The sequence below is a fragment of the Polaromonas sp. P1_F9 genome (genome assembly GCF_056405615.1).
In genome coordinates this window covers 278,032-335,189 of the sequence record NZ_JBFUBT010000005.1, presented here as the reverse complement: position 1 = coordinate 335,189, position 57,158 = coordinate 278,032, and the positions used below count along the sequence as shown (strand labels likewise).

Genomic DNA, 57,158 nt, shown 5'->3' with positions numbered 1-57,158 from the left:
CCTGCGCCGTCGCCAGGTACTTGAAACTGTCGGTGGAGTTCATTTACGTCGCGCTGGAAAAAGGTGAGCACCTCACACCACTGTTCCGCGCGATGAACCCGAATGCCAAGGTGCCAGTGCTGGTGGACGGCACCACGACCTTGTGGGAGTCGAATGCCATCATGTGCCACCTGGCGGAGAAAGCCGGTTCCGACCTGTGGCCACGCGACCAACGCCAGACCGAGGTGATGCGCTGGCTGATGTGGGATGCCACCGAGTTCGCGCCGGCCGCCGGAACGTTTTATTTCGAGCACATCATCAAGCCGCGTTTCCTGCAGCGCGAAGCAAATCCGGCCGAGATCGAGAGGGTGACGCCGACCTTCGAGCGCTACGCAGGCGTGCTCGAAGCGCACCTGAAGGGGCGCGAATACCTCGTCGGCGACGCACTGACGGTGGCCGACTTTGCTGTGGCCATCACCCTGCCGTATGCCGAAAAGGCTCACTTGCCGCTGAACAATTTCCCGGAAATCCGGCGCTGGCACGACCGGCTCAATCAGCTTCCGGCCTGGCGTGAGCCCTTTCCCGAATGACGGCACGGTTAGGCACCTTGTACCCGCCGCTGAAAACAAAAAAGCCGGCGAGCGCTCACGCGTTCGCCGGCCCATGCGAAAGAACCTTAGCGAGCAGGCGCGGGAACGATCACGACCGTATCGCCCGTGGCACCGGTTCTGCCGGTCTTTCCGGTGTCGCCAGTCGCGCCGGTAGCACCGGTTGCGCCTTCATAGCCGGTAGAGCCCGTCGCTCCAGTCGCACCGGTAGCGCCGGTCGGGCCGGGAATACCAACGCCAGCGCCCGTGGCTCCCTTGGCGCCGTCAGTGCCGGTGGCACCCGTGGCGCCCGCAGGACCTGCGGGTCCTGGCACGGTGACAACTGCCGCAGGCGGCGCGACAACCGTCCGCTCACAGGCAACAAGGCCCAACGTTGCGATCAGTGTGGATAAAAGTAATGCGTGTTTCATTGTCATAGTGATCCTCTGGGAAAATTCGCACCAAGGTGCGTCAACAGTTCGTTCCTGCCTTGACCGTGAACTGTTTTTTTTACGGATCATGTGCATGAAACCGATACCAGCCACAACGCTTTTGCCGAAGGTCACACATTCGAAAACCGCTAACGGCTACCGTATGCCTGGCCCTCTTGAAAGAATCATTTCTGATGCAGACAACAGGATGAGTGCTCAAGGTACCCATTGGCAAGCGCCCATGCTGTAGGACGGGCCCACGACAACGTGTCCCGAATCGGCAGCAGCATCGCCTACGCGCGCAACCACGTCCAGTAGTGCAAACTTCGAGCTGAACTTTCGCCAAAGCCGCGACCACTGCCAAAGCCCATTCTTCATTCACACCCGACAACAAGGCAAGAACATCCATGACTGCAACTTCTTCAACCAGCCCCGTGGCCGTCGTAACAGGGGGTGCACGCGGCATTGGCCTTGCCATCGGGCAATGGTTTCTGGCCAATGGTTACCGTGTGGCACTTCTGGATATCGACAGCGACACGCTACTCCCCGCCGCTGCCGCCATTCAAGATGCAGGCCGCGTACTGGCAGTGCACTGCGACGTGGCCGACCCGGCGCAAGTGCAGTCGGCCATGGAGAAGGTGGACGCCCGCTTTGGCCGTATCGATGCGCTGGTCAACAACGCAGGCATTGCGGTGTTCAAGCCTATCGGTGAGACAACCTTTGAAGAATGGCGCCGGGTTTTGGGCGTCAACCTGGACGGCGCGTTTTTGTGCAGCCAGGCTTGCGTGCCCATCATGAAGCGCACGGGCGGCGGCAGCATTGTCAACATCGCGTCGATCTCGGGCTTGCGCGCAAGCACGCTTCGCGTGGCGTACGGCACCAGCAAGGCCGCGCTCATCCAGCTGACCAAACAGCAGGCGGTTGAGCTGGGCACCGTCGGCATCCGGGCCAATGTGATCGCGCCCGGGCCGGTGGACACGGAAATGGCCAAGCTGGTTCACAGCGTGGCGATCCGCTCTGACTACCACGACGTGATTCCGCTGGGGCGCTACGGCACCGTGGAAGAAATCGCATCGGCCGTGGGCTTTTTGTGCAGCCCGGCAGCCAGCTATGTCAATGGCCAGGTGCTGGCGGTGGATGGTGGCTTTGAGTCTGCCGGTGTCGGCTTGCCGACGCTGAGAAAAAACCAGGGGGGCTGAGCACGCCGCCTTGAAAACCCTGGTCCCGGCTTTTTCAGCCTTGCTCTATAGAATGATTCGGGTCTATTCTGGCGTCACATTCTGGCGCCGCTTTCTTATCAGGATGCCGCGTGCAACCCATTATTTCCCTTCAGAAACTCAGCAAAACTTACGCTTCGGGCTTTCATGCGCTCAAGTCGGTGGACCTGGACATCCAGCGCGGCGAGATTTTCGCCCTGCTCGGCCCCAACGGCGCAGGCAAGACCACCTTGATCAGCATCGTCTGCGGCATTGTCAATCCCAGTTCGGGCAGCGTGACGGCCGATGGACATGACGTCGTTCGGGATTACCGCGCCGCTCGCGCCAAAATCGGGCTGGTGCCTCAGGAGCTTTCGACCGACGCCTTCGAAACCGTCTGGTCCACCGTGAGCTTCAGCCGGGGCCTGTTCGGCAAGCCGCCCAACCCGGCCTACATTGAGAAAGTGCTGCGAGACCTTTCACTATGGGACAAGAAGGACAGCAAGATCATGGCGCTCTCCGGCGGCATGAAGCGCCGGGTATTGATTGCCAAGGCGTTGTCGCACGAGCCCAGCATCCTGTTCCTCGATGAGCCCAGCGCGGGCGTCGACGTCGAGCTGCGCAAGGGCATGTGGCAAATGGTGCGGGAGCTGCGCGACAGCGGCGTCACCATCATACTGACCACACACTATATTGAGGAAGCCGAGGAAATGGCAGACCGTATCGGCGTGATCAACAAGGGCGAGCTGATTCTTGTCGAAGACAAAACGGTGCTGATGCGCAAGCTGGGCAAGAAGCAACTGAGCCTGCAATTGCAAATGCCGCTGCAAACCATTCCGGATGCGCTGGCAGGGCTGCCGCTTGAGCTGACGAAAGAGGGCCACACGCTGGTCTACACCTTCGACACACAAACCGAGGAGACGGGTATTGCGGCATTGCTCAAGCAGCTGGCCGAACTCGGCATCGACTTCAAGGACCTGCATTCAAGCGAGAGTTCGCTCGAAGACATCTTCGTGAGTCTGGTGCATGCCGACAAACCGGCCTCCCAGAAGGAGGCCGCATGAACTGGCACGCCATCCGCGCTATTTACCGCTTTGAAATGGCGCGCACCTTCCGCACACTGATGCAATCCATCGCCTCGCCGGTGATCTCGACCTCGCTGTACTTCGTGGTGTTCGGGGCGGCCATCGGTTCGCGCATGGGAGACATCGACGGCATCCGCTACGGTGCCTTCATCATTCCCGGCCTCGTCATGCTGTCACTGCTCAACGAGAGCATCTCGAACGCCGCCTTCGGCATCTACATGCCGAAATGGTCGGGGACAATTTACGAGCTGCTGTCGGCGCCGGTGTCGTCGATGGAGGTGGTGATGGGTTATGTGGGCGCCGCGGCGAGCAAGTCCGTCATGCTGGGGCTCCTGATTCTGGCAACCGCGCGCCTGTTCGTGCCTTATGAGATCGCGCACCCTTTCTGGATGCTGTGCTTCCTGCTGCTGACCGCGCTGACCTTCAGCCTGTTCGGTTTCATCATCGGGCTGTGGGCCGACAACTTCCAGAAACTGCAGATTGTGCCGCTGATGGTGGTGACGCCGCTGACTTTCCTCGGTGGCGCGTTTTATTCGATCAACATGCTGCCGCCGCTGTGGCAGAAGGTCGCCCTGTTCAACCCGGTGGTCTACCTGATCAGCGGATTTCGCTGGAGTTTTTACGGGGTGGCCGATGTCAACGTAGGCATCAGCGTGGCGGCCATCATGGGCTTTCTGGGGCTGTGCCTCGGCGCGGTGTGGTGGATATTCCGTACGGGCTGGAAACTGAAGGCCTGAGCAAGGGGCAGGCGACGGGTGGACAGCACCCTGCAGATGCTATTAATTTTATAGCTGCCTGCGCTGACCACATAAGGGCTGCAAGCATATTTCCCTTAAATTTCCAGGGCCAGGCCCGCCGGATGGGCTGGGGGCGCAGCTTGAAAGGACAGCGGCCAACCTCATATGTGTTCTTTGAAAGTTTCACGCCAGAAAGGCCTCCTCATGCCTGCCGACCTCGCCGCAAGTCCCGCCACCCATCCCGTCCTTCTGGTCAAGCCGCTCGGCTTTCCATGGGCAACGCTCGACCCGTTCCTCTTTTGCGTGTACCACGACGACGCCTACCCCCGCGGCAATGCGCAGATGGGCCCGGATGCCTCGCTCGCGGGGCGCAACATCGGCCAGGACTTTGCCCGCAAGGACGGCTGGAACATGTACCACGGCAGCACGGTGCCGGGCTTTCCCGCGCACCCGCACCGCGGCTTTGAAACCGTGACCATCGTGCGCAAGGGACTGATCGACCATTCCGACTCCCTGGGGGCTACAGCGCGCTTTGGCCGCGGCGACGTACAGTGGCTGACGGCCGGAAAGGGCGTGGTCCATTCCGAGATGTTCCCGTTGCTGGACCCGCAAAATCCCAATCCACTGGAGCTGTTCCAGATCTGGCTGAACCTGCCGGCGGCCGGCAAGATGAGCGAGCCGCATTTCACCATGTTCTGGTCGCAGGACATTCCACGCCTGGACATCAAGGATGCCGAAGGGCGCGGCACCGAAGTGGCCGTGATTGCCGGCCGTATTCAAAATACCCAGGCCGCGCCGCTGGCGCCGCCGCCGGATTCGTGGGCCTCGCAGGCCGAAGCCGACGTGGCGATCTGGACGATCCGCATGGCGCCGGGTGCGCGCTGGACGCTGCCCGCCGCGACGGGCGAGGGCACCCGACGCCAGCTCTATTTTTTCAAGGGACAGTCGGCGACGCTGTGCGGCCAGGCGGTGAGTGTGGAAAGCGCCATCGAGCTGCGGGCCGGCATGAACGCAGATATCGTCAACGGTGTAGAGGAGGCCGAATTCCTGATGCTGCAAGGCAAGCCCATTGGTGAGCCGGTGGTGCAGTACGGCCCGTTTGTCATGAACACGCAAGCCGAAATCGCGCAAACCATGGCGGACTACCAGCGCACCCAGTTCGGCGGCTGGTCGTTTGGCGATGATGCGCCCGTGCATGGGCGTGAGCCGGCACGCTTTGCCCGCCACCCGGGCGGGCGCGAAGAGCGGCCGGCGGGCGGCTGACGGCCAGGCAAGTGTCTTGTTGCTATATTTTCGATAGCTGCTTGCGCGTGTTTTTCCTTGCTCCGGGGCACTTTTCGCATAAGCCCTGTATGACCGATCAGTCTCCCCGCAGTACCCCCAGGCAATCTCGGGTTTCGCAAACACCGCCTGAGGACGCGGGCGCAGACGCCTACACTCCCGCCAACACAAGGAGACGCCATGAACCGGGAGCCCAACCCCCAAGCGGTCAAAAATGAACTGGATACACTGGCGCAGGCATTCTTTCGCGCTGTCTCGTTTGAGCCGGGCGGCGTGCCGCCTTACTATGACATTCACGCGCTCTTCATCGATGCAGGCCTCCTGATCAAGAACACCGGGGCCGCGCCCGAAATTTCCAGCATGCGGGAATTCATTGCGCCACGACAGGCCCTTGTGGACAGCGGCGCGCTGACGCGCTTCAGGGAATGGGAGCTGTCGGAAACCACGCAGATCTTCGGCAACATCGCGCACCGCTACAGCGCTTACGGCAAGGCCGGCACGATGAACGGCGAGGCATTCGAGGCGCGCGGCATGATCTCGACGCAGTTCGTCAAAACGCCTGAAGGCTGGAAGATGAGTTCGATGGCCTGGGACGATGAGCGGCCCGGCCTGAGCTTGCCGGATTGAGCGGGTTCACCGGGGTAGGCGGATTAGTCGGCCACTCAGACAGGCATCAAACCTGCGTTGACTGCCGCCCCCTCCAGCGTGGCGAAGGTCATGTTGTGGCGCTCCGTCAGCGGGCCACCGCCAGGCACCACATGGCCCTCAGCGGTATAGCCAACGGCCTTGAACTTCCATACGCCGCCAATCAGTTTGAGCTGGCCCACCAGCTCACCGCTGTCCAGATGAACACTCACCACTTGTTCGTTGAGTTTTTTGAGCGTCAGGGGCATCAATATTTACCTTTCGAGGCGATGGGGTGGCCGGGTATGCAGCGAACAAAGCACTGACAAAAAAAGCGCCCAGAGGCGCTTTCTTATTGGCGATGTCGAAGTGAATTACTTCGCCACCACGCGGACCATCTCCAGGCACTTGTTGGAGTAACCCCATTCGTTGTCGTACCAGGCGACGACCTTGATGAAGGTGCCGTCGAGCGCGATGCTGGCGTCAGCGTCGAAGATCGAAGTGCGTGCATCGCCGCGGAAGTCCGTGGCAACGACCTTGTCTTCGGTGTAGCCCAGGATGCCCTTGAGTGCGCCTTCGCTTTGCGCTTTCATTTCGGCGCAGATTTCTTTGAGCGTGGCTTCCTTGTTGAGCTCGCAGGTCAGGTCAACCACCGACACGTCGGACGTTGGCACGCGGAAGGACATGCCGGTCAGCTTCTTGTTGAGCTCGGGAATCACCACGCCCACAGCCTTGGCAGCGCCGGTGCTGGAAGGAATGATGTTTTCCAGGATACCGCGGCCGCCGCGCCAGTCTTTGTTCGACGGACCGTCCACGGTTTTCTGTGTGGCCGTGGCCGCGTGCACGGTCGTCATCAGGCCGCGCTTGATGCCCCACTTGTCGTTCAGCACCTTGGCGACGGGTGCCAGGCAATTGGTGGTGCAGCTGGCGTTGGAGATGATCGCCTCGCCCTTGTAGGTCTTGTCGTTGACGCCGAAGACAAACATCGGGGTGTCGTCTTTGGACGGTGCCGAGAAGATGACCTTCTTCGCGCCGGCGGCCAGGTGCTTCTCGCCGGAAGCCTTGTCGAGGAAAAGGCCCGTGGACTCCAGCACCACGGTGGCGCCGATATCGCCCCATTTGAGGTTGGCGGGGTCGCGCTCCTGCGTCAGGCGGATCTTTTTGCCATTGACGATGAGGGTGTTGCCGTCAACGGACACATCGCCTTCGAAGCGGCCGTGCACCGAGTCGTACTTCAGCATGTAGGCCAGGTAGTCGGGCTCGAGCAAATCGTTGATGCCGACAATTTCAATGTCGCTGAAGCTTTTGATCGCCGAGCGGAACACGTTGCGGCCGATTCGGCCAAAACCATTGATACCAAGTTTGATAGTCATCTGCTGTTGCTCCTGGAAGTTGAAATCTTGTTGAATCGGGCGGACCGCGTACGTTATCCGTGCGCCTACTTGCGCAGTACCTTGCGAACAGTGTCGGCCACGTTCTCGGCCGTGAAGCCGAAGTGCTTGAACAGCACCGGTGCGGGTGCCGACTCGCCGTAGCTGTCGATGCCGACCACGGCGGCGCAGCCGTATTTCCACCAGCCGTCCGTCACGCCCATTTCCACCGCGATGCGGGGGATGCCTTCGGGCAGCACTTCGGATTTGTAGGCGGTCTTTTGTTTGTCGAAGGTCGTGTTGCTGGGCATGGAGACCACGCGCACGGCGATCTTGTGGGCGGCCAACAGTTCCTGGGCCTTCAATGCCAGCTGCACTTCGGAGCCGGTGGCGATGATGACGGCCTGGGCTTTTTTGTTCAGGCCCACTTCGGCAGGCTCGGCCAGCACATAAGCGCCTTTGCTGATTTCACCGAGGTCGTTCTTCGGCGCGTAAGGCAGGTTCTGGCGGCTGAGCAGCAACGCCGTCGGCTTGTTCTTGTTCTCGAGCGCGACGGCCCATGCGACGGCGGTTTCGGCCGTGTCGCCCGGGCGCCAGACGTCGAGGTTGGGAATCAAACGCAGGCTGGCCGCGTGCTCAATGGACTGGTGCGTCGGGCCATCTTCGCCAAGGCCGATGGAGTCGTGCGTGAAGACGTGGATGACGCGGATCTTCATCAGCGCGGCCATGCGAATGGCGTTGCGGCTGTAGTCACTGAAGGTCAGGAAGGTGCCGCCGTAGGGAATGAACCCACCGTGCAGCGCAATGCCGTTCATGATCGCGGCCATGCCGAATTCGCGCACGCCGTAGTTGATGTGGCGCCCGCCGGCGCTCACGCCTTCGGCATTGGCCGTCAGCACGACTTCGCCGTTCATGTCAAAACGCAGGTTGGGCGTGGACTTGGTGTTGGTCAGGTTGGAGCCGGTCAGGTCGGCCGAGCCGCCCAGCAGTTCGGGCAGGCCGGCGGTGAAGGCTTCCAGCGCGAGCTGTGAAGCCTTGCGGGAGGCCACAGTTTCGGCCTTGGTATGCGCGCCGATGACAGTGTCGACAGCCAGCTGTGAGAAGCTCTTGGGCAGGTCGCCCTTCATGCGGCGCGTCAGCTCGGCGGCGAGCGCAGGGTGCGCGGCCTTGTAGGCGGCAAATTTCGCGTCCCAGGCGGCCTCAAGAGACAGGCCCTTGGCCTTGGCATCCCAGGCGTCGTAGGTTTCTTTCGGCACTTCAAACGGCGCGTAGGGCCAGTTGAGGGCTTCGCGTGTGAGTTTGATTTCTTCGGCGCCCAGCGGCTCGCCGTGGGCCTTGGCGGTGTTGGCGCGATTCGGCGAGCCTTTGCCGATGTGCGTCTTGCAGATGATCAGCGTGGGCTTGTCGTTCGACTTTTTGGCGCCTTCGATGGAGTTGGCCACCAGCTCGGCGTCATGGCCGTCGATGGGACCGATGACGTTCCAGCCGTAAGCGGCAAAGCGCACAGCGGTGTTGTCGATGAACCAGGGTGCGACCTGGCCGTCGATGGAGATGCCGTTGTCGTCATACAGCGCGATCAGCTTGTTGAGCTTCCAGGCGCCGGCGAGCGCGGCCGCTTCGTGGCTGATGCCTTCCATCAGGCAGCCGTCACCCATGAACACATAGGTGTTGTGGTCGACGACGGTGTGGCCTTCGCGGTTGAACTCCTTGGCGAGCAGCTTTTCAGCCAGCGCCATGCCGACCGCGTTGGTCAGGCCCTGGCCCAACGGGCCGGTGGTCGTTTCAACGCCCGGGGTGTAGCCGTATTCGGGGTGGCCAGGGGTTTTGCTGTGGAGCTGGCGGAAGTTCTTGAGTTCGCCGATGGGCAGTTTGTAGCCGGTGAGGTGCAACACGGCATAAATCAGCATGGAACCATGGCCGTTGGACAGCACAAAACGGTCGCGGTCGAACCAGTTGGGGTTGTGCGGGCTGTGCTTGAGATGGCTGCCCCAGAGGGCGACTGCCATGTCGGCCATGCCCATGGGGGCGCCGGGATGTCCGGAATTGGCTTGTTGAACGGCGTCCATTGCGAGTGCGCGTATCGCATTCGCCATCATTTGCGTATTGGCCATGTAGGCAGCTCCGGGAGGGGGAAAAGATCAGGGGTAACCCGCTATTTTACCGTTTGGGCCCTCCCCACCGGTTTGGCGGGGGTTTGGCCCCGATTTGGCCGACCGGCACCCCGCCATGCACTAAAGTCGGGGCATGCAAGGCCTTCACCTGACCGCCGACCTTTACAAATGCCGCTGCGACCCGGCCTGGCTGACCGACGCTACCCGACTGGGCGACTGGTGCGTGCAGGCTGTGCAGGCGGCCGGCCTGCAGGCCGTTAACCAGCTGTTTCATACTTTTCCAGACACCGTGCACGGCCCGGGCGGCATCACGGCCACCGTGCTGCTGGCCGAATCACATGTGTGCGTGCACACCTGGCCTGAGCAAAAAGCGGTAACGCTGGATGTGTATGTGTGCAACTTCGGCGGCGACCATTCCGCCCGGGCACGCGGCCTGATGGACGCGCTGGTACGGCGCTTTAACCCGGAATGGACCGAGCAGCGGTCGCTGGACCGGGGGGACACGCAGTAGGCCGGCTCACCATTTCTCGCGCACGGTCGTCAAAAAGAACGCGTTGAGGGTCGGCAGCACGGGCCGAAGATCATCGCGTTCCGGGATCGCCGCCTCCAGCCTGGCAAGCTCAACCTCAATAAAGGCATTGACTCGCGGAAAAGGCGCCGACAGGCCCAATTCAGGCGCGCCGCGTTTTTTCTCCAGCATTTCGGCAATGTCGGCGAGCAGGTCCGTCTCACCCTCGATCAGGTGCAGCAGGCTGGCGAACTCGATAGGCGCGGCCGTGCCGTAGCGCTCGAGCCAGCGCACCGCGAGCAGCGGCCGCAGCACATAAAAATACTTCTTGAGCCGCACCATCTCACCCTGCAGGTGTTCGCGGTAGTTGCCCTTGGCCGAACTGCGGTAATGGTGTATGCCCCGCTCGCATGAGTAGACCAGCGGTAACAGCCGCCTCGCCTCTTCGGCAAAGGGACCGTTTTCCATATATTTGATCGGCGACTGGATCCACTCGACGAATCCCGGATTCGACTTCCAGAACAGCCGCAGCGCTTTACGCAGGTCCCAACCGTTGAGGTCGATGTCGTCGACGATGGGGTACTCGATGACGTCACGGCGGTCCTCAAGATCAAGCGAGAGGTAGTCGTCGGCCGGCCGTGCGTAAATAAAGCGCACGTCGAAATCACTGTTCGGCGACGCAAAGCCCCAGGCCCGGCTGCCGGACTCGATCGCCATCAGGATGCGCACACCGTGCTCCCGTTCGGTGGCCGCGAGGCGGCTCATGATTTCAGCGTGGATCTCGGGAGGAATCATCGGCAGGCTTTCGGATTTGGGTGTTCATCCATTCTGCATGAGCGGCCCCGTTAAACTGCCGTCATGCCCTCTGCACCCATCAAAGCCATGATCATGGCCGCCGGCCGCGGCGAGCGCATGCGGCCACTGACCGACACCACGCCCAAGCCCCTGCTGCCGGTGCGCGGCAAGCCGCTGATTGACTGGCAGGTTGAGGCGCTGGTGCGCGGCGGTTTTACCGGCCTGGTCATCAACACGGCCTGGCTGGGTGAGCAGGTTCCGGCTCATTTTTCGGCGCTTTCTTCAAGCCATTTCGGGCTGCAGCCCAATCAGGGCGGGCGCGAGCAGCTATTAATTTCATACTCACACGAAGGCGTGGATTTTGGCGGCGCACTGGAAACCGCCGGGGGCATTGCGCGTGCGCTGCCGCTGCTGGGTGACATTTTCTGGGTGCTGGCGGGCGATGTGTTTGTGCCCGGCTTTGAGTTCACTCAGGCCGCCGTTGCCCGGTTTGCCGCCGGCAACAAGCTGGCACACCTCTGGCTGGTGCCCAACCCGGCACACAACCCGAAAGGCGACTTTGGCCTCAGCCCCGACGGCCTGGCGCTGAACCTGCCCAAGGACGGCCCGCAGCCCAAATTCACCTACAGCACCATCGGCCTGTACCGCCGCGAGTTGTTCGACAGCCTGCCCTTCGGCAACCCGCAGGGCCTGAAAGCCCCGCTGGCACCGCTTTTGCGTACGGCGATGGACAATCAGGCCGTGAGCGCAGAGCTGTATGAGGGCGCCTGGACCGACGTCGGCACACCGGCGCGGCTGCACGAGCTGAATCAAACCACCATGACCTGAAGCGGAACGCACATGAGCACCACCACAATCTACGAAAAACGCCGCGCTGCTATTGCCCGCGCCCTGAAGGCGGCCGGCGGCGGCATCGCCTTGCTGCCCACCGCGCCCGAATACCCGCGTAACCGCGACAGCGACTTTCCCTACCGCCACGACAGCTACTTTTATTACCTCACCGGCTTCAGCGAACCCGACAGCTGGCTGGTGATTGAGGCCAGCGGCAAGACCACGCTGTTTTGCCGGCCCAAGGACCTGGAACGCGAGATCTGGGACGGCATCCGCCTTGGCCCCAAGGCTGCGCCTGCCGCATTGGGCGTGGACACCGCCCTCAGTGTGGAAGCGCTCGAAGAAAAAATGCCGGAGCTGCTGGCCAACCAGAGCGCGGTGTGGTTTCCGTTTGCTACGCACCAAGGCTTGGAAATGGAGGTGAGCGGCTGGCTAAACAAGGTGCGTGCCCGTGTGCGCTATGGCGCCGAATGTCCGCAAAGCCAGCACGATTTGTGCAAGCTGCTTGACGAGATGCGGCTGGTGAAAGATAGCCATGAGGTTGCGATCCTCAAGCGCGCCGGCAAGATTTCAGCCGGTGCGCACGTGCGCGCCATGCAGACCTCGGCCGCGATGCTGCGTGACGGTGCCAACGGGAAACTGAAAGGTGGCCTGCGTGAATATCACCTCGAAGCCGAGCTGCTGCACGAGTTCCGCCGCCATGGCTCACAGTTTCCGGCATACGGCAGCATCGTCGCGGCCGGCGCCAACGCCTGCATCCTGCACTACCGCGCGGGCGACACCGAACTCAAACCCGGCCAGCTGTGCCTGATCGACGCCGGCTGCGAACTGGACGGCTACGCCAGCGACATCACCCGCACTTTCCCGGCAGACGGCAAGTTCACGCCGGCCCAGCGCACGCTGTACGACATCGTGCTGGCCGCGCAGGACGCCGCGGTGAAGGTGACAAAACCCGGCAAACGCTTTTTAGACCCGCATGATGCGGCGACGCGCGTACTGGTGGAAGGCATGCTGGACACCGGCCTGCTCGACAAAAAGAAGCATGGCAAGGTCGACGACGTGCTCGAGTCCGGCGCCTACCGCCAGTTTTACATGCACCGCACGGGCCACTGGATGGGCATGGACGTGCATGACTGCGGCGACTACACCGAGCCCGGCAGCAAGCCGCGCGAGGAAAAAGACGCCCTGGGCCAGACCGTGATGCGCAAGCCTTCGCGCATCCTGCGGCCCGGCATGGTGCTGACCATCGAGCCCGGCATTTATGTGCGCCCGGGCAAGAACGTGCCCAAGGAGTTCTGGAACATCGGCATCCGGATTGAGGACGATGCGCTGGTGACCACCAAGGGCTGTGAGCTGATGACGCGGGGGGTGCCGGTGGATGGGGATGAGATTGAGGCGTTGATGAAGGGGTGATGGGGACGCTGCGGTTTGCCGCAGGGCCGGACGGGCGCCTCGATGCTATGTATTTGATAGCTGCTGGCGCATATGCCAATTGGGCTAGAGGCCAAATATCTCCTGAAAATGGGCCAGAAACAGGCCCATTTTCATTTTGGGGCGTCAAAAACTGCCTCCGAGCGCATTTTGGGGGGGTCAGCAGGCCTTGTTTCAGGCATCGAAAGCACGTTGGATCCAATAGGGACGAGCGCAAGCAGCTATTTAATTGATAGCGCCGTGTTTCTTCTTGTGTTCGAATTGAACTCGCTTGAAGGTGGTTCTTGTTCCAGCTTGGGCTCACTCTGCTGAGGACTGCTGGCCGGGGGTTGCCCGGCGGCAAGTAACTTTCTTTTGCGTCGCCAAAAGAAAGTCACCAAAGAAAAGGCGACCCTGCTGTCTGCGACCCCTGCGCTTCGCTCCGGGGCAACCTGCGGTGCTCGGTTCAGGCGGGGTCTCGCTCGAACTCGCCTTCGGCTCAGACAATCGCGATCCCTGATCCGCCTGAACCTGCGCTCCTCGGCGCAGACAGAAGGGGCAACCGGGTGCGGGAACCGAATACCGAAATATCAGGAAACCAATACCAACAAGGACACGCCATGGCGTGTCCTTGTTTCTTCAGGTATTCGGGGTTTTGTCTTTGGCTGTTTGGTATTCCTGTCTCCACCCCCTTGTGGATGCGCCGAGGAGCGGAGGTCCAGACGGATCAGGGCAAAAACTTGTTTGAGCGCAGCGAGTTGTTTTTGACCCCGGCTGGACCGAGCACCGCAGGTTGCCCGTAGCGAAGCGAAGGGACGCAGGAACCAGGGTCGCCTTTTCTTTGCTTACTTTCTTTTGGCGAAGCAAAAGAAAGTGAGTTGCATGCCGGGCAACCCCCGGCCAGCAACCCTCAGCAAAGAACACACCGCCGGAGCAACCCCCAGCCAAAAACAATACTCAAACCAAACCCGACCCCCGCCAATGCCCCTGCGTAAACGCCTCTTCAAACACCGAATACCCCGATAAATCACTGTGCGCAAAATGCAGCCGCTGCCAAGGCGCCTGCAAACGCCCTTGCAGCGCCCGCAAAGCCGCACTGCTGCGCACACCCGGCACCGGCGTGCTCATCGCATGGCCATAGCGCATGACCTCCATGCGCGTGACTTTGCCCGGCAAATCAGGATGCGGCACCGACAGCTCGGCCAGCACGCTGTCGCGCCAGTGCGTCCAGGGTTTCTCGTACAAAGTTTTGCGCCCCGCCGGTTCAATGCCGAAGGCGCGGTAATACGTGAGTGCCGTGGCGCCGGGCACGGCCTGCAGGCTCTGATGCATGGCGTCGACGTAACCCAGGCCTGCCTGCGCGGCGCTGTCTGATGCGTCCTCGCCGTAGATGACGTTGTCCCAGCTGGGTGCGGCACCGGGCCGGTCGTGCAGCGCGGCCTTGATGTGCAGGTTGGCCACCAGCCAGGGTGCGTAACGCAACTGGCCGGCGGCTTCGCGCAATGCGGGCGGCGGGCTTTCCACCACACGCACCGCCACAAACAGGGGCATGGCCAGGATGCACTGGTCTGCCTGCCAGCGCTCGACGGTCTGGGTGGCCACATTGAACGCATCGACCTCCACACCATGCCGGCCCGCAGCCACGCGGACCACGGTCCGGCCGGCGTACAGGCGTTCACCGAGCGGCGCGGCCAATTGGCGGGTAAGCCAGCCGTTGCCCTCCGGCCAGGTGAGCACACCGGCTTCGCGCTCCGCAGAAGCTGCGTCCCCGGGCGCCTGAAAACCATGCCGGCTGGCGAAGTAATGAATGCCGGCCCAGGCCGATACCGTATCAAGACCCGCGCCGTAATCGTCGCGGCAGCAATAGTCAAGGTACCAGCGCAGTGGCGTACTGGTGAGTTGCTGCTGGTCCAGCCATGCCTTGAACGTCACGGCATCCAGCGCGCGGTGTTGCGGTGCCAGGGGCACTCCGGCAACAGGAATCGGGAATGCGGCCGCAGACGAGGCCTGCTGCACCAGCACCGCAAAGCGCCGGTACTCGGCCAGCACGGCAGCATCCACATCATGCAGGGGCAGCAGCCCTTCCTGCCACTGGCCGTTGATGAACAGCCGCTCCTGCGGGCTGTGGCACAGGTGGCGTTCGTCATACACCCAGCGGCCGGCCACACGCTGGCGCAGTGAAAGTTCTTCGAGTAAATCCTGCACGTCACGCGCCGCATCCCCGGGCACCGGCAGGTAATGCGCGCCCAGCGGGCAGGGTACGCCGTTGACCAGGCCCGCGCGGCTGTTGCCGCCGGCATAGTCTTCCAGCTCCAGCAGCGCGAAGTCCTGCATGCCGCGCAGGCGCAGCGCACGCGCCGCCGCCAGGCCGGCGACACCGCCGCCGGCAATCAGTACGCGGGTGCGCCGGGTGAGGGAAGGGGCCGGCCAGGCACGGGCTCTGCCGGTCTCGTCAGGCCGAAGCAGATGGCCGCGCTCATGGTTCGCACCCACAAAACCGCCTTCGACGTGCGTGGCCTCCTTGCAGCCCAGCAGCGGGAGTGCAGAGGCGGCCAGGAAATCCCGGCGCTTCAATGCAGCACCTTGCCCCATTCCTGCTCGTAGCTGTGCACCAGTTCCTGATTGGAGAGCCGGTTGACCGGTGCCGGCACGCGTGCCATGTCCACCGGAAAGTCAAACAGCAAGGGCAAGGTTTGTGCATCCAGAAAACGCAGGCCGGCAGGCAGGGCGCCCCTTTGCGTCGTGGGGCTGAAAGGCCGCCGGCTCGCGACCACAAAACCCCATTCGCCAAAACTGGGCACATTGGCGTGATAGGGCGCCGCCTTGAGCCCGACGGATTCCAGCGTGCTCACCACCGTCCAGTAGCTGCGCCGCGCCACCAAAGGGGAAGTGGTCTGGATAACCGCATAACCGCTGGCCGAAAGGTGCTGGTCGAGCAGCGCGTAAAACGAGTTGGTATAGAGCTTGCCGATGGAAAAATTGGTCGGGTCGGGGAAGTCCACGATGATGATGTCGAACATGCCGGCATTTTTATCCAGCCACTGGAAGGCATCGGTATTCACGATGTGCACCTTGGGCGACAGCAGCGCGTCGCCGTTCAGGCGCTTCAAGGCGGGCTGCTGGCTGAACAGCTGCGTCATGGCCGGATCCAGCTCTACCAGCGTGACGCTTTCCACACTGGGGTATTTCAGGACCTCACGCACCGCCATCCCGTCGCCGCCGCCCAGCACCGCGACTTTTTTCGGTGCGCCGTGCGCGCTCATCACGGGGTGCACCAATGCTTCGTGATAACGGTATTCGTCGCGTTCGGCGAACTGCAGGTTGCCGTTGAGGAACAGGCGGTGGCCCCCGCGGCCGTTTGTCACCACGATGCGCTGGTAGGGCGTGGTGGCGGTAAAAATCACACGGTCCTGGTAAAAATGGTCTTCGGCCAGTGTGGTGATCTGGTTGGCACCCACAAAGCCGGCGCCCAGCACGCACAAGACCCCCAGGCAAGCCAGGGCATGCGACTTGACATGCCGCAGCTCATGGCGGAACAGCCACAGCGCCCACACCGCGACGGCCGCGTTCATGAGGCCGAACAACAGGCCGGTGCGTATCAGGCCCAGATGCGGCACCAGCACCAGCGGAAATGCCAGCGACACGGCCAGCGCACCCAGGTAGTCGAAGGTGAGCACCTGCGACACCAGCTCCTTGAGCGCCACATTACGCCGCAGGATGCGCATGACCAACGGAATTTCCAGCCCCACCAGCGTGCCCACCAGCAGCACCATGGCGTACAGCAGGAAACGGAAAGCACCGGGCACATAGGCATTCGCCAGAAAAAGCGTGGCCGGCAACGCACCGCCCACCAGCGCCACCATCAACTCAATGCGCAAAAAATGGGCCGGCAACTGCCGCTCGAAAAACCGCGACAGCCACGAACCAATGCCCATGGCGAACAGGTAGCTTCCGATGATGGTGGAAAACTGCAGCACTGAGTCGCCCAGCAGGTAAGAAGCCAAAGCCCCCGCCGCCAGCTCATACACCAGCCCGCACGCCGCCACCACAAAGACGCTGGCCAGCAGCGCGACCTCAAGGGGGCGCGGTGTGGCAACGGCGGAGGGGGATTTAGTGTTCAAAATGAAAGGCCGGTATGCGTGAATGCGATGCGAAGCGAGCCGAATCACTACGGCGTCAAGGGCGTAGCGAGCGAGCTGCGGGCAAGGCGGACGGCGCACAGGAACCGGAATGTACCTGCGGGTACATGAGGATTCCGAGCACCGGCCAACGCCGCCCCCAGTTCGCGCAGTAGCCGGGAACGAGCCTAGCCGTGGATGGCGGCGGCTACTATTACGCAGATGCCCAACGCCATCGCAGCAACCACCAGCGCCAACGCCATATTCTGCTTTTCGACAATCTCCAGCCACAGGTCGTACGGCGTCATTTTGTCAATGATGACAAAGCTCAGCCAGAAGATGATCACGCCGATCAGCGCGAACAAAATCGAGCCGAGGAAAGCGGCGGGTTTAAGCCATTCAAGTCCCATGATGTTCTCCAGAAAAAATCTGCCAGGTTGAATAGAAAGGGGCCGGCTTCATTTATGGCCGCCTCCGCCGGAAAATCCACCGAACGAGCCGCCTGAACTGCGCGAGCTGCTGGACGAAGAGCAATTCTCGACATTCGGGTCGCAGCGCGAACAGCGCGCGACCAGCAAAAGAATCAGCAGGATCAACAGCACCACCACCACGATGGTGCCGCAGCCCATGCCCGACGCGCTGCTCAGGGGCTTGGCATCCGTGCGCTTGAAGAGGTCTTTTTTGCCTTCAAGCTTGAAAGCCCTGGCGATCAGTTCGCCGTCCTGCTTGCTGCCGCTGGACCAGGTGACTTCTTTCGGCGCCTCTTCCTGGGACAGCAGCGCGCTGCCGCTGGCGAAATCGCGGTTAAAGGTCTTTTGCCCGCGCTGAACCTGCCAGTAGAACTCGCCGGCGGCATACGTCGTCTCGGCGCGGTAGCTGCTTTGCAGGCTGTAGGTGGTCTTGAGGTAGGTGGCGCTGTCGTCACCCGTCTTGAAGGTGGGCGCGCCGGTCAGGGGCTTGACCAGGCTCCAGCCGTCGGTGGCGTCCACCAGGAAGATAAAGCCGCGCTTGCGGTTGTAGAGCAGGTATTCATCCCAACCGAAGTGCTCGTCCGGGTCCTCGGGCTCGTACCCCATGCGGTGCTGGAACCCGACGACCTGCCATTGCGTGCCCAGCAACTGGCCCGTGCTTCCGAGTGCGATCAGCGGGGCAACCGGTTCGTCCTGGATCGCATGCTGAAGCGCCGCGCCTGTGCCCTGACTCAGGTCGATGAGGCTGTTGCAGGAGCGGCAGGTGATGCTTTTGCTGCTGGCCAGCGTGACCGCTACCGTCGCGCCGCAGTTGGGGCAATTGAACTGCTTGCCGCTTTCATCTTTGGCGGATTCATCCTTCAGACCAGCCAGCTTCAGTTCGTCAAGCAGCACCGAACGGCCCAACGACAGCGCCGGTGCGCCGCCACCGGATGCCGTGCCGTAGTCAACACTGAGAACATCGCCATCCGTGCTGCGCAGTTCGACCACGGCAAAGGGCACACCCAGCGCCGGCAGGCGCGGCAGCTCGCCCTGAGCCGACAGCAGCATGACGCTCTCGTTGGAGGCCACACTGAAGGGCTTGGCGTTGATCGCCGTGGTGGCGCCAACGCGGAAATTTTCTGCAGGCGGTACGGCGCGCTGCAGGCTGGTGGGCCGGCTGAAAACATAAGCGCCGTTGTCTTCGCTCAGGAAGGCCGCACTGCCGTCATCCAGGATGGCGTACCACTCGGTCCAGGTTCCTTGAGCGTACTTGTATTGCAGCCGGCCGACCAGCGTGAAGTTGTGGCCCTGCCAGACCCCGGAAGCCTGCAGCTGCAGGGGGCTGAAGTCGTTGAACAGTTCGGCCATCTTGCCGATGCGCGACAGCGTGTCACCATCGCGCACGACAGTGCTCTGGCAGTAGCCGCACACCGCATGGGTGGACTGCGCGCTGCGGAATTCAACAGGCGCGCCGCAGCCGGGACACGGCGCGCGGTAGGCGCGTTGCGAGTTGATTTCAGTCACAGCGGCAGCAGGTCAGCGCCAGTCAGAGGACCCGCGCAGCGAAGGGCCGCCCCGAGCAAGCGACGGCCCCCTCGGAGGGCAGCGACCCACACGAAGTGGGAAAGCGTGGGGGCCACATTCTCAGACCAGTTTTTTTAGCAGCTCGGCCTTCTTGGCGTCGAACTCTTCCTGTGTGAGGATTCCCTTGGCCTTGAGTTCTCCCAGCTTCTCGAGCGTGGCCATGACATCGTCGGGCTTGACCGCCGCAGCCGCGGCAGCCGAAGCCGCCTGGGCTGTGTTGCCCTGCAAGCCCTGCTGCAGGTTTTGCGCCAGCACCTGGCCCAGCGCCACACCGGCCCCCAGGCCCATGGCGTCGCCGGCAATGCCGCCGCCCGACCCGGCACCCTCGGCGAACTTGGGAATGGCCTGTGCCGTCTGGTACTGCATGAACTTGCCCATGTCGTTGCCGACCATGCCCATGCCGATTTTCTGGTCGAGGATTTTTTGCAGCTCTTCGGGCAGCGAGAGGTTCTGCACCGTCATGCCCTCGAGCTTCAGGCCGATCTTGGCAAATTCGGGCACGAGCTGCGCCGCCAGCGCCTGTGCAAACACGAGCTGGTTCGCGGCCAGGTCGAGGAAGGCAATGTCGCTGGCTGCAATGGCGGCGGAAATGTTCTGCAGCACCAGGCCGCGCAGCTGTCCGTCAAGGTCGGCCGTGGTGTAGCGGTCGCGTGTGCCTGAAATTTCGGTGTGAAAAAGCTTGGGGTCGGCGATACGGAAGTTGTAGTTGCCGAAGGCGCGCAGCCGCACGGCACCGAAGTCCTTGTCGCGAATGGTGATGGGCTGGGGCGTGCCCCACTTCTGGTCGATCTGCTGGCGGGTGCTGAAGAAGTAGACGTCGCTCTTGAAGGGAGACTCGAACAGCTTGTCCCAGTTCTTGAGGTAGGTCAGCACCGGAACGGTCTGCGTCGTCAGCTTGTACATGCCGGGACCGAAAACGTCAGCGATCTTGCCCTCGTTGACGAAGACCGCCATTTGCGATTCGCGCACGGTGAGCGAGGCGCCGTACTGGATCTCCATGTCAGCCATCGGAAAACGCCAGGCCAGTGTGCCGTCGTCGTCCTCGGTCCACTGGATGATGTCGATGAACTGTTTCTTGATGAAGTCCATTAAGGCCATGGCGCGCTCCCTTGAGTGGTTGTCGGGCAGATGATACCTGCAGGAAATGACGCGATGTTGCGCCGCAGTTAGCGGCGGTAGAGCCTCACCTCCAGCGCCAGCTATGAAGCACTTAGGGGCCCATCAATTGGCCGCGTCTTTAGAAGATTACTATCATTAATGACGCGTCCATCATCCTTAGCTATTCGAGAAGAACCCGATGACCGACATGGTCCGCACCAGCGAGACGTCCCGGCTGGGGGCGTCGCCGCAGGCAGCGCAGCGGCACGGCAAGGCGGCGCAACAACAGGAGGGGTTTGTGAGTGGCTCAGGCCGAGCCCCACACCTCCCGCGCAGTCTCGACCACCAGGCGCAGCTTGTTGCGTTGCGCTTCCACGGCGATGTTGTTGCCGTGCACGGTGCTGCTAAAGCCGCACTGCGGTGACAGCGCGAGCTGCTCCAGCGGCGCGTATTTCGCGGCGTCTTCAATGCGGCGTTTCAGGTCGTCCTTGCTTTCCATTTCACCGAACTTGGTGGTGACCAGGCCCAGCACCACGGTCTTGCCCTTGGGCAGGTAGCGCAGGGGTTTGAAGTCGCCGCTGCGGCTGTCGTCGTACTCGAGGAAATAGGCGTCCAGGTCCATCTCCTTGAGCAGCGCCTCGGCCACCGGCTCATAGTTGCCGGCCGCGGCGTGGGTGCTCTTGAAGTTGCCGCGGCACAAATGCATGGCCAGCGTCATGCCGGCGGGCTTTTGCGCGACCACCTTGTTGATGAATTTGGCGTAGCGGTGCGGCAGCTCATTGGGGTCGTCGCCGCGCTGGCGCGCTGCTTCGCGCATTTTTTCGTCGCACAGGTAAGCCAGGTTGGTGTCGTCCATCTGCACATAGGTGCAGCCCGCCGCGGCCAGGCTGCGCAGCTCGTCGCCGTAAGCTTTCGCCACGTCGTCATAGAAAGCCGGGTCGAGCTCAGGATAGGCCTCCTTGCTGATGCCGGCGCGGCCGCCGCGAAAGTGCAGCATGGTAGGCGAGGGAATGGTGACCTTGGGCGTGTTGCCCGCACTGACCTGGCTTTTGAGGTACTGGAAGTCGGCGAGCTGGATGTCCTTGACGTGGCGCACCTTGTCAATCACGCGCATCACCGGCGGCGCCAGCTCCATGCTGCCGTCGGGCCGCTGGATGGTGACCGGAATGTCGGTCTTCACGCCGCCGATCTGCTCCAGGAAGTCGATGTGGAAATAAGTGCGGCGGAATTCGCCGTCGGTGATGCTTTTGAGGCCCACGTCTTCCTGGAACTTCACGATCTCGGTGATGGCCTGGTCTTCGACCTTGCGCAGTTGTTCAGGCGTGATCTGGCCCTTGGCTTTTTGCTCGCGGGCCTCCAGCAGGTACTGTGGGCGCAGAAAGCTGCCGACATGGTCATAACGGGCGGGTAATCTGGCGGTCATGGGAAGGTCTCCGTAGTTGGCAAATCAGGATTTCACTGGAACAAGCTCTCATGGTATTCCAGCAAAATAGCCCCTCACTGAATACATAAACTCCGTATTTACCCCGAATTTCTCTATTTTTCTTGGTTTTTTTCCTATTTATGTATACATTAAGTATCCATGAATTCCCAAAAATCGACTTTTCCCCTGAACGCCTGGTATGCCGCCGCCTATGACGTGGAGGTGGGCCGCACGCTGCTGGCGCGCACGATTTGCAAGCAGAAGGTGGTGATGTTCCGCCGCACCGACGGCCAGGTCGCCGTACTGGAGGACGCCTGCTGGCACCGGCTGCTGCCGCTGTCCATGGGTACGCTGAACGGCGACGAGGTGACCTGCGGTTACCACGGACTGGTCTACAACGCCCAGGGCCGCTGCACCCACATGCCCAGCCAGGAAACGCTGAACCCCTCGGCCTGCGTGCGTTCCTTCCCAGTGCTGGAAAAACACCGCTTTGTCTGGATATGGCCCGGCGACCCGGCCAAAGCCGACCCGGCACTGGTGCCCGACATGCACTGGAACGACGACGCAGACTGGGCGGGCGACGGCAAGCTGATCACCGTGAAGTGTGACTACCGTCTCGTCGTCGACAACCTGATGGACCTGACCCACGAAACCTTTGTGCACGGCTCCAGCATCGGCCAGCGCGCCGTGGCCGAGGCACCCTTCGTGGCCACGCATGGCGACCGCACCGCCACCGTCACGCGCTGGATGGAAAACATCGACGCGCCGCCTTTCTGGGCCGGGCAGATCGAGCATGCGCGCGGGTACAGGGGCAAGGTGGACCGATGGCAAATCATTAAATTCGAAGCGCCCTGCACTGTGAACATCGACGTCGGCGTGGCCGAAGCCGGATCAGGCGCGCCACCCAAAGACGGCCAGCCGGGCGACCGCAGCAAGGGCGTCAATGGTTTTGTGCTGAACACGGTGACGCCAGAAGCAGACGGCAGCTGCCACTACTTCTGGGCTTTCGCACGCAATTACTGCCTGGGTGAACAGCGCCTGACGCACCAGCTGCGCGAGGGCGTGGCCGGCATCTTCCGCGAGGACGAACATGTGCTGGAGGCCCAGCAGATCGCCATCAACGAACACCCGGACCACCAGTTCTACAACCTCAACATCGATGCCGGCTCGATGTGGGCACGCCGCCTGATAGACGGACTGATCGCGAAAGAAAAACCACCGGCGCCTGTCATCGCTATCCGGCTGGCGGCCTGAAGCGGGGATCATTTTTTATGCGCACCACAATCAATGCTATCAATTCAGTAGCTGCCGGCGCAGATTCTGACAGGGGTACAGGCCAAAACAGCCTTGAAAGTGCCCAGGTGCGGGCGCAGCTGCAGCTCCGCGAGATGATCCTGGCCGGCGAGCTGCCCGGCGGCGCGCGCATTGCCGAGCTGTCCATCGTTGAAAAGCTCGGCTTCTCACGCACACCCATCCGCGCGGCACTGATGCGGCTGGAGCAGGAAGGCCTGCTGGAGTCGCTGCCCAACGGGGGCTACGCCGTGCGTACGTTTTCCGAACGCGATGTGTCCGAAGCGATCGAACTGCGTGGCACCATCGAAGGGCTGTCGGCGCGGCTGGCCGCCGAGCGCGGCGCACCTACCGTGGTGCTGAACGAAGCCCGCGAATGCCTGGGAAAGATTGATGCGGTGCTCAGCCAGCCTGCGCTGGACGATGAAGCTTTCTCTTCCTACGTCGCGCTGAACGAGCGATTTCATGAACTGCTGGGTGAAATGGCCGGCAGCAGCGTCATTGCCAAAGAACTCGAACGCGTGTTCAGCCTGCCCTTTGCGTCGCCTTCGGGTTTTGTGGTGGTGCAGGCCAATTCCCCAGGCGCGCGCGACATGCTGGTCGTGGCGCAGGACCAGCACCGCCAGGTGCTCGACGCCATTGAGCAGCGCGAGGGCTCGCGCGCCGAAGCGATCATGCGCGAGCACTCACGCCTGGCCCAGCGCAACCTGCGCGCCGCCGTGGCCAGCCACAACCTGGACCAGATGCCCGGCGTGCGTCTAATTAGAAAAAAATGACCCCCCGAAGCGGCCTGCGGCCGCCTCCCCCCAAAGGGGGGCGCCGCCTGTGGCCCGGCAAAGCCGGTTCCACGGCGGCCCTGAATTGAAGAGATCACGGAGAACTGAAGAATGAGAGCCAACGCTACCTGGACCGATGCAGTCATTGAGTCCTTCTGTGACCTCACGCCAACCGTGCGTGAATTCATCATTCGGCCCACAGACAGTGCCCAAGGCGTGCAGCGCCACGAACCTGGCAGCCACCTGCAGGTGCAGCTGCTGGTGGACGGCAAGCCTGAACTGCGCTCCTACTCGCTGGTCGGCGAACCCGACGGGCAGACGTATCGCATCGCGGTGAAGCGGCTGGACGATGGCCGCGGCGGCTCGCGCGCGATGTGGCGGCTGGCCGCCGGCGACCGGCTGCAGCTCAGCGGGCCGCGCAACCATTTTCCGCTGGACTTCAACGCGCCAGCCTACCTCCTGGTGGCTGGCGGCATAGGCATCACGCCGCTGCTGGGCATGGCCCAGGCGCTGGCCAGCCGCTGTGCGCAGTCGGGCCGCCCGCTGCGCATGCTGTATGGCGTGCGCAGTGAATCTGAACTGGCTTACGGCCAGGCCCTGCGGGCCAGCCTGGGCGAGCGGCTACAGGCGGCGGTCGACGCGCGCATCGATTTCGCCGCCGAGATCGCGGCATTGCCGGCGGGCGCGCAAATGTACGTCTGCGGTCCGGTGCCCATGCTGGACGCCGCGCGCCATGCCTGGGAGGCCTCGGGCCGGCCAGCGACTGACCTGCGTTACGAGACCTTCGGCAACAGCGGGCGGTATGCGCCGCAGGCTTTCCGGGTGCTGATTCCGCGCCACGCGCTGGACATCACCGTGCCGGCCGGTTGCAGCCTGCTGGACGCGCTGGAGCAGGCGGGCGTGGAAGCGGTGTCCGACTGCAAGCGCGGCGAATGCGGCCTGTGCACGCTGGACGTGCTGGCGGTGGACGGCGAGATCGACCACCGCGACGTCTTTCTGAGCGAGCACGAGAAACAGCAAAACACGCGCTTATGCGCCTGTGTCTCGCGCGTGGTCGGTTCGGTGACGCTGGATTCTTCCTACCGGCCCGACGCGTGAAGGGGACAACTTGTGTGCGATCACCGGGTCATGCGCGCGATGATCGCACAATCGACCGCGAACCAACAGTGACCCCGTGAGCGGCAACCCACACAATGAAGCCATGGAGGGCATGGCCGATGTGTTCACATATCGAACATTTGTGCTGATACCGCACTCATACTAGACTCGCACCGGTTTGCAACCCGATGCCGGCAACCTGAACTCCGCCGCGTTTGACGCAGCAGCAAGAACTGAAAACCACCCAGGAGACAAGCATGAAAAAACGTACCTTCCTCACCGCCGCCGCGCTGTCGGCCGCGGCAATTGCCGCCGCCCCGGCATTGGCCCAGGACAACACCTTCAAGATTGGCCTGATCCTGCCGATGACGGGCCAGCAGGCCACTACCGGCCGGCAGATCGAGGCGGCCGTGCGGCTTTACATGGCGCAAAACGGCGACACAGTGGCAGGCAAGAAGATCCAGCTGATCGTGAAGGACGACACCTCGCTGCCGGACACCACGCGCCGCCTGGCGCAGGAGCTGGTGGTCAACGACAAGGTCAACGTGCTGGCGGGCTTCGGCATCACGCCCTCGGCCCTGGCTACCGCACCCATCGCGACGCAGTCCAAGACGCCCATGGTGGTGATGGCGGCGGCGACGTCCAGCATCACGCAGGCCTCCCCCTACATCGTGCGCAGCAGCTTCACGCTGCCGCAGGTTTCGGTCGCGCTGGCCGACTGGGCGCCCAAGAACGGCATCAAAAAAGTGGTCACGCTGGTGTCCGACTACGGCCCCGGCATTGATGCCGAAAAGTTCTTCAAGGACCGCCTGACCTTCAACGGCGGCCAGGTGACCGACGCGCTGCGCGTGCCGCTGCGCAATCCCGACTTCGCGCCCTTCCTGCAAAAAGTGCGGGACAACAAGCCCGATGCGCTCTTCGTCTTCGTGCCCTCGGGCGCGGGCGCCGCGGTGATGAAGCAGTTCCTTGAGCGCGGCCTGGACAAGGCCGGCATCCGGCTGATCGCCACTGGCGACGTGACGGACGACGACCAGCTCAACGACATGGGTGACGGCGCGATCGGCGTCGTGACCTCCCACCACTACTCGGCGGCGCACCCCTCGGCCATGAACAAGAAATTTGTGGAGGCCTTTGCCAAAGCCAACAAGGGCCTGCGCCCCAACTTCATGGCCGTGGGCGGCTATGACGGCATGCGGGTAATTTACGAAGCGCTCAAAACCAGCAAGGGCCAGGGCGGCGGCGACGCGCTGCTCGAAGCCATGAAGGGCCAGCTCTTTGAAAGCCCGCGCGGCAAGATATTCATCGACGCACAGACACGCGACATCGTGCAGGACGTCTACCTTCGCAAGGTCGAGAAGAAGGACGGCCAGCTCTACAACGTGGAGTTTGACGTGATCAAGGACGTCAAGGATCCCGGGAAGAACAAGTAACCCCCCGAAGCGCCGCTTCGCGGCGCCTCCCCCCTGCTGGGGGCAACCTCTGCGGCCCGGCAAAGCCGGTTCCGCGCCGTTTCTTGCGAAGACAAATGCTCACGCTCCTTTTCGACGGTATCGCTTACGGCATGCTGCTGTTCATTCTGGCGGTGGGCCTGGCGGTGACCATGGGGCTGATGAATTTCATCAACCTCGCGCATGGTGCTTTCGCGATGGCCGGCGGCTACATCACCGTACTGCTGATGCAGCACATCGGCGTGCCTTTTTTGCTGTGCCTGCCGCTGGCCTTCGCCGGCTCGGCGCTGCTGGGCGCTGTACTGGAGCGCACGCTGTACCGGCCGCTGTACAACAAGCCGCACCTGGACCAGGTGCTTTTTTCGATCGGCCTGGTGTTCATGGCGGTGGCCAGCGTCGACTACTTCGTCGGCTCGACGCAGCAGATCGTGCAGCTGCCCGAATGGCTCAAGGGCCGCACCGAGATCGGCAGTGGCGCCTGGATGCTGGGCATGGGCCACTACCGGCTATTCATCATTGCGGTGTGCGCTGGGCTGACGGTAGGCCTGCAATACGTGTTGACACGCACGCGCTTCGGCAGCCGGCTGCGTGCCTCGGTGGACGACCAGCGCGTGGCGGCCGGCCTGGGCATCAACGTCAACCTGGTGTTCCTCTCGACCTTCGCCGTCGGCTCGGGCCTGGCTGGCCTGGGCGGCGCGCTGGGCGCCGAGGTGCTGGGCCTGGACCCGAGCTTTCCGCTCAAGTTCATGATTTACTTCCTGATCGTGGTGGCCGTGGGCGGCACCACGTCGATCACCGGGCCGCTGCTGGCCGCGCTGCTGCTGGGCATTGCCGACGTGGCGGGCAAGTACTACATCCCCAAGCTGGGGGCCTTCATCGTTTACAGCCTGATGATCGCGATCCTGATCTGGCGGCCGCAGGGTCTCTTTGTGCGCAAGGGCGGCAGATAAATGAACACTCAAACGTCTCTGCTTAAAAACAGCCGCTGGAAGCTCTGGGAACCGGTGCTCTGGCTCGCCGCCTTCGCCGCGCCGGTGCTGATGCCCAGCCACGCGTCCATCATCAATGAGATCGCCATCGTCGCGCTCTTCGCGGTGTCGCTGGATCTGGTGCTGGGTTACACCGGCATCGTCTCGCTGGGCCATGCTGCTTTTTTCGGCATAGGCGGCTATGCGGCGGCGCTGTTCGCAAAGCTGGTGATGCCCGACCCGCTGGTGGGCCTGGCGGTGGGCATCACCACCGCCACGTTGCTGGGTGCTGTGTGTTCACTCACCATCCAGCGCGGCAGCGACCTGACACGGCTCATGGTGACACTGGGTGTGGCGCTGATTCTGCTGGAACTGGCCAACAAGCTCGACTGGCTGACCGGCGGCGCCGACGGCCTGCAAGGCGTGGTGATGGGCCCGCTGCTGGGCCGCTTCGAGTTTGACCTGTCGGGCCGCACCGCCGCCTATTACTCGCTGGCCGTGCTGCTCATTTTGTTTGTGCTGATGCGTCGCCTGGTGCATTCCCCACTGGGCGCGACTCTCAAGGCGATACGCGACAACCGCCTGCGCGCCATGGCCATTGGCATTCCGGTCGCTTCACGGCTGGCCGTGGTCTACACGGTGGCGGCGGGCGTGGCGGGTGCCGCCGGGGCGCTGCTGACGCAGACCACCGGCTTCGCTTCGCTGGACCTGTTCGAGTTTCATCGTTCGGCCGATGTGCTGCTGATCCTGGTGGTCGGCGGCGCCGGCTGGCTGTATGGGGGTGTGGCCGGGGCGATTGTGTTCAAGCTGATGCAGGACGCGCTGTCGTCCATCACACCGCAGTACTGGACCTTCTGGATAGGCCTCTTCCTGGTGGTGCTGGTGCTGGTGGGGCGCGAGCGCCTGGTCCGACCCTGGACATGGTTGCCCAAGCGCCAGCGCGGAGGCCAGCCATGAGCGCGGCGCCGAACAGCGACGCGGTGCTGTCCGCGCAAGGGCTGGTGATGCGCTTCGGTGGCATTGCCGCCACCAACAACGTGAGCCTGAACCTGCGTCGCGGCGCGCGCCATGCGCTGATAGGCCCGAACGGTGCGGGCAAGACCACGCTGGTCAACCTGCTGACGGGCGTGCTGCAGCCAACCGAGGGCCGCATCCTCCTCGACGGCGAAGACATCACGCGGCTGGCGCCGCACCAGCGCGTCAAGCGCGGGATGGTGCGCACCTTCCAGATCAACCAGCTCTTCGATTCGCTCACGCCGCTGGAAACGCTGGCGCTGACCGTATCGCAACAAGCGGGGTTCGGCGCGAATTGGTGGCAGGCGCTGGGACGCAACCGGCGCGTGGCCGAGCGCTGCGAACAGTTGTTGGAGCAGTTTCACCTGACCGGGGTGATGGACCAGCCGACACGCATGCTGGCCTACGGCAAGCGCCGCCTGCTGGAAATCGCCGTGGCGCTGGCCTGCGAGCCGCGTGTGCTGCTGCTCGACGAACCCGTGGCGGGTGTGCCGGCCGGCGAGCGCGAAGAACTGCTGCAGACCGTGGCCGCACTGCCCGCTGACGTGTCGGTACTGCTGATCGAGCACGACATGGACCTGGTGTTCAGCTTCGCCACCACCATGACGGTACTGGTCAACGGGACGCTGCTGACCGAGGGCACGCCCGAGGAAATCGCGGCCGACCCTCAGGTCAAGGCGGTCTATCTGGGCCATGGCGAAGAGGTGGCCCATGGCTGAGCTGCTCAAGGTCGACAAACTGCGCGCCGGTTACGGTGAGGCGGTGGTGCTGCACGAGGTGTCGTTTGTGCTGGGCGAGGGACAGACTCTGGCGCTGCTGGGCCGTAACGGCACCGGCAAAACCACGCTGATCAACACTCTGGCAGGCGCGACGCAGCAGCACGGCGGCGCCATCTCGTTCGGAGCGGGCGCATCCATGGTCGCGTTGCACCATTTGCCTTCGCACGAACGCGCGGCAGCCGGCATAGGCTGGGTGCCGCAGGAGCGCAATATCTTCAAGTCGCTGACGGTGCACGAGAACCTGACGGCGGTGGCGCGCCCGGGTAAATGGAACCCCGAAGGCGTGTACGCCATGTTCCCGCGCCTGGCCGAGCGAAAGGCCAATCTGGGCACGCAGCTGTCGGGCGGCGAGCAGCAGATGCTGGCTGTGGGCCGGGCGCTGGTACTCAACCCGAAGCTGCTGCTGCTCGACGAACCGCTGGAGGGCCTGGCGCCCATCATCGTGGAGGAGCTGCTGCGCGCCATACGCCGCATCACGCGCGAAGAGGGCCTGAGCGCCATCATCGTGGAGCAGCACCCGCAGGCCATTCTGGCGATCTCCGACAGCGCCGTGGTGCTGGACCGCGGCATGGTGGTCCACACCGGAACGGCCCAGGCGTTGCGCGAGCAGCCCGAGCGCCTGGACCATTTGCTGGGTGTTGCGCGCTGAGCGGCGCAGGCCCGCCAACCTGGCTTTTTTTATTTCGCGCTTAAAGCGCTCAAAAAACGGCTACGCGCCGCCATCGTGAATGAGCTCCACGGCAAAGCAGCTTTCTGTGCTGAAAAGTCAAAAGCAATACACCTTTTTGCGTAGATTCACTTACTAGGGTTTTCCCCTCCGACGGCCTACAATCGCAGACCTTACAAGAAATTGACGGTCGACCCGACCGTTTCCGCTGGAGACCTTGCTGATGCCGACACCCCCCACCGCGACGCCCAATAGCACTGACGCCAATCGCGAAGAAAAACGCGCCGAATTGCGCCTCGCCGCGCTTGAATACCACGAGTTTCCGACCCCGGGCAAGATCGCCATCGCAGCGACCAAACAGCTGACCAACCAGCGCGACCTGGCCCTGGCTTATTCGCCAGGCGTCGCTGCACCTTGCGAAGAAATTGTCAAGGATCCGAACAACGCCTTCAAGTACACCAGCCGCGGCAACCTTGTGGCTGTCGTGACCAACGGCACAGCCGTGCTGGGCCTGGGCGACATCGGCCCGCTGGCCTCCAAGCCGGTCATGGAAGGCAAGGGCGTGCTGTTCAAGAAGTTCGCCGGCGTGGACGTGTTCGACATTGAGATCGACGAAAAAGACCCGGCCAAGCTGGTCGACATCATTGCTTCGCTGGAGCCGACCTTCGGCGCCATCAACCTTGAAGACATCAAGGCGCCCGACTGTTTTTATATCGAGCGTGAGCTGCGCAAGCGCATGAAGATCCCGGTCTTCCATGATGATCAGCACGGTACCGCCATCACCGTAGGTGCGGCCGTCCTGAATGCGCTCAAGGTTGTCGGCAAAGGTCCGGGCCAAGTCAAGCTCGTGACGTCCGGCGCGGGCGCGGCCGCCCTGGCTTGCCTGAACCTGTTGCTCAAGCTGGGCATCCAGCGCGAAAACGTGTTCGTGACCGATCTGGCCGGCGTGGTCTATGAAGGCCGCACCGAGCTGATGGACGAAGACAAGATCCAGTTCGCGCAGAAGACCGATGCACGCACGCTTGCCGACGTCATCGCTGGAGCGGACATCTTCCTGGGCCTTTCCGCCGGCGGTGTGCTCAAGAAAGACATGGTCGCCAAAATGGCCGCCAAGCCCATCATCCTGGCGCTGGCCAATCCCAATCCCGAGATCACGCCGGAGGACGTCCGGACCGTGCGCGACGACGCCATCATGGCGACCGGCCGCACCGACTACCCGAATCAGGTCAACAACGTCCTGTGCTTTCCCTACATCTTCCGCGGCGCACTGGATGCCGGAGCATCCACCATCACCATCGAGATGGAAATCGCGGCCGTACACGCCATTGCCGAGCTGGCCCAAGCCGAACAGAGTGAGGTCGTGGCGGCCGCCTATGTCGGTGAGAAGCTGGCGTTCGGGCCCGAATACCTCATTCCCAAGCCTTTCGATCCGCGCCTCATGATGAAGATCGCGCCCGCCGTCGCGCAGGCGGCGGCCGACAGCGGCGTGGCCCTGCGGCCCATTCAGGACATGAACGCTTACCGCGAGCGGCTGCAAAGCTTTGTCTACGCCTCGGGCACGGTGATGAAACCGATTTTCGCGGCCGCCAAGGCCGCCAGCCGCAAGCGTGTGGCCTATGCCGAGGGCGAGGAAGAACGCGTGCTGCGTGCCTGCCAGATCGTGGTGGATGAAGGGCTCGCTCGCCCGACACTGATTGGCCGGCCTGCCATCATTGCCCAGCGCATCGAAAAATTCGGCCTGCGCCTGAAGGAGGAGCTCGACTACGACGTGGTCAATGTCGAGCAGGATCATCGCTACCGCGATTTCTGGCAAACCTATCACCGCCTCATGGAGCGCCGTGGTGTGACGGTGCAGATCGCCAAAATCGAAATGCGCCGCCGCCTCACATTGATCGCTGGCATGTTGCTGCACAAAGGCGATGTGGACGGGCTGATTTGCGGCACCTGGGGCACGACGGCCCATCATCTGGACTATCTGGATCAGGTCATCGGCAAGCGCGAAGGCGTCAATACCTATGCCTGCATGAACGGCTTGTTGCTTCCGGGGCGCCAGGTCTTCCTGCTCGATACGCACGTCAACTGCGATCCGACTGCGGAGCAGCTCGCGGAGATCACCACCATGGCGGCCGAGGAAATGATGCGCTTTGGCATCAAACCGAAGGCGGCTCTGCTGTCGCATTCGAATTTTGGCTCTTCCAACCTGCCCAGCGCCCTGAAAATGCGCCGCACGCTGGAGTTGCTGCGCGAAAAAGCGCCCTGGCTTGAGGTTGATGGGGAAATGCATGGCGACATGGCACTGGACGCCGATGCGCGCGCCCTCATCATGCCGAACAGCACTCTGACGGGTGAGGCCAACCTTCTGGTACTGCCCAATATTGATGCAGCGAACATTTCCTACAACCTGCTGAAAACAGCGGCGGGTGGCAATATCGCTATCGGTCCGGTTTTGCTGGGAGCAAACAAACCCATGCACATCCTGACCGCTACGGCAACGGTGCGCCGTATTGTCAACATGACCGCACTGACGGTAGCGGATGCCAATGCGAGTCGATAAGCAAAAATTAGATAGCTAGCACTAACTTAGTGTGTCAATGACCCCTCTCTTTACTGCCTAAATTTTCAGCATCCACTTGCGTTTTTTAGCCACATGCGGCAAACTACCTCTCTTGAAATTTAAGGGTTAACCCGAAAAATCGGTGGGTAACTCTGGATTCGAGAAAAAGGTTTTTTTCATGTTGCGCAATGGGTGGGCGGCCAAAACGGCCATGTTGCTGGTTTTGGCAACCGGTCTGGCCGGGTCAATCCCCAGCATGGTGCAGGCAAAGGACCAGGTTCCAATCGGGACTATAGCGACGGTCCAATTGCCCCCCCAAGGACGCGACTTGATGGTGCTGATCTACCAGGGCGGGCCTTTCAAGCATGAAAAGGACGGCGTGGTGTTTGGGAACCGGGAACGACTTCTACCGGCTCAAAGTCGCGGTTACTACCGTGAATACACCGTCAGAACGCCCGGTGAGCGCAGCCGGGGAGCCCGGCGTATCGTTTGTGGTGGCTTGAAACCTGTCGCACCGGATGCCTGTTATTACACCGACGATCACTATGCGAGTTTTCGCAAAATCGTTCAATAAATTGAACTGTGATCGTTATTTTGAGTTTTTGACTTAAGAGAAAGAGTAGCGGAGATGGATACACCACTTCGTCGGGACAACGAAACGCCTTTGCGCAAGGACGGTGAAACGCCCTTGCGCGGCGTACGTCCCAATATCGTTCAATCCATACGGGCCTTCCGGGTGCAAGACCTGCAGGATGCCGCGACACATTTAAACCAGCATTTCCTGTACGCCAACCTGGGCAACGCCCAGAGCAAACAGGACGTGCTGGACATGATTGCGGCGCAGTACACCTTTCCGGCGCATTTCGGCAAGAACTTCGATGCGCTGTATGACTGCATGACGGACCTGGTCCACAAGTCAGGCCCGCAGCCCGGCTTTATTGTCGTGCTCGAGCAAATTCCGGCCAATGCCAAATTTGACAAGGAAGCGCGCGAGCAACTGCTCGACATCTTCCGGGATGCCTCTGATTACTGGGCGGATCGCAAGATACCGTTCAGATGTTTCTATTCTTTTCTGTAGCCCGCTCCCCAGACATTGGCCAAGGGGATCGGGCGAATGAGGCCCAGCAAGCAACCGCAGAAGGCGAAGAAGTCATGCCGACCGACAAATTGGTCGACGTATCGCCACTGGCGTTGCGCATGAGCAGCCCGTTTAATGCGGGTTACTGGCTGGCAGCTGCCTGAAAAAAGGCGCTCCGTCCAGTTTACAAAAAGCCCGCTTGATGCGGGCTTTTTTACGTCAAGTCGAAAGTTGAAGACAACAGCTGCATTCGACAGCGCCGCAACTTAAAACATGTAGTAAAGAATACGGTGAAAGTATTTGCTGATATCAATCGGGATGCGCACCAGCATCAGTTGAAAACGCGCGATGCCGGACAACTGTGGTCGAGCCCGATGGCCGATCTGCGTGTCGGTTCCCGCCTGGCGAACCGGATAGGGCAACAAGGCATAGGTATTGATACCGTGTAAATGCCTCGCCTCCATAAAGTCGTCAACGGCCATGTAAAACCGCACTGATCGCCGTATCAACTCCGCGGCCTCTTGCGGTCCCAGCACATAAGCAGCCGCGCCAGAAGGGTCACCCCAGTACCTGGCATAAGGTGTGCCGCTGATGAATTTGTGTCGCTTCTCAAAAACGCCTGCGAGCCTGACCATGGGATACGGTGCCAATTCAAGCTGGGCGAGCAACGCTGTACTTAGGGCGGAAATTAATACGTCATCTTCCAGCACCAGACATTTTTCGCCTTGAGCCTGCACTGCTCTCCATGCATCCCTATGCGCCAGAAAACAGCCGACCTCCCCAGGCGACATGCCATAACCATAACGAGTTAAACGCATGCTTTCGCTATAGCCGACCTCGGCCAGTCGTCCCGGATCAACCCGCACACCATCAATCAGGCTATAGCGCAACCCTAGCGCCATCATTTGCCGGTCAATGCTCGCTCGCCTGGTGGTCGCCTCGGGAAGTGAGATGACAAAGATCTTCATATCAGGTGTGCCGAACAGCTAATTGTGCAGTTGCGCTACGCTCTGCGCCAGGGCCACATACTCGGTCACCGCGACTTCTTCCGCGCGCCGCTGGACCTCAAATTCCCCACCGAACCCATGGCTGTCCAGCCACTTCCCCAAGGTGTGACGCAGCAACTTGCGGCGCTGGCTAAAGGCAACCTGTACCAGCTCACTCAGGAGTTTGACATCCAGCACCACAGGTGCCGCGCGCGGCACCATGCGCACCACGGCGCTGTCGACCCGCGGCGGTGGATCAAAACTTTGCGGCGGCACGAACAGCACGTTTTCCATCGCGTAGCGCCACTGCAGCATCACGCTGAGCCGGCCATAGTCACCGGTGGCAGGCTCAGCCACCATCCGGTCTATCACTTCCTTTTGCAGCATGAAGTGCTGGTCTTCTATGACCTCCACGGCATCCAGCAAATGAAACAGGATGGGTGTGGAAATGTTGTAGGGGAGATTGCCGACCACCCGAAGTTTTTGCCCTTGAGCACAGGCAGTTCGCGCCAGCTCGCGGACATCCACTTTCAACACGTCGGACTCAACCACGGCAAGCTGGGGATGCAGCCGCAACTGACGGGCAAGATCGCGGTCCAGCTCAATGACCGTCAAGTGCCCCACTCGTTCAACCAGGGGCTGGGTCAGCGCAGCCAGCCCAGGCCCGATCTCCACCATGGCCTGCCCGGGACGTGGAGCAATCGCCCGCACAATCCCCTCAATGACGCCTTGGTCCGTCAGGAAATGCTGGCCAAAACGCTTGCGTGGAATATGTTTCACATTGAGGGCGACCTAAAGCCGCCGGACTGGCATACAAACAGGGCTGAGGTTTTTTGGAGAAGTCACCCGGAAAGTTGACGCGCCCACGCAGCACGAATGGAGCCTGAAGGAAGGCCTGAGGCGATCTTCACAGCTGCGGTGCGTCACGGTACTCCACATAGGCGCGGCCCCGAATCTCCTGGATCCACAGCGCATAGGCTTCGTTTTGCTTTTTCTCGCGCAACACACCGCGTGCCATCTCCCGCTGTTCACGTTGCGATAGCTGGGTCTCGCGGCGTTCAAGTACCTGAATAAGATGGACGCCAAAACGGGATACCAAGGGATCCGAGATCTGATTGGGCGCCAGGCCGTTCATGACTTTCTCGAACTCTGGCACAAACATGCCGGTGCTTGCCCAGCCGAGATCACCGCCTTCCTTTGCGGAGGCATCGTCGCTACTCTCGCGTGCGAGTGCCGCAAAATCTGCCTGTCCGGCCTGGATGCGTCTTTTAAAACCCGCCAGCTTCTCCACTGCGGCGGCTTCACTGAGCTGCGGCGTCAACCGGAGCAGGATATGCCTGGCATGGGTTTGTGCCACCATCATCCCTGGCATGCCGCCTTGCCTTTTTTCGATAACTTTGAGGATGTGAAATCCCGCGCCGCTTCGAACCGGACCCGCGAGGCCCCCCGCCTGCAATTTGCTTGTCGCCTCAACAAAGAGATCTGGATAGCGGTCTGCAGTCCGCAGCCCCATCAGGCCACCTGAAGCGCGCGTGGGAGACGCTGAGACTTCGGCGGCCAGGGCCGTGAAGTCAGCACCATTGCGGGCACGGTCCATCACCTGCTGCGCCTTGGCTTGCAGTATTGCAACCTGATCGGGCGTGGCATTTTCCGGTACAGCCACCAGAATTTCCGCAAGATTGAGGGCCAGCGAGGACGATGGAGTGCCACCTTCCTGATCACGCAGAAATTGGTCGACTTCCTGCTCCGTAACCGTCGCACGCGCCTCCAGTTCTCGCTGGCGCAGGCGGCTTACCAAAAGCTCGTCCCGCAACTCCGAGCGGAACTGGGCATAGTCAATCCTGTCCGCCTTCAGGCGGTTACGAAGCTCGTCGACCGTGATCTGGTTTTGGCTGGCAACGGTCTGGACCGCGGCTTCGACGGCGTTGTCATCGACTCGCAGGCCCGAAGTGCGCGCCATTTGCAATTGTGCCTTGTCGCTGATCAGGCGCTCCAGAATTTGTCCGACCAATTCGCTTCGCGGTGGCACCGTCGCGCCCATCTGAAGCATTTGCTGCTCGGTACGGATCAGCTTGCTGCGAACCTCGTTGTTGGTAATCGGCTCGGAATTGACCACCACAACAATGAAGTCAGCCTGCCGTTGCGCGCTTCCCTGCGCCCCTGCAGTCCGGGAGCCGCTGGCCGCATCAGGCAGGCGCAATGTACCGGACGGCCGCAATCCCTGGGCCTGTGCGCCTGCCATCAGAACAATCGACAATGCCAAGGCCGTCGTGGCGGCTTGAGCGGGATTCAAAAAAAATCTTGAGACGACGCGGTTATTAGTCATAAGTAGTAAAGCGGCTTGGCGTGCTGGTATTCTCACGCAGATATTGGTAACGTGGAACATTCGACTTCAGGGTTTCCAGAGGGTTGGAACCAAGGCGCGAAAATCCCACCAGTTCAAGCTGGAACAAAATCCTCGTATCAGCGCTCCCGGTCCCGGTTTGAGAGCGCTGCAGCACCACGCGCCCTATCCAGCAACAGCCATCGTATTCAACACCGATGATCGAGTCGACCAGTTTTTTGTCCAGCACGCTGTAATTCAGGCGCCCAACGGCATAGTAACGGCCGCCTCCCTGGCCCTGCCCGGCGCCCAGGTCTTTTCCCTTGTCGCCCCATAAATCATTGATGGGCCACTGCCAGCCCACGTCAATTTGTTCACTGACATTGCGCTGGCGACGGAATGCGGCGCTGATAACACGGTAATTGCTGGGGTTGTAACGCACGCCGATCGACGTCCGCTCGGACTGCCTGGTTTTCGGGTTGTACTGGACTGTGCCGTCGAAGGACCACTGCGGCACCCAGTTGACGGACGCACCGACCAACAAGTCACTGATGCGATCAGTGACCGGCAGCGCCCCCGGCAAGGTCACTTTCTGATCCTCGAAGCGCAAGCGCTGCGCAATACCGACACGCACGGCTTCGGCACCAGTCGCAGGATCCAGCAGTCGCGAGGTAACCCCCAGAGTCAACAGATTGGCGTCTGAAATGCGGTCATTGCCGACAAATGCGTTTTCGGTAAAAACCGTGGCGAAGTTGAAGTCGTTGGACCCTGAGTCGTAGTTCGGCAGCAGGCTCTGGTCGCGATAGGGTGTACGCACATAAAAGGCCCGCGGCTCCAGTGTCTGGGTAAAGTCCCGACCCAGGAACCCGGCGTTACGCTCAAACTGCACACCACTGTCCAGGCTAAAGGTGGGCACCACACGCGACGCCGTTGTTGCACCATTGGGCAATGCAGAATCAAATTTATAACTCGTGGCATGCAGCTGCACTTTGGGGGTGATATACCCGGCAGGCAACAACCAGGGTCGGCTCAGTTGCAGTCGCGTGAATGCCCGATCACTATTGGGCTGGTTGGTCAGCTGGCGATTCGCGGAAAAACGGGTGAAGTCGCCCTCCACAGACCAGTCAAAGCCATTGCCCAGTCCCACCACGGGCGCGTCCACACGGGTGTATGCCGCTGCAAACTGGGGCAGACGGTCGTAGGGCGGGATGATGGGTGAAGTGACATCCTGCAGAGTCTGCCACTTGAGCGTTCGCACGGATGAAGAAAAGAACCCACGATTCCATGACAAACTCGCATCTTGCGGCAGAAGGCGCTGGGTCGTTGCACCCCTGAGAGTCGGGAAGTCGCGCCAATAATCGTTGTCACTCACCCGGTTCAGGTTGAGGTTGATACCCAGATCACCCACGGAAGACAAACCGCTGCTGATGGCGCCGGCGTGCTGATAACTGTAGGACCAACGGTCGCGGTTGCGCAATTTGTCGCCGGGAAGGAAATTTCCCCGCAGCTCGCCTGTGTACTTCGGCTCCAGGTAACGAAATTCGCCGGCAAGGTCCACCCCGCGTTTGGTCAAAATTCCCGGTGAAAACGTAGCATCCCGATTGGGCGCAATATCAAAGTAATAGGGCTGCCGATACTCAAAACCGTTCACCGAACCCATGCCGACCGTGGGCGGCAAAAGGCCCGACTTGCGCTTGTCACTCAATGGAAAACTCACCCGGGGGAAGCCCAAAATGGGTACATCCTTGAAACGCACAACCGCCCCATTGGCAACACCCACTTCTCGCTCGAGGTCGAACTCGAAACTCCTGGCGCTCAATACCCACGAGGGCTCCCAGCTGGCCTCGTCATTGCGCTCGCAGGTGGTATAGCTCGCGCGCTGTGCAGTCAGGTTGTTTTCATCAACGAAATCGACCCGCTCGGCCTGTCCGTTGCCCCCATTGCTGAGGAAACGGTAAGTCGGCGTGTTGAAGAAGCCTTCAAACCGGTCCAGCTTGATCTCGAGTTCGGGGCCTTCAAACCTGTTGCCGGCGCGGTTGATACGGACATTGCCGCGGCTTTTAAGCTGGTCTTCGGGCTGGTAGTACTCGATACGGTCTGCTCGGATGGCGGTAGAACCGCGGCGCAGTTCCGCATTGCCGTCAATCACGGTCTCCAGATCGGGGCGGCCGGAAATCCGGTCGCCAAAAACAAATGTGGGCCCTTTGTTCTGCGGGTCGCTGGAAACCTGTTCGGCCAGCTGGGCTGAAGACTTGAGTTTCGGGGTATCGCCTGCGGGCCCGCCCGCAGGTGGGGCAGCGGAAGCTCCCTGCTGGGGAGCAGTTGACGCAGCCGGAGTTTGGGCGTGCGCCGTCCCGGCACCCGTCATCCCCAGTGCTGCGCAAACCACCAGCGTGGAGACAGCTTGAGCTATCGGGGAAAGAATAAAGGGCGAAGGGGATGCGCGGCGCATCGTTTATGTGAGATAAACCCGTTTGTAAAATCAGGCCTGATTATCCATGACCCTCCACTCCGTCCCCACAATGTCGAATCAGCGCCCAATTGCAGGGCTGGCAGGGACTCCAGAAACATGACCACCCCTTCCATTGCCTGGGCCGACCCGGCACGTGCCATGACCTTTGAAGCCTGGCTGACTGCCGCTGCCCGCCAGCACAATCTGCGGGTCGACACCATCAAGCCGGCATCAGCTGACGCAAGTTTTCGCCGCTACTTCCGGGTGGACGCAGCAACAGGCGATGGCAGTTACATCGTGATGGACGCGCCGCCCGCTCAGGAAGATTGCAAACCTTTCGTCAAGGTCGCCGGCCTGATGAGCGGCGCCGGCTTGATTGCCCCACGCGTACTGGCCTGGGATGAACCAATGGGCTTCATGCTGCTAAGCGACCTGGGTACGCAGACCATGATGGAAGTGATTGCGCCGCCCGCCGAGGTTGACGCTATCGCCAGCCCCACTCCGGCGCACTACGACCTGTATGTAGATGCGGTGGAGGCCTTGGTGCGCTGGCAACTCGCCTCCAGGCCCGGTGTGCTTCCGCCCTACGACGATGCTCTCCTGTCGCGCGAGCTGTCGCTCTTTCCAGACTGGTATGTCGCCAAACATCGCGGGCTGGCGCTGGACACCGGCCTTCAGGACAAGCTGAACGTCATCTTCGAACAGATCAAGGCCAGTAACCTGAACTCGCTGGATGGCGCACGGGTGTTCGTGCACCGCGACTTCATGCCCCGCAACCTGATGATTCCCAATGGATCATCGCCGCCCCCCGCAGACGCACCACCGCTTGGCGTGCTCGACTTTCAAGATGCGGTCTACGGCCCCATCACTTATGACATCGCCAGCCTGATGCGCGACGCCTTCTTGAGCTGGGAAGAAGATTTCGTACTGGACATCACCGTGCGCTATTGGCAAAAAGCCCGCAAGGCCGGTCTGCCGGTTGGCGACGATTTTGGCGAGTTTTACCGGGCCGTGGAATGGATGGGCCTGCAGCGCCACCTCAAGATTCTGGGCATCTTTGCGCGCCTCACGCTGCGTGACGGCAAGCCCAAGTACCTGGCCGACACGCCCCGCTTCATCAAATACGCCCGCAACACCGCCGCGCGCTACCGGCAGCTCGGGCCGCTGATGGTGCTGCTCGACGAGATCGAGGGCAACGAAACCCGCGTGGGTTACACGTTTTGATGAAAAATATGGCTCTAGCCCATATGGGTATTGGACAGGTAGCTGCTATTTTTATAGCAAAAACACCTGTGCCCCCTCGTACCGCTTCAAGGCCTGCCCCGTGACCGCCCGTTTCTACGCCGACATCGCCCTGTCGCCCGGCAGCTCCGTCAGCCTGCCCGCGCATGCGGCCCGCCACGTGCAGGTCTTGCGCATGCAGCCCGGCGACGCGCTCACGCTGTTCAATGGCCGGGGAGACGGTCAGGCGGGCAGCGAAGGGGAATTCGCCGCCACGGTTGAGCGCATGGGCCGCAGCGATGTGGACGTGATGGTCGGCGCCTACACCGCCACGGCGCGTGAGGCCCATCGCGCCGTCCACCTGGCCGTCGGCATGCCCGCCAACGAACGCATGGACTGGCTGATTGAAAAAGCCGCCGAATTGGGCGTGGCCAGCATCCAGCCCTTGATGAGCGAGCGCAGCGTGCTGCGCATCAAGGGAGAGCGAGCCGACAAAAAAATCGCGCACTGGCGGGGCGTCGCCGTCGCGGCCTGTGAGCAATGCGGCCGCAGCCGTGTGCCGCTCGTTCACGACGCCGCCAACCTGTCTGACTGGCTTAAAGGCGCGGGGCAAGGTGCGGCTGGCAGCAACCGGCTGTTGCTCTCATTACAAAACGGCAGCCGGCCGCTGGCCGAAGCCGTAGCTGCCGGCGGTGCGCTGACCTTCCTGAGCGGCCCCGAGGGCGGCCTCAGCCCGGCTGAAGAGGCTGCGGCCATGGCTTGCGGTTTTGCGGCCGTTACCCTCGGCCCGCGTGTGCTTCGGGCCGAAACCGCACCGCTCGCCTGTCTGTCGTTTCTCGCTGTGACAGGCGGCGCGCCATGAACCGCAATCTCTGGCTGCTGGCCGTCTGCCAGGGCCTCTTTCTCACCAACAACGTTACCTTCATCGCCATTAACGGCCTGGTCGGCCTGAACCTGGCCCCGCTAGGCTGGATGGCGACACTGCCCGTCATGGGTTACGTGGTGGGCGGCGCGCTATCCACGTCCGTGGTGGCGCGCACGCAAACGCGCTTCGGGCGCAAGACTTCCTTCCAGCTGGGCCTGCTGGTGGCCGTCGCCTCAGCGCTGCTGTGCTGCTATGCGGCTTACAGCAAAAATTTCTGGCTTCTGGTGGCCGCCACCGTGGTGGCGGGCTACTACAGCGCCAATGCCCAGCTCTACCGCTTTGCCGCAGCCGAGCTCGCCCAGCCTGCTTTTCGCGAAAAAGCCATTTCCCTGGTCATGGCTGGCGGCCTGCTGGGCGCCGTTGCCGGGCCTAACCTGGCGGCCTCTACGCGGGGGCTGACCGACGTGCCCTTTGCAGGCGCCTACCTGGCACTGGCCGGCGTGGCACTACTGTCGATGGCGCTGCTGGCATTCATCCGGTTTCCGCCACCGCCCGAGGCGCATGCCAACCGCGGTGGCCGGCCGCTTCGCGAAATCATGCGGCAGCCGATCTTCATCGTGGCCGCCGCAGCCGGTGCCCTGGGCTTTGGCGTGATGAACCTGCTGATGGCGGCCACGCCAATTGCCATGCAGGTTTGCGGTTTGCCGTTTTCCAGCGTCGCGCTGGTGCTGGAGTGGCACGTGATCGGCATGTTCGCACCCGGCTTTTTCACCGGTCACCTGATCAGGCGCTTCGGCACTTTGCCCATCATGGCGGCGGGCCTGGCGCTCAACGTGGTGTGCGTGCTGATCGCGCTCTCGGGCGTGGAGCTCAAGGAATTTCTGGTGGCGCTTTTTTTGCTGGGTCTGGGCTGGAATTTTCTTTTCACCGGCAGCACCACCCTGGCGCTTGCAACCTATCGCCCGGAAGAAAAAGACAAGGCGCAGGGCGCGCTCAATTTCTGTATTTTTGCCGTGCTGGCGGTTTCCTCGCTGGCCTCCGGCGTGCTGGTGACCACCCAAGGCTGGGCGCTGTTGAACCTGGGGTCACTGCTGCCGCTGGGGCTCACCGCCGCCGCGCTGGCCTGGCTTGCACTCGGCCAACGTAAGGCACCGAATGCCTAAGAACCTGTTTACGCCTCGCACCGTGTCCGACATTGCGGCCAGGCTGGGCATGGAACCCGGCGATGCCAGCTAGCTGGCTGGGATGCTGCCAGGCCTTATCAATCACCTGACGCCCGAAGGCCAGGCCCCTGCGCAAGGGCTGGGAAACGGCGAAGACCTGATGGGCATGTTGGGCTGCCTGCTTCAGGAGCGTTGAGGCATTGGCTGCTGCCGGTTGCCATCAGTTATTGCTATTGTTTTTATAGCTATTTGCGCGCCGAATTTCCCTTGGAATTTCTTACGCGCTAAAAGCGGGCGTCCAGCCAGGCCTTGAGCGTGTCAAACACCGGCTCCGACTCGACTTCATTGAAGATCTCGTGATAGAGACCCTCAAAGCACCGCGCTGTCACCGTACCGGCCGTCACGGCCGTTGAGTTGGCCGCGTTTTCCGCAAAAGCGCGGCTGCCGGCCGGGTTGACAAGCCGGTCCGCACCCGCATACATCAGCAGCGTAGGCGTGCGCCATTGGGAGGCGGCCACTACCGTCGCGGGGCCCGCTGTTGCGACGAATTTACCCAGGCGTGGCGAGATTCTGTGGTGCACCAGCCGGTCGGCGAAGTATTTTTTGACCACCTCTTCATCGTGCGAGATGTAGCGCGCGTCCAGGCCGTTGCCCACACACAGGTCGGGAGCCAGCCTCGGCATAAAGGCCAGCAGCAGCTTTTGCAAGGCGCTGAGCCCCGGATCCAGCGCAGGGGAAGACATCACGAGGCCTTCCACGGGGCGAATGCCCAGCGCGACAAACCGGCTCACCACCAGACCGCCCATGCTGTGGCCAAGCAGGATCAGGGGAAGGTACGCAGGCGGCTGCAGGCTTCGTCCGTCCGCGCGGACCTCCTCCAGAAGGCGCACGCCACGCAGGCGCGTGTCATCGACGATCTCGGCCAGGTCGTCCAGCAGTGCAGTCTCATTGGGCAGCACACCACGGACCCCGCCCGATTCGCCATGGCCGCGCTGGTCGTAGGCGCGCACCGCAAAACCCCAGTCGAGCAATTGGCCGGCAACATGCTCGTAGCGGCTGGCGTGCTCGCCCAGGCCATGAACCAGCAACACCATGGCGCGCGGCGGCAGTGCAGTTTGATCCGCTTCGCTGGCAGAAACATCCAGTGGCCACTCATAGAGAGCCAGGTTCTCGCCGTCACGGGCGGTGAATGGCGCTAGGACGGTGGAATGCATAGCGCAACGGCCCAAACCCTGGCCGGAAAAAGTGCAACCGGCAAAGCGCGGCTAAAAGAAAGGCGGTTCACCCGAACTCAACCGGGAACGCGGGCCATCACATGCGCGACCGCGGCGGTCAGCTTCCTGGCGTAGGGCACGTTCAGGAATTCGTTGGGGCCGTGGGCATTGCTCTTGGGGCCGAGCACACCGCAGACCATCATCTGCGCCTTCGGGAAACCCTTGCTCAGCATGTTCATCAGCGGAATGGTGCCGCCCTGGCCGATGGTGCCGCAGGGCGCGCCGAAAAAGCTTTGCGATGCATCATTGAGCGCGTTTTCAAACCAGGGCACAGTGCGGGGCGCGTTCCAGCCGGTGGCGCCGCCGTTGCTTTCAAACGTGACTTTGGCCTGGTAGGGCGCATTGTCTTCCAGAAGCGTCTTGAGTTCCTGCACGGCCGCAGCCGCGTCGATCAGCGGTGGAAAGCGCAGCGAGAGCTTGAAGGCGGTGTAGGGGCGCAGCACATTGCCTGCATCCTTGAGGGCTGGAAAACCTTCGGCACCCGTCACGCTCAGCGTCGGGCGCCAGGTGCGGTTAAGCAGGGCTTCCACCGGGTCGGTCGTGGTGGGCAAGGCAAATGCGCTGGAGCCTTCGCAGTCGTAGTGTGCCCACGGAAAGCGCTTGTAGATTTCCTCGCCGAGGATTTTGGCGGTGGCCTGCGCCTGCGCCAGCCGGTCGGCCGGAACTTCACAATGAAAACTCTGCGGCAGCAGGCGACCGGTCTTGCTGTCTTCCAGGCGGTCCAGCACCTGGCGCATGATGCGAAAGCTCGACGGCACCAGGCCGCTGGCGTCGCCGGAGTGCACGCCTTCGGTGAGAATTTCCACCTTGAGCACGCCCGCCGCGTTGCCGCGCAGGCTGGTGGTCAGCCACAGCTGGTCGTAGTTGCCCGCGCCGGAATCCAGGCACACCACCAGCGCTACGTCGCCCAGGCGCTCACGCAGCGCATTGACGTAAGGCAGCAAATCGTAGGAGCCGCTTTCCTCGCAGGTTTCGATCAGGCCAACGATGCGCGGGTGCGGCACGTTCTGCGCTTTGAGCGCCTGCACCGCGGCAATGCTGGCGTAGACCGCATAACCATCGTCGGCGGCGCCACGGCCATAAAGCTTCCCGTCTTCGTACTTGGCCATCCAGGGGCTCAAATCATTGCGCCAGCCGGTGAACTCGGGCTGCTTGTCGAGGTGGCCGTACATCAACACGGTTTGCGTCGAATCGGCGCGCGTGGCCGGGATCTCAAAGAACAGCACCGGGGTGCGGCCTTCGAGGCGCACGATCTCCAGCGTGAGGCCTTCGACCTTCTGCGCCTCGACCCAGGCCGCCGCGTTGCGCATGACGGTGTCGATGAAGCCGTGCTGCGCCCAGTCACTGTCAAACGTGGGGGACTTGGCTGGGATGGAGATGTAGTCGGTGATCTGTTTGACGATGTCGCCGTCCCATTGCGCCGTGACCTGGGACAGAGCCTGGGCGGCGTTAAGGATGCTGGCGGGGATTTCGCGGTGCAGTGGGGCGTTCATTGGAAAGGCTCCGGGAACAGGAATATCGGCTTTTTAGGGCAGCATTTTGCTGCGGCACCTGCTACTGTACGCTTCCAACACAGACCGCGCCACCGGCCACGGGAAGACCCGCAATTGAAGAATTCAACCTACAACGCATCGCGGGCGGCGTGGGCAAAGATAACTCCTCTAATTTGGACGAGAAAGCAGACAAGTACGCCACGGAGCCGCCATGACACCAGCAAGCCGCGCACACGCGCCATCTTCCGCCGCCACGCCTTCCACGGCAGCCGATTCCCGCATCCGTGCTGGCGTGGGCGGCTGGACCTTTGAGCCGTGGCGCGACAACTTTTTCCCAGCCGGCCTGTCGCACAGCCGCGAACTCGAATACGCAAGCCGCCGGCTGAGCGCCATCGAGGTCAACGGCACCTACTACGGCACGCTCAAGCCGGCCAGCTTCAGGAAGTGGCGCGACGAGACGCCGGACAACTTCATGTTTTCCCTCAAGGCCTCGCGCTACGCGACCAACCGCCGCGTGCTGGCCGAGGCGGGCGAGTCCATCCAGCGCTTCACTGAAAGCGGCATCAGCGAGCTGGGCAACAAGCTGGGCCCCATCGTCTGGCAATTCATGCCCGGCAAGGTGTTTGAGGCAGGGGATTTCGAGGCGTTTCTGTCGCTGCTGCCCAAACAGGTGGACGGCCGGGCGCTGCGCCATGTCGTCGACGTTCGCCACGAGAGCTTTATGTCGCCCGATTACCTGGCGCTGGCACGCCGTTACAAGGTCGCCACTGTATTTACCGACGCCGACAAATTTCCGTCTTTCGCCGACCTCACGGGTGACTTCGCCTACGCTCGCCTCATGATGAGCGAAGCAGGCCTGGAGACCGGCTACGAGGAAGGCGCGCTGAACGCCTGGGCTGAGCGCGCGCGGCAATGGGCCGACGGATCCGCGCCGGCCGACCTGCCGACGCTGGAAGAAGCCCCGGCACAGGGCAAGCCGCGCGACGTGTTTGTGTATTTCATCAACGGCGCCAAGGAAAGGGCGCCGGCGGCGGCCATGGCGTTTTTAAACTGCCTGGGCTTCACGCCCTCTGCTTAACCGTAGACCGCCATGGCTTCGCCGAGCCGTATTTCGCGCCCGGGCGCCCACTCGGGGTTGAACTGCAGCGGCCCCTTGGGAAACAACATGACAACGGTGGAGCCCAGCAGGAAGCGGCCCATTTCTTCGCCCTGCTTGAGGCGGATCGTCGAGGTCGGCTCGTCGGGATAGTCCCATTGCCGCACCACCTTGCCGCGCGGCGGGTTGACCACACCGTGCCACACCGTGGCCATGCTGCCGACAATCGTTGCGCCGACCAGCACCAGCACAAACGGCCCGCGAGCGGACTCAAAGACGCAGACCACGCGCTCATTGCGCGCGAACAGCCCCGGCACACCGCGCGCAGTGACGGGGTTGACCGAAAACAGGTCGCCCGGCACATAGATCATGCGCGTCAGCCGGCCACCGGCCGGCATGTGGATGCGGTGGTAGTCCTTGGGGCTCAGGTAGAGCGTGGCGAAATGGCCGTCCTGGTAGTGCGCAGCCAGCGCCGCGTCGCCGCCCACCAGTGCGGTGGTTGAATAACTGTGGCCCTTGGCCTGGAAAATCTGGTCCTTCTCAATCGCACCGAACTGGCTGATCGCGCCATCCACCGGTGAGATCAGCTCGGCTTTTGCCAACGGGCGTGCGCCGGGCTTGAGCGCGCGCGTGAAGAAGTCGTTGAAAGTGAGGTAGCTGGCAATGTCCGAATTGAGGGCCTCGTCCATGTTGACCTGGTACTTGGCGACAAAGCGGCGGATGATCTCCGTGGTGATCCAGCCGCGCTCACGCGACGCCACAAAACCGGCAAAGTTGGTCAGCGCCTGCTTGGGAAACAGATATTGGGGAAGAACGGCGAATCGGTCGGACACTAGGCGGCTCGATGGAGGAAGGAAGGGCCATTCTATCGATGCTCAACCGTCCTTCCCGTCGGATACAAGTGCCTTACCGTGCGGGATAACCCGCTTCGGCAAGGGCCGCCGCCACAGTAGCCTGGTCTTGCGAAGACTGCACCACGACCTTTTTCGATACCAGGTCGACGTTGACCTGCGCAGCCGGGTCCAGTAACTTGACGGCTTGGGTAATGGCGCCGGCGCAGTGGCCGCAGCTCATGGCGGGGATGGTGAATTCCATAAAACGTATTTCCTGAAAGTTGAGAAAGTTGAGACAGCTTGGGCCCAAGTCTGAACCTTCCCATAGGGGCAGGGTCAAGCGCCGCCTGCCAAGTCCCTGCTTGCGTTCAGGGCTATTGACTGAGAGCCCTTGACCCTCCCATGGTGGTAAGGTTCAGACTGCCGTCATGAACATCACCTCCCCCCAGAACCAACCTGCCGCCGCGGCCGCACTGACCGAGTGGCTGCTTCCCATCGAGGGCATGAGTTGCGCCTCCTGCGTGGCGCGTGTGGAACGCTCGCTGGCCGGCGTTCCTGGCGTCCAGGACGTCAGCGTCAACTTTGCGACCGAGCAGGCCAGCGTTAAAGCACGCAGTGATGTCGGCATGGACACGCTGAAGGCGGCCGTCGCAAAAGCAGGCTACCGGGTGACCGAGCAGGCCCTGCAGCTTCAGATAGACGGCATGACCTGCGCTTCGTGCGTGTCGCGCGTCGAAAAAGCGCTCAAGCAGGTGCCGGGAGTGCTGTCGGCCAGCGTCAACCTGGCGACCGAGACCGCCGAGGTCAGCGTGGCAGGCAACGCCATCATGCTGCCCGCGCTGATGACGGCAGTGGCCAGGGCCGGCTACCAGGCGCGGGAGATCCACGCCGCTGGCGCCCTTGTCGACAAACCCGCTGCTGCCTGGTGGCCCATTGCATTGGCCGCGGCATTGTCAGCACCGCTGGCCCTGCCCATGGTGGGCGCGCTGTTCGGCAAAGACTGGATGCTCAATGGATGGCTGCAATGGCTGCTCGCCACGCCGGTGCAATTCTGGCTGGGCGCACGCTTTTACCGCGCCGGCTGGAGCGCCTTGCGCGCTCGCACCGGCAATATGGATTTGCTGGTCGCCTTGGGCACCTCAGCCGCCTACGGCTTGAGCGTCTATCAATTGCTACGGCATGGCGGCCACGGCATGGCTCACCTCTATTTTGAAGCCTCGGCAGTCGTCGTCACGCTGGTGCTGCTGGGAAAATGGATGGAAGCGCGCGCCAAACACCAGACGACAGCCGCCATCCGCGCGCTGCAGGCGTTGCGACCTGATACGGCGCTCCGCCGACGCGATGGGAAGGATGAGGACGTTGCCCTGCAAGACATACAGCTCGGCGATCTGGTGGTGGTGCGCCCGGGAGAACGCATCGCAGTGGACGGCGAGATCGTGGAAGGCAGCACGCAGGTTGACGAATCACTGATCACCGGCGAAAGCCTGCCAATCGCCAAACATGCAGGCGACCAGGTGACAGGCGGCGCGGTCAATGCCGAGGGCCTGATCGTAGTGCGCACGACCGCCATCGGTGCGGAGACTACGCTGGCCCGCATCGTGCGGATGGTCGAGTCGGCCCAGGCCAAAAAAGCGCCAATACAACGGCTGGTGGACCAGGTCAGCGCCGTGTTCGTGCCGGTGGTGATAGCGATTGCCTTTGTGACGCTGCTGGGCTGGGGCTTGGCCACGCATGACTGGGAGGCGGCCATCCTCAATGCAGTCGCTGTGCTGGTGATCGCCTGTCCCTGTGCGCTGGGGCTGGCCACGCCCACCGCCATCATGGTGGGCACGGGCGCCGCCGCACGCCGGGGTATCCTGATCAAGGACGCGGAGGCGCTAGAAGTGGCGCACAGCGTCAAGGTAGTGGCTTTTGACAAGACCGGCACGCTGACCGAGGGCAAACCCGAACTGGTGGCGCTGGAGCCCAACGCCATCGCCGCCGATGAGTTGCTGGCCTGGTCGGCCGCCATCCAGTCGGGCAGCGAACACCCGCTCGCCCGCGCGGTCACACGGCGCGCTGCGGAGCAGCAGCTGGAGATTCCCACAGCGACAGAGTTGCGCGCCGTCGCCGGCCGCGGCATGGCCGCCGTGGTGGCAGGCCGCGAACTGCGGCTCGGAAGCCCGCGCTTCATGCAGGAGCTGGGTCTGGACTTGAACAACCTCGCCGCACTGAACGCTCGCGCCAAAGAACTCGAAGCCCAAGGCCGCACGGTATCGTGGCTGGCCGAGGTCACCGGAACACCGCGGCTTCTCGGGCTGATGGCGTTTGGCGACACGCTCAAAAGCAGCGCGGCGCCGGCGATTGCCCGCCTCCACGCACTGGACATTCAAACCGCTTTGGTGACCGGCGACAACCGCGGCAGCGCCGAAGCCGTGGCGCAGCAACTCGGAATGGACCTCGTGCACAGCCAAGTGCTGCCTGCGGACAAGGCCGCCATCATCGGGCAACTTCGCGTCGGCGTGCAGGCGCATGGCGGACGCGTGGCCATGGTGGGCGACGGCATCAACGATGCACCGGCCCTGGCGGCCGCCGATGTGGGCATCGCGATGTCCACCGGCACCGACGTGGCCATGCATGCGGCCGGCATCACGCTGATGCGTGGCAACCCGGCGCTGGTGGCGGATGCCATCGACATTTCACGCCGCACCTACGCGAAGATACGCCAGAACCTGTTCTGGGCCTTTGTCTACAACGTGGTCGGCATCCCGCTGGCCGCGTTGGGACTGCTGAGCCCCGTGATCGCCGGCGCCGCCATGGCGCTGAGCAGCGCCAGCGTGGTGATGAATGCCTTGCTGCTGCGCCGCTGGAAGGGAAACACCCATGACTAACACCATTGATACAGGCCCGCTCAACATCGGCCAGGCCGCTGCGCACACGGGCGTGTCCGCCAAGATGATTCGCCACTACGAGTCGCTGGGCCTGCTGCCCACGGTGCATCGCACCGACGCGGGCTACCGCCAATACGGCGAAAAAGAAGTGCACACGCTGCGCTTCATACGCCGCGCCCGTACCTTGGGCTTCAGCATGGCCGAGATCACTGAGCTGCTCAAGCTATGGCAGAACAAGCGCCGCGCCAGCGCGGACGTCAAACGCATCGCACTGGCCCATATGGCTGATCTGGAGTGCCGCATCGCGGAGATGGAGGCGATGAAGCAGACCCTGGGGCACCTGGCGCATTGTTGCCAAGGCAACAGCCGGCCCGACTGCCCTATCCTGACCGAGTTGGCGGCTTGATCGCGACTGAATGAAATGTCCGGTTCTGGCGAGCGTCAGCGAGCCGCCGGATTTATCCTGAGCTGTTGATGGACGCTCCATCGCCCTGACGGATTGCAGCATGCCACTTGTTTCTGAAGCACCTACCCTGTTGCCCGACCCAACTGATGCCAGCGCTGGCCAGGATAACTGGGCGCGCATCACAGCCACACTGAACCGGCACGGCAGCGCTGTGCTGCCACAGCTGCTGAGCGCGCAGGAATGCGAAACCGTGGCCGGGCTGTATGCCGATGCATGCCATTTCCGCAGCCGCATCGTGATGCAGCGCCACGGCTTCGGCCAGGGTGAATACCAGTACTTCAATTACCCGCTGCCGAACATTGTGGCGCGGCTGCGCACCACGCTTTACCCGCAGTTGGTCGGCGTGGCCAATGCCTGGAACCAGGCCATGGGGATTGACGTCCGCTATCCGCCGGTCCATGCCGATTTCCTCGCATGCTGCCACGCGGCAGGCCAACAGCGGCCTACACCGCTGCTCTTGCAATATGGTCCTGGAGACTACAACTGCCTGCACCAAGACCTGTATGGCGAGCACGTGTTCCCTATCCAGGTCGCCGTGCTGTTGTCGCGCCCGGGCGAGGACTTTACCGGCGGCGAATTTGTGCTGACGGAGCAGCGCCCGCGCATGCAGTCTCGGCCTGAAGTGGTGCCGCTGCGGCAAGGCGATGCCGTAGTATTTGCCGTGCATCACCGGCCGGTGCAAGGCAGCCGAGGGTTTTACCGGGTCAACATGCGGCACGGCGTGAGCACAGTGCGCAGCGGGCACCGGCACACGCTGGGCATTATTTTTCATGATGCTCAATGAAGGAGATGGCTTGACCTTGGGGATTTTCGATGAGGTGCCGGCGCCATACACCGCGCCCGAGGTGATGGCACCGGGCGCCATGCTGCTGCGCGGGCTTGCCCTCGAGATGGACGAGGTGTTGCTGCAAGCTGTGCAAGACGTCGCCGCGGCCGCGCCGCTGCGCCATCTGGTCACGCCCGGCGGCTACACCATGTCGGTCGCGATGAGCAATTGCGGCGCGCTGGGCTGGGTGTCGGATCGCAGCGGTTACCGCTATGACGCGAAGGACCCGCTGTCTGGCAAGCCCTGGCCGCCCATGCCGGGCTGCTTTGCGGAGCTGGCGCTGCGCGCCGCGGCGGAAGCGGGCTTTAATAACTTCCGTCCGGACGCCTGCCTGATCAACTGCTATGAGCCCGGCGCACGGCTTTCGCTGCACCAGGATAAGGACGAGGCCACGCTGGACGCGCCCATCGTGTCGGTCTCGCTGGGCTTGCCGGCGATGTTTTTGTTCGGCGGCCTGAACCGCAGCGACCGCCCCGCGCAATACCGCCTGGTGCATGGCGACGTGGCGGTGTGGGGCGGCCCGTCACGGCTGGCTTATCACGGGGTGGCGCCGCTGGCCGATGGCGAACATGCGCGCCTGGGGAGGCAGCGCATCAATTTGACGTTTCGTTGCGCGCGCTGAATGCTGCGAACGCGCTCAGGCGCGTTCGCGAAATCTTTTCAACCAGCCCAGCCCGGCCTGCGTAGCGCCGGCTTCTTCGCCGCGCAGCGGTTTGTATTCACACCCTACCCAACCGCTGTAGCCGAGTTCATCGAGCAGCGCGAACAGATAGGGGTAGTTGATCTCACCGACATCCGGTTCATTGCGGCCGGGCGCGCCCGCGATCTGCAGATGGCCGACGTGGCCCGTGGGCAGGTAGTTGCGCAGTTTCATGGCCAGGTCGCCTTCAACGATCTGGCAGTGGTAGAGGTCCATCTGCACCTTGACATTGGACGCGCCGACTTCGCGGATGATTTCATGTGCATGGTCTTGCCGGTTCAAAAAGAAGCGCGGAATGTCGCGCGTGTTGATGGGCTCGATCAACAGGTCCACACCCACCTTGGCCGCCAGTGCGGCCGCCTCACGCAGGTTGTTCACATAGGTCGGTTGCACCGCTTCACGCTCCACCCCGGCGGGCAGTGTGCCCGCCATCACGTGAATGCGCGGGCAGCCCAGCGCTTGCGCATACTCCAGCGCAATCGCGATGCCGCCACGGAATTCGGCTTTATGGCCCGGCAGGCAGGCCGTGCCTTTTTGCGAGGAAGCCCAAGCCTTCTCGATGCCGGCCACATCCACACCACCCGGCGGCGCGTTGAACAGCACCAGCTGCTGGCCGTGCTGTTGCAGGATGGCCTTGAGTTCGTGTGGGGCCCAGGCATATGGGGACAGAATTTCCACAGCCGTGAAGCCGTCCCGCGCAGCGGCGGCAAAGCGCTCCGCCATGGGAAGCTCGGTGTACATCCAGCTGAGGTTGGCGGCGAATTGGGGCATGGGTTTCAGGCGGTGGGTGTGTCCGGGCCGGGCGCAGACTGGCATTCCCAGAATATCCGGGCGGTGCAGCGCCGGCAAATTTCCGGGTCCAGTTTGCTGAATATGGTGGAGATCGCGGTGAACTTGTCGGGAAACTGATGTTCGGGCCCCAGCACGCTGGTAAAACCGGTCTTGCGCCACATGCGGATCACTTCCGGCCGCGGCCGGTGAAAGTACAGGTCGCCACCCATGGCGCGGCGCGCGGCGAGTTCGGCCTCCCAGAGCTCGGCGCCGGCCAGGTCGATGAAGTTCATGCTCTTGCCCATGACCAGCAGGTGTTTTTGCGGCTGCGGCTGGGTGCGAAGCGCGTGCAGGATGTCGGCCACATGCTGGGTCGCGCCGAAGTAGACCTCGCCTTCCATGCGCAGCAGCTTTAATTGTGGACACTCAGGCAGCACCTGACGGGGCGCTTCCTCGGGCCCGTCAGGGCCCATCGATTTTTTGGCTTCCAGCCCCGCGTCGGGCGAGTTGTCGATCACCACAAACTGCCGGTCCAGACCACGGCCGTCAAAGCCCATGGTGCGCATCGCTGGTTTTGATGTGCGATAGAGGAAAGACATCAGCGACAAAATCATGCCCAGCAAGATCGCGATCTCCAGTCGTATGGTGACGGTCGCCACCATGGTGGCCATCGCCACCCCAAAGTCGCTGCGGCTCAAAGTGAACAGCTGGCTCCAGCGCGCGAAGTCCAGCAGCGCGAACGCTACCAGCACCAGCAACGCCGCGAGCGCAGCCATGGGGATCTGCGCCAGCAACGGCGCGCTTACCGCCACCAGGGCCAACAGCAGCAAAGCGGAGAACACCGAGGCCAGCGGCGTGCACGCACCGGCTTCCAGGTTGGGCATGGAGCGGTTCATCGAGCCGCAGGAGACATAGCTCGAGAACAACCCGCCGACGATGTTGGACAGGCCCTGGCCGCGGAATTCTCGGTTGGCGTCTATGCGCTGGCCCGAACGAAGCGCTACCGTCTTGGCGATCGAGATCGCCTGGCCCAGCGCGACGATGGTTAATGCAAACGCCAGGCCGATGAGGTCGGCGGCCTGCGCCCAGCTGATGCGCGGCACTTCGAACCTCGGCCAGGGTATGGGGATCTGGCCCACAGTACGCAACGAGGCGGAGGGTGCGGCACCGGGATGAAGAAGGCCGCTCCACACCCAGGCCAGCGCAGTGGCCACCGCCAATCCAATCAACATGTAAGGCCAGTTGCGGCGCAGGTGGCGCAACAGCAGCGCGACACCCAGGGTGATGGCCGCAACACCCAGCGCCATGGGTTGAGCGGAAGCGATCTGCGTGAGAACATGTCCCAGAACCGCCGCCGCGCTGTGTTCAGGCGCGGCCGGCAGGCCCAACAGGTCGGGCAACGCATGCACGGCGATCAGCAAGGCCGCACCCGACGTAAAGCCGAACAGCACAGCCGGCGAAATGAAGTTGGCCAGCACGCCCAGGCGCAGCGCGCCTATTAACCATTGCATGATGCCGACCATCACGGTGACGGCCAACGCCAGCTGGATGTAAAGCGGGCTGAACGCCATCGCCAGCGGCGAGAGCATGGCAAACAGAGCCAGCGAGTTTGCATTGGTAGGGCCCGACATGACATGCCGGCTGGAGCCGAAAAGCGCGGCGATGATGCAGGGAATCACAGCGGTGTATAGCCCGTAGGCCGGCGGCAGGCCGGCCAGCGTCGCGAAAGCAATGCCTTGCGGCAGCACGAGGACCGCGCCCAGCAGGCCGGCCATCGCGTCGGCCCGCAAGGTAGCGGGCGACACCTCACACACCCAGTCGCCAAAAAGGCGCTCCAGGAGCGGAGTTGATGACCGGGATGCGCTGGGGTCGGAAGGTTCCATCACTAGGGCTTGAGCATACCGCGCCCGGCGCTCCTGGGGGGCGCGATCAGGCCAGGCCGGACAGGCGCAGCAGCAAGCCGGCCAGGGCCGACGCAAAGATGACCTGGATCACACCGCGCTTGTAGCGCAGCAAGGCCACGGCTGCGCCCAGCGTGATGGCCAGCGCGTAGAAATCCACTCTGGCCCACCAGGACCCTCCGGCGTCTGCCCGCAAGGCAATGTGCGCAAGGAAAAACAGTGCCAGACTGGCGATCACCCCGACCACCGCCGCCGTGATGGCTGCCAGCGGTGCAGTGAAATGCAGCTTGCCATGCGTGGACTCCACCAGCGGCCCACCCGCCAGGATGAACAGGAAGGAGGGGAGAAAGGTAAACCAGGTCACCACGGAGGCCGCCAGCGCAGCGCCGAGAAACAGCATGTCCGGCCCCAGCACCTGCTTTGCCCAGCCGCCCATAAAACCGACGAAAGCCACCACCATGATCAGCGGGCCGGGCGTGGTTTCACCCAGCGCAAGCCCGTCGATCATCTGCGGGCCGGTCAACCAGTGGAACTGCTCCACCGCGCCCTGGTAGACATAGGGCAGGACCGCATAGGCGCCGCCGAAGGTGAGCAGCGCGGCCTTGGTAAAGAACCAGCCCATCCGCGTCAGCGTGGCGTCCCAGCCCTGGGTGGCCATCAAGACCCCCATGGGCAGCAGCCACAGCACCGCGCCCACCCCCAGCACGGCAGCCAGCCGCGAGGACTTGAAGCGCGCATGCTCCGGTGTCGGCGTGTCGTCGTCGATCAGCGCCGGCCCATACCCAAGCTTCGCCTCGCCATGCCCCGCGCCACCGGAAAACTGCGCCGGCGAGAAGCGGGCTCCCAGCCATCCCACCACCGCCGCGCCAAGCACGATCAGCGGAAACGGCACGTTCGACACATAGATTGCTACAAAACTAATAGCTGCTATCGCCCATAGAACAGGAGCCTGGGCCGGTTTTCTTAATGAACGTGAGCCGATGCGATGCACCGCCTGCAGCACAATGGCGGCGACCGCCGGCTTGATGCCGTAAAACAGGCCTGCGACCAGCGGCACATCACCAAAGGCCACATAGACCCAGCTGAGCGCGATCAGGATAAACAGTGAAGGCAGCACAAACAGCGCACCTGCCACGATCCCGCCCCAGGTGCGGTGCATAAGCCAGCCGATATAGGTAGCCAGCTGCTGTGCCTCGGGCCCGGGCAGCAGCATGCAGTAGTTCAGCGCATGCAGAAAGCGCCGCTCGCTGATCCAGCGTTTTTGCTCGACCAGCTCGCGGTGCATGATGGCAATCTGCCCGGCAGGCCCGCCAAAGCTGATGAAGCCGAGCTTGAGCCAGAACCTGAGCGCATCGGCAAAAGACACAGCCGACGGCCGTTCATGGGGCAAAGGGCGGGAAGAGGGCAAGGCGGTGGTCACTTGGCAGCTCCGGTCATGGTTTCTGGTTTCCAATTGTGCGGCTCGCCTTGCGCACTGCGGCACCATGCGTAGAGTGCGTCGTATAACGGCATGGCAGCCTCCAGCATGGCGTGGTCGTCGTCTGCGTGCAGGCGCGACAGGCCCAACGAGAACGCCAGCAGGCCGGCCGATTGCGGCGCGAGTTCGAGGCGGTCTGTGTCGGCGCCACGCACGATGCGGGCCAGGATGGCCAGCGCGGGATCTGTCAATCCAAAGGCCCGCATCAGAGTGTCAAAGCTGCACAGCTCGCCTTCATGCGAGACCGGCGCGCCAGGAATGTCGTAGGCCACGGCACCCAGCCGTTTTGCTTCACTCAGCACCTGCAGAGTCGGCACGTAGAAGAATTCCGCGCGCTCATCGATGAAGCGCCGTACCAGCCAAGGGCAGGCGATCCGGTCGATTTTGGGCCGCTCGCGCGTGATCCAGCGCGAGGCCTGCTCGCCGGTGACGCCCCAGTCAGGCCGCTTGACGACGGTGACCGGGCGCTGTGCGCGCCATTGGGCAATGTCTTGCGGCGTATCAACGCCGTCTTCACCGCCTTCGATACCGCCGGACAACGCATACGCATTCCAGCCCGCGGCGCGCAGTTCAATGACAGCATCCGCGCTGACGTTGTGCCCATAGACGCAATACACCACGACTTCGCGTGGCGGCTGCGAGATGGAAAAGCTTGCAATGTCTTCCGGTGCGCAGCGCCGGGCGCCTGCAATCAGATGGGGGCTTTCAAGGAACTTGCCTTTGCGCCGCACGTCGAGCAGCAAAGGTGCATCGGCACGGCCCATGCGGGCTGCGAGTTCTTGGGGGGAAATGGAAGGAACGGAAAGGGTAGAGGTGTCCACGGAGTACTCCAATGAGTTGCCAGCGCTTGGACGGGACACCGTCTATCTGTGAAGATTCGGGAGGCTGAAATCCCGATGAGCCAATACTACCACCAGAGCGCGTCCTTGCGCCAATCCTAGCTCCGCTGGAACTTGAAGACTGCCCGGCTGGCGCGGGCATTGGGCCAGAAACGGACTTCGCGGCCGTCCTGCAAGCCGAAAGAGTCTAGGATCTGCAACTGGTTTTGCAGCGCGAGTGCTTCGAAATCCTGCAGCGTACCGACACGGATGTTGGGCGTGTCATACCACTGGTAAGGCAGCACCTTCGTTACCGGCATGCGGCCGCGCG

At 62.5% G+C, this 57,158-nt stretch carries 52 protein-coding genes and 1 other RNA gene (2 of these 53 only partly in view); 28 read left to right on the top strand and 25 right to left on the bottom strand.

Going from position 1 to position 57,158, the window contains the following annotated elements; translation table 11 throughout:
• Positions 1-569: the 3' portion of a glutathione S-transferase family protein gene (locus AC1DYR_RS17350; protein ID WP_477649491.1), read on the top strand. Its footprint begins 40 nt before the window's first position; the window shows 569 of its 609 coding nt (coding positions 41-609); its start codon lies beyond the left edge, outside the window; the stop codon is at positions 567-569.
• Between the two features lie 86 nt (positions 570-655).
• Here AC1DYR_RS17350 and AC1DYR_RS17345 read toward each other — a convergent pair whose 3' ends face one another.
• Complete coding sequence (locus AC1DYR_RS17345) at positions 656-997, bottom strand: collagen-like protein (RefSeq protein ID WP_477651194.1); 342 nt, start codon at positions 995-997, stop codon at positions 656-658.
• A 407-nt stretch (positions 998-1,404) separates the two neighbouring features.
• Between AC1DYR_RS17345 and AC1DYR_RS17340 the strand changes: the two genes are divergently transcribed.
• The 5 genes from AC1DYR_RS17340 (at position 1,405) to AC1DYR_RS17320 (ending at position 5,923) form a co-directional block, all read left to right on the top strand.
• The gene (locus AC1DYR_RS17340) at positions 1,405-2,196 is read left to right on the top strand and encodes an SDR family NAD(P)-dependent oxidoreductase (RefSeq protein ID WP_477649493.1); all 792 of its coding nucleotides are present in this window, start codon (positions 1,405-1,407) and stop codon (positions 2,194-2,196) included.
• Between the two features lie 110 nt (positions 2,197-2,306).
• Positions 2,307-3,257, top strand: a complete 951-nt coding sequence (locus AC1DYR_RS17335; protein ID WP_477706197.1) for an ABC transporter ATP-binding protein — start codon at positions 2,307-2,309, stop codon at positions 3,255-3,257.
• Positions 3,254-4,015: an ABC transporter permease gene (locus AC1DYR_RS17330; RefSeq protein WP_457281963.1), complete on the top strand. Its 762-nt coding sequence runs from the start codon at positions 3,254-3,256 to the stop codon at positions 4,013-4,015. Before AC1DYR_RS17335 ends, AC1DYR_RS17330 begins: the two co-directional genes overlap by 4 nt.
• 204 nt (positions 4,016-4,219) lie before the next feature.
• Complete coding sequence (locus AC1DYR_RS17325) at positions 4,220-5,278, top strand: pirin family protein (RefSeq protein WP_477706196.1); 1,059 nt, start codon at positions 4,220-4,222, stop codon at positions 5,276-5,278.
• A 198-nt stretch (positions 5,279-5,476) separates the two neighbouring features.
• Positions 5,477-5,923 (top strand): hypothetical protein, encoded by a 447-nt coding sequence (locus AC1DYR_RS17320; RefSeq protein ID WP_477706195.1) that lies wholly within the window; start codon positions 5,477-5,479, stop codon positions 5,921-5,923.
• A 35-nt stretch (positions 5,924-5,958) separates the two neighbouring features.
• Here AC1DYR_RS17320 and AC1DYR_RS17315 read toward each other — a convergent pair whose 3' ends face one another.
• From AC1DYR_RS17315 to tkt, 3 genes are all read right to left on the bottom strand, one after another.
• The gene (locus AC1DYR_RS17315; RefSeq protein ID WP_477706194.1) at positions 5,959-6,189 is read right to left on the bottom strand and encodes a hypothetical protein; all 231 of its coding nucleotides are present in this window, start codon (positions 6,187-6,189) and stop codon (positions 5,959-5,961) included.
• A 105-nt stretch (positions 6,190-6,294) separates the two neighbouring features.
• Positions 6,295-7,293 carry a type I glyceraldehyde-3-phosphate dehydrogenase gene (gap, locus tag AC1DYR_RS17310; protein WP_477706193.1) on the bottom strand — a complete coding sequence of 333 codons (999 nt, stop codon included), beginning with the start codon at positions 7,291-7,293 and terminating at the stop codon, positions 6,295-6,297.
• Positions 7,294-7,358: 65 nt separating this feature from the next.
• Positions 7,359-9,401 carry a transketolase gene (gene tkt / locus AC1DYR_RS17305; protein ID WP_477706192.1) on the bottom strand — a complete coding sequence of 681 codons (2,043 nt, stop codon included), beginning with the start codon at positions 9,399-9,401 and terminating at the stop codon, positions 7,359-7,361.
• A gap of 133 nt (positions 9,402-9,534) precedes the next feature.
• Here tkt and speD point away from each other — a divergent pair, with 133 nt between their 5' ends.
• Positions 9,535-9,912: an adenosylmethionine decarboxylase gene (gene speD, locus AC1DYR_RS17300; RefSeq protein ID WP_477651193.1), complete on the top strand. Its 378-nt coding sequence runs from the start codon at positions 9,535-9,537 to the stop codon at positions 9,910-9,912.
• A 6-nt stretch (positions 9,913-9,918) separates the two neighbouring features.
• Here the strand turns inward: speD and AC1DYR_RS17295 are convergent, their stop codons facing one another.
• Positions 9,919-10,704, bottom strand: coding sequence for a nucleotidyltransferase domain-containing protein (locus AC1DYR_RS17295; protein ID WP_477706191.1), 786 nt, complete (start codon positions 10,702-10,704; stop codon positions 9,919-9,921).
• Positions 10,705-10,767: 63 nt separating this feature from the next.
• Between AC1DYR_RS17295 and AC1DYR_RS17290 the strand changes: the two genes are divergently transcribed.
• Both AC1DYR_RS17290 and AC1DYR_RS17285 read left to right on the top strand, forming a co-directional pair.
• Positions 10,768-11,532, top strand: a complete 765-nt coding sequence (locus AC1DYR_RS17290; protein ID WP_477706190.1) for a nucleotidyltransferase family protein — start codon at positions 10,768-10,770, stop codon at positions 11,530-11,532.
• A 12-nt stretch (positions 11,533-11,544) separates the two neighbouring features.
• A complete protein-coding gene (locus tag AC1DYR_RS17285; protein ID WP_477706189.1) occupies positions 11,545-12,948 on the top strand; it encodes an aminopeptidase P N-terminal domain-containing protein in 1,404 nt (467 codons plus the stop codon).
• Between the two features lie 954 nt (positions 12,949-13,902).
• Here the strand turns inward: AC1DYR_RS17285 and AC1DYR_RS17280 are convergent.
• From AC1DYR_RS17280 to AC1DYR_RS17250, 7 genes are all read right to left on the bottom strand, one after another.
• Positions 13,903-15,537 carry an NAD(P)-binding protein gene (locus AC1DYR_RS17280; protein WP_477706188.1) on the bottom strand — a complete coding sequence of 545 codons (1,635 nt, stop codon included), beginning with the start codon at positions 15,535-15,537 and terminating at the stop codon, positions 13,903-13,905.
• A complete protein-coding gene (locus tag AC1DYR_RS17275) occupies positions 15,516-17,066 on the bottom strand; it encodes a polyamine aminopropyltransferase (RefSeq protein ID WP_477706187.1) in 1,551 nt (516 codons plus the stop codon). Before AC1DYR_RS17275 ends, AC1DYR_RS17280 begins: the two co-directional genes overlap by 22 nt.
• A 51-nt stretch (positions 17,067-17,117) precedes the next feature.
• Positions 17,118-17,193: non-coding RNA, sX9 sRNA (locus AC1DYR_RS17270), on the bottom strand.
• 58 nt (positions 17,194-17,251) lie between these two features.
• Entirely contained in the window at positions 17,252-17,473 is a 222-nt protein-coding gene (locus AC1DYR_RS17265; RefSeq protein WP_477657291.1) for a DUF350 domain-containing protein, read from the bottom strand.
• Positions 17,474-17,521: 48 nt separating this feature from the next.
• On the bottom strand, positions 17,522-19,039 hold the full coding sequence (locus AC1DYR_RS17260) for a DUF4178 domain-containing protein (protein ID WP_477706186.1): 1,518 nt from the start codon (positions 19,037-19,039) through the stop codon (positions 17,522-17,524).
• Between the two features lie 120 nt (positions 19,040-19,159).
• The gene (locus AC1DYR_RS17255; protein WP_477706185.1) at positions 19,160-20,197 is read right to left on the bottom strand and encodes an SPFH domain-containing protein; all 1,038 of its coding nucleotides are present in this window, start codon (positions 20,195-20,197) and stop codon (positions 19,160-19,162) included.
• Positions 20,198-20,504: 307 nt separating this feature from the next.
• Positions 20,505-21,620: a 5-methyltetrahydropteroyltriglutamate--homocysteine S-methyltransferase gene (locus AC1DYR_RS17250; protein ID WP_477706184.1), complete on the bottom strand. Its 1,116-nt coding sequence runs from the start codon at positions 21,618-21,620 to the stop codon at positions 20,505-20,507.
• A 159-nt stretch (positions 21,621-21,779) separates the two neighbouring features.
• Between AC1DYR_RS17250 and AC1DYR_RS17245 the strand changes: the two genes are divergently transcribed.
• The 11 genes from AC1DYR_RS17245 (at position 21,780) to AC1DYR_RS17195 (ending at position 33,292) form a co-directional block, all read left to right on the top strand.
• Positions 21,780-22,874 (top strand): aromatic ring-hydroxylating dioxygenase subunit alpha, encoded by a 1,095-nt coding sequence (locus AC1DYR_RS17245; protein ID WP_477706183.1) that lies wholly within the window; start codon positions 21,780-21,782, stop codon positions 22,872-22,874.
• 17 nt (positions 22,875-22,891) lie between these two features.
• A complete protein-coding gene (locus AC1DYR_RS17240; protein WP_477670473.1) occupies positions 22,892-23,686 on the top strand; it encodes a GntR family transcriptional regulator in 795 nt (264 codons plus the stop codon).
• A 111-nt stretch (positions 23,687-23,797) separates the two neighbouring features.
• Positions 23,798-24,784 (top strand): PDR/VanB family oxidoreductase, encoded by a 987-nt coding sequence (locus AC1DYR_RS17235; protein WP_477706182.1) that lies wholly within the window; start codon positions 23,798-23,800, stop codon positions 24,782-24,784.
• A 257-nt stretch (positions 24,785-25,041) separates the two neighbouring features.
• Positions 25,042-26,214 carry an ABC transporter substrate-binding protein gene (locus AC1DYR_RS17230; RefSeq protein WP_477706181.1) on the top strand — a complete coding sequence of 391 codons (1,173 nt, stop codon included), beginning with the start codon at positions 25,042-25,044 and terminating at the stop codon, positions 26,212-26,214.
• Between the two features lie 95 nt (positions 26,215-26,309).
• Entirely contained in the window at positions 26,310-27,182 is an 873-nt protein-coding gene (locus tag AC1DYR_RS17225) for a branched-chain amino acid ABC transporter permease (protein ID WP_477706180.1), read from the top strand.
• Positions 27,183-28,157, top strand: a complete 975-nt coding sequence (locus tag AC1DYR_RS17220; RefSeq protein ID WP_477706179.1) for a branched-chain amino acid ABC transporter permease — start codon at positions 27,183-27,185, stop codon at positions 28,155-28,157.
• Positions 28,154-28,933, top strand: coding sequence for an ABC transporter ATP-binding protein (locus AC1DYR_RS17215; RefSeq protein ID WP_477706178.1), 780 nt, complete (start codon positions 28,154-28,156; stop codon positions 28,931-28,933). The genes AC1DYR_RS17220 and AC1DYR_RS17215 overlap by 4 nt, the downstream gene beginning before the upstream one ends.
• Complete coding sequence (locus AC1DYR_RS17210) at positions 28,926-29,642, top strand: ABC transporter ATP-binding protein (protein WP_477706177.1); 717 nt, start codon at positions 28,926-28,928, stop codon at positions 29,640-29,642. Before AC1DYR_RS17215 ends, AC1DYR_RS17210 begins: the two co-directional genes overlap by 8 nt.
• Positions 29,643-29,883: 241 nt before the next feature.
• The gene (locus tag AC1DYR_RS17205; RefSeq protein WP_477706176.1) at positions 29,884-32,214 is read left to right on the top strand and encodes an NADP-dependent malic enzyme; all 2,331 of its coding nucleotides are present in this window, start codon (positions 29,884-29,886) and stop codon (positions 32,212-32,214) included.
• Between the two features lie 256 nt (positions 32,215-32,470).
• Entirely contained in the window at positions 32,471-32,788 is a 318-nt protein-coding gene (locus AC1DYR_RS17200) for a guanyl-specific ribonuclease (protein WP_477706206.1), read from the top strand.
• Positions 32,789-32,842: 54 nt separating this feature from the next.
• Positions 32,843-33,292 (top strand): barstar family protein, encoded by a 450-nt coding sequence (locus tag AC1DYR_RS17195; RefSeq protein ID WP_348050784.1) that lies wholly within the window; start codon positions 32,843-32,845, stop codon positions 33,290-33,292.
• Between the two features lie 266 nt (positions 33,293-33,558).
• On the opposite strand, the gene AC1DYR_RS17190 is transcribed toward AC1DYR_RS17195, so the two are convergent.
• The 4 genes from AC1DYR_RS17190 to AC1DYR_RS17175 form a co-directional block, all read right to left on the bottom strand.
• Positions 33,559-34,260: a glycosyltransferase family 25 protein gene (locus tag AC1DYR_RS17190; RefSeq protein WP_477706175.1), complete on the bottom strand. Its 702-nt coding sequence runs from the start codon at positions 34,258-34,260 to the stop codon at positions 33,559-33,561.
• 18 nt (positions 34,261-34,278) lie between these two features.
• The gene (gene rsmA / locus AC1DYR_RS17185; protein ID WP_477706174.1) at positions 34,279-35,058 is read right to left on the bottom strand and encodes a 16S rRNA (adenine(1518)-N(6)/adenine(1519)-N(6))-dimethyltransferase RsmA; all 780 of its coding nucleotides are present in this window, start codon (positions 35,056-35,058) and stop codon (positions 34,279-34,281) included.
• 127 nt (positions 35,059-35,185) lie between these two features.
• Positions 35,186-36,604 carry a peptidylprolyl isomerase gene (locus tag AC1DYR_RS17180; RefSeq protein ID WP_477706173.1) on the bottom strand — a complete coding sequence of 473 codons (1,419 nt, stop codon included), beginning with the start codon at positions 36,602-36,604 and terminating at the stop codon, positions 35,186-35,188.
• Complete coding sequence (locus tag AC1DYR_RS17175) at positions 36,597-39,053, bottom strand: LPS-assembly protein LptD (RefSeq protein WP_477706172.1); 2,457 nt, start codon at positions 39,051-39,053, stop codon at positions 36,597-36,599. Before AC1DYR_RS17175 ends, AC1DYR_RS17180 begins: the two co-directional genes overlap by 8 nt.
• A gap of 117 nt (positions 39,054-39,170) precedes the next feature.
• Between AC1DYR_RS17175 and AC1DYR_RS17170 the strand changes: the two genes are divergently transcribed.
• The 3 genes from AC1DYR_RS17170 (at position 39,171) to AC1DYR_RS17160 (ending at position 42,302) form a co-directional block, all read left to right on the top strand.
• The gene (locus AC1DYR_RS17170; RefSeq protein ID WP_477706171.1) at positions 39,171-40,277 is read left to right on the top strand and encodes an aminoglycoside phosphotransferase family protein; all 1,107 of its coding nucleotides are present in this window, start codon (positions 39,171-39,173) and stop codon (positions 40,275-40,277) included.
• Between the two features lie 100 nt (positions 40,278-40,377).
• Positions 40,378-41,136 carry a 16S rRNA (uracil(1498)-N(3))-methyltransferase gene (locus AC1DYR_RS17165; protein WP_477706170.1) on the top strand — a complete coding sequence of 253 codons (759 nt, stop codon included), beginning with the start codon at positions 40,378-40,380 and terminating at the stop codon, positions 41,134-41,136.
• Entirely contained in the window at positions 41,133-42,302 is a 1,170-nt protein-coding gene (locus AC1DYR_RS17160) for an MFS transporter (RefSeq protein ID WP_477706169.1), read from the top strand. The genes AC1DYR_RS17165 and AC1DYR_RS17160 overlap by 4 nt, the downstream gene beginning before the upstream one ends.
• Before the next feature lie 284 nt (positions 42,303-42,586).
• Here AC1DYR_RS17160 and AC1DYR_RS17155 read toward each other — a convergent pair whose 3' ends face one another.
• Complete coding sequence (locus AC1DYR_RS17155; RefSeq protein WP_477706168.1) at positions 42,587-43,516, bottom strand: lysophospholipase; 930 nt, start codon at positions 43,514-43,516, stop codon at positions 42,587-42,589.
• Between the two features lie 77 nt (positions 43,517-43,593).
• Positions 43,594-45,069 (bottom strand): M20 family metallopeptidase, encoded by a 1,476-nt coding sequence (locus AC1DYR_RS17150; protein ID WP_477706167.1) that lies wholly within the window; start codon positions 45,067-45,069, stop codon positions 43,594-43,596.
• 211 nt (positions 45,070-45,280) lie between these two features.
• On the opposite strand from AC1DYR_RS17150, the gene AC1DYR_RS17145 reads away from it, so the two are divergent.
• On the top strand, positions 45,281-46,147 hold the full coding sequence (locus AC1DYR_RS17145; RefSeq protein ID WP_477706166.1) for a DUF72 domain-containing protein: 867 nt from the start codon (positions 45,281-45,283) through the stop codon (positions 46,145-46,147).
• Here AC1DYR_RS17145 and asd read toward each other — a convergent pair.
• Both asd and AC1DYR_RS17135 read right to left on the bottom strand, forming a co-directional pair.
• Complete coding sequence (gene asd / locus AC1DYR_RS17140; protein WP_477706165.1) at positions 46,144-46,998, bottom strand: archaetidylserine decarboxylase; 855 nt, start codon at positions 46,996-46,998, stop codon at positions 46,144-46,146. The two genes, AC1DYR_RS17145 and asd, sit on opposite strands and share 4 nt — an antisense overlap.
• 73 nt (positions 46,999-47,071) lie before the next feature.
• Positions 47,072-47,260 (bottom strand): heavy-metal-associated domain-containing protein, encoded by a 189-nt coding sequence (locus AC1DYR_RS17135; protein WP_477706164.1) that lies wholly within the window; start codon positions 47,258-47,260, stop codon positions 47,072-47,074.
• Between the two features lie 166 nt (positions 47,261-47,426).
• Between AC1DYR_RS17135 and AC1DYR_RS17130 the strand changes: the two genes are divergently transcribed.
• The 4 genes from AC1DYR_RS17130 to alkB all read left to right on the top strand — a co-directional run bounded on the left by AC1DYR_RS17130 (position 47,427) and on the right by alkB (position 51,782).
• Positions 47,427-49,868: a heavy metal translocating P-type ATPase gene (locus AC1DYR_RS17130; RefSeq protein ID WP_477706163.1), complete on the top strand. Its 2,442-nt coding sequence runs from the start codon at positions 47,427-47,429 to the stop codon at positions 49,866-49,868.
• Positions 49,861-50,274, top strand: coding sequence for a Cu(I)-responsive transcriptional regulator (gene cueR, locus AC1DYR_RS17125; RefSeq protein ID WP_477706162.1), 414 nt, complete (start codon positions 49,861-49,863; stop codon positions 50,272-50,274). Before AC1DYR_RS17130 ends, cueR begins: the two co-directional genes overlap by 8 nt.
• Before the next feature lie 100 nt (positions 50,275-50,374).
• Positions 50,375-51,118, top strand: coding sequence for a 2OG-Fe(II) oxygenase (locus AC1DYR_RS17120; protein ID WP_477706161.1), 744 nt, complete (start codon positions 50,375-50,377; stop codon positions 51,116-51,118).
• Positions 51,119-51,128: 10 nt separating this feature from the next.
• Positions 51,129-51,782 (top strand): DNA oxidative demethylase AlkB, encoded by a 654-nt coding sequence (gene alkB, locus AC1DYR_RS17115; RefSeq protein ID WP_477706160.1) that lies wholly within the window; start codon positions 51,129-51,131, stop codon positions 51,780-51,782.
• 15 nt (positions 51,783-51,797) lie between these two features.
• On the opposite strand, the gene otnI is transcribed toward alkB, so the two are convergent.
• The 5 genes from otnI to metW form a co-directional block, all read right to left on the bottom strand.
• Entirely contained in the window at positions 51,798-52,631 is an 834-nt protein-coding gene (gene otnI, locus AC1DYR_RS17110; protein WP_477706159.1) for a 2-oxo-tetronate isomerase, read from the bottom strand.
• Positions 52,632-52,636: 5 nt separating this feature from the next.
• Positions 52,637-54,514: a SulP family inorganic anion transporter gene (locus tag AC1DYR_RS17105; protein ID WP_477706158.1), complete on the bottom strand. Its 1,878-nt coding sequence runs from the start codon at positions 54,512-54,514 to the stop codon at positions 52,637-52,639.
• Positions 54,515-54,560: 46 nt separating this feature from the next.
• Positions 54,561-55,952 (bottom strand): chromate efflux transporter, encoded by a 1,392-nt coding sequence (gene chrA / locus AC1DYR_RS17100; protein ID WP_477706157.1) that lies wholly within the window; start codon positions 55,950-55,952, stop codon positions 54,561-54,563.
• Complete coding sequence (locus AC1DYR_RS17095) at positions 55,949-56,830, bottom strand: chromate resistance protein ChrB domain-containing protein (RefSeq protein ID WP_477706156.1); 882 nt, start codon at positions 56,828-56,830, stop codon at positions 55,949-55,951. Before AC1DYR_RS17095 ends, chrA begins: the two co-directional genes overlap by 4 nt.
• Positions 56,831-56,946: 116 nt before the next feature.
• Positions 56,947-57,158, bottom strand: the 3' end of a protein-coding gene (gene metW / locus AC1DYR_RS17090; RefSeq protein ID WP_477706155.1) for a methionine biosynthesis protein MetW. Its footprint extends 400 nt past the window's final position; only the last 212 of its 612 coding nucleotides appear in the window; the start codon falls outside the window, past its right edge — the gene reads right to left on this strand; the stop codon is at positions 56,947-56,949.

Coding starts and splice junctions, on each gene's coding strand:
- AC1DYR_RS17345 (WP_477651194.1), bottom strand. CDS start 997: ATGAAACACGCATTACTTTTATCCACACTGATCGCAACGTTGGGCCTT.
- AC1DYR_RS17340 (WP_477649493.1), top strand. CDS start 1,405: ATGACTGCAACTTCTTCAACCAGCCCCGTGGCCGTCGTAACAGGGGGT.
- AC1DYR_RS17330 (WP_457281963.1), top strand. CDS start 3,254: ATGAACTGGCACGCCATCCGCGCTATTTACCGCTTTGAAATGGCGCGC.
- AC1DYR_RS17325 (WP_477706196.1), top strand. CDS start 4,220: ATGCCTGCCGACCTCGCCGCAAGTCCCGCCACCCATCCCGTCCTTCTG.
- AC1DYR_RS17320 (WP_477706195.1), top strand. CDS start 5,477: ATGAACCGGGAGCCCAACCCCCAAGCGGTCAAAAATGAACTGGATACA.
- AC1DYR_RS17315 (WP_477706194.1), bottom strand. CDS start 6,189: ATGCCCCTGACGCTCAAAAAACTCAACGAACAAGTGGTGAGTGTTCAT.
- gap (WP_477706193.1), bottom strand. CDS start 7,293: ATGACTATCAAACTTGGTATCAATGGTTTTGGCCGAATCGGCCGCAAC.
- tkt (WP_477706192.1), bottom strand. CDS start 9,401: ATGGCCAATACGCAAATGATGGCGAATGCGATACGCGCACTCGCAATG.
- speD (WP_477651193.1), top strand. CDS start 9,535: ATGCAAGGCCTTCACCTGACCGCCGACCTTTACAAATGCCGCTGCGAC.
- AC1DYR_RS17295 (WP_477706191.1), bottom strand. CDS start 10,704: ATGATTCCTCCCGAGATCCACGCTGAAATCATGAGCCGCCTCGCGGCC.
- AC1DYR_RS17290 (WP_477706190.1), top strand. CDS start 10,768: ATGCCCTCTGCACCCATCAAAGCCATGATCATGGCCGCCGGCCGCGGC.
- AC1DYR_RS17285 (WP_477706189.1), top strand. CDS start 11,545: ATGAGCACCACCACAATCTACGAAAAACGCCGCGCTGCTATTGCCCGC.
- AC1DYR_RS17280 (WP_477706188.1), bottom strand. CDS start 15,537: ATGGGGCAAGGTGCTGCATTGAAGCGCCGGGATTTCCTGGCCGCCTCT.
- AC1DYR_RS17265 (WP_477657291.1), bottom strand. CDS start 17,473: ATGGGACTTGAATGGCTTAAACCCGCCGCTTTCCTCGGCTCGATTTTG.
- AC1DYR_RS17255 (WP_477706185.1), bottom strand. CDS start 20,197: ATGGCCTTAATGGACTTCATCAAGAAACAGTTCATCGACATCATCCAG.
- AC1DYR_RS17250 (WP_477706184.1), bottom strand. CDS start 21,620: ATGACCGCCAGATTACCCGCCCGTTATGACCATGTCGGCAGCTTTCTG.
- AC1DYR_RS17245 (WP_477706183.1), top strand. CDS start 21,780: ATGAATTCCCAAAAATCGACTTTTCCCCTGAACGCCTGGTATGCCGCC.
- AC1DYR_RS17240 (WP_477670473.1), top strand. CDS start 22,892: ATGCGCACCACAATCAATGCTATCAATTCAGTAGCTGCCGGCGCAGAT.
- AC1DYR_RS17235 (WP_477706182.1), top strand. CDS start 23,798: ATGAGAGCCAACGCTACCTGGACCGATGCAGTCATTGAGTCCTTCTGT.
- AC1DYR_RS17230 (WP_477706181.1), top strand. CDS start 25,042: ATGAAAAAACGTACCTTCCTCACCGCCGCCGCGCTGTCGGCCGCGGCA.
- AC1DYR_RS17225 (WP_477706180.1), top strand. CDS start 26,310: ATGCTCACGCTCCTTTTCGACGGTATCGCTTACGGCATGCTGCTGTTC.
- AC1DYR_RS17220 (WP_477706179.1), top strand. CDS start 27,183: ATGAACACTCAAACGTCTCTGCTTAAAAACAGCCGCTGGAAGCTCTGG.
- AC1DYR_RS17215 (WP_477706178.1), top strand. CDS start 28,154: ATGAGCGCGGCGCCGAACAGCGACGCGGTGCTGTCCGCGCAAGGGCTG.
- AC1DYR_RS17210 (WP_477706177.1), top strand. CDS start 28,926: ATGGCTGAGCTGCTCAAGGTCGACAAACTGCGCGCCGGTTACGGTGAG.
- AC1DYR_RS17205 (WP_477706176.1), top strand. CDS start 29,884: ATGCCGACACCCCCCACCGCGACGCCCAATAGCACTGACGCCAATCGC.
- AC1DYR_RS17200 (WP_477706206.1), top strand. CDS start 32,471: ATGGTGCAGGCAAAGGACCAGGTTCCAATCGGGACTATAGCGACGGTC.
- AC1DYR_RS17195 (WP_348050784.1), top strand. CDS start 32,843: ATGGATACACCACTTCGTCGGGACAACGAAACGCCTTTGCGCAAGGAC.
- AC1DYR_RS17190 (WP_477706175.1), bottom strand. CDS start 34,260: ATGAAGATCTTTGTCATCTCACTTCCCGAGGCGACCACCAGGCGAGCG.
- AC1DYR_RS17180 (WP_477706173.1), bottom strand. CDS start 36,604: ATGACTAATAACCGCGTCGTCTCAAGATTTTTTTTGAATCCCGCTCAA.
- AC1DYR_RS17175 (WP_477706172.1), bottom strand. CDS start 39,053: ATGCGCCGCGCATCCCCTTCGCCCTTTATTCTTTCCCCGATAGCTCAA.
- AC1DYR_RS17170 (WP_477706171.1), top strand. CDS start 39,171: ATGACCACCCCTTCCATTGCCTGGGCCGACCCGGCACGTGCCATGACC.
- AC1DYR_RS17160 (WP_477706169.1), top strand. CDS start 41,133: ATGAACCGCAATCTCTGGCTGCTGGCCGTCTGCCAGGGCCTCTTTCTC.
- AC1DYR_RS17155 (WP_477706168.1), bottom strand. CDS start 43,516: ATGCATTCCACCGTCCTAGCGCCATTCACCGCCCGTGACGGCGAGAAC.
- AC1DYR_RS17150 (WP_477706167.1), bottom strand. CDS start 45,069: ATGAACGCCCCACTGCACCGCGAAATCCCCGCCAGCATCCTTAACGCC.
- AC1DYR_RS17145 (WP_477706166.1), top strand. CDS start 45,281: ATGACACCAGCAAGCCGCGCACACGCGCCATCTTCCGCCGCCACGCCT.
- AC1DYR_RS17135 (WP_477706164.1), bottom strand. CDS start 47,260: ATGGAATTCACCATCCCCGCCATGAGCTGCGGCCACTGCGCCGGCGCC.
- AC1DYR_RS17130 (WP_477706163.1), top strand. CDS start 47,427: ATGAACATCACCTCCCCCCAGAACCAACCTGCCGCCGCGGCCGCACTG.
- cueR (WP_477706162.1), top strand. CDS start 49,861: ATGACTAACACCATTGATACAGGCCCGCTCAACATCGGCCAGGCCGCT.
- AC1DYR_RS17120 (WP_477706161.1), top strand. CDS start 50,375: ATGCCACTTGTTTCTGAAGCACCTACCCTGTTGCCCGACCCAACTGAT.
- otnI (WP_477706159.1), bottom strand. CDS start 52,631: ATGCCCCAATTCGCCGCCAACCTCAGCTGGATGTACACCGAGCTTCCC.
- AC1DYR_RS17105 (WP_477706158.1), bottom strand. CDS start 54,514: ATGGAACCTTCCGACCCCAGCGCATCCCGGTCATCAACTCCGCTCCTG.